This is a genomic window from Polyangium jinanense (assembly GCF_028435265.1).
Lineage (GTDB): Bacteria > Myxococcota_A > Polyangia > Polyangiales > Polyangiaceae > Polyangium > Polyangium jinanense.
The window spans coordinates 34,615-92,285 of the sequence record NZ_JAGTJK010000040.1 but is presented as its reverse complement, the minus strand read 5'-3'; the positions used below and the strand labels follow the sequence as shown (position 1 = coordinate 92,285).

At 68.0% G+C, this 57,671-nt stretch carries 45 protein-coding genes (1 of these 45 running past the window's edge); 25 read left to right on the top strand and 20 right to left on the bottom strand.

Going from position 1 to position 57,671, the window contains the following annotated elements; translation table 11 throughout:
* The 9 genes from KEG38_RS40910 to KEG38_RS40875 form a co-directional block, all read left to right on the top strand.
* A protein-coding gene (locus KEG38_RS40910; protein ID WP_272425923.1) for a serine/threonine-protein kinase crosses the window boundary here: on the top strand, positions 1–2,165 show its 3' portion. It extends 1,672 nt beyond the left edge of the window; the window shows 2,165 of its 3,837 coding nt (coding positions 1,673–3,837); its start codon lies beyond the left edge, outside the window; it ends in the stop codon at positions 2,163–2,165.
* Between the two features lie 50 nt (positions 2,166–2,215).
* Entirely contained in the window at positions 2,216–6,112 is a 3,897-nt protein-coding gene (locus KEG38_RS40905) for a serine/threonine-protein kinase (protein ID WP_272425921.1), read from the top strand.
* 452 nt (positions 6,113–6,564) lie between these two features.
* Positions 6,565–7,353, top strand: coding sequence for a hypothetical protein (locus KEG38_RS40900; protein WP_272425919.1), 789 nt, complete (start codon positions 6,565–6,567; stop codon positions 7,351–7,353).
* A gap of 123 nt (positions 7,354–7,476) precedes the next feature.
* Positions 7,477–9,399 carry a hypothetical protein gene (locus KEG38_RS40895; protein ID WP_272425917.1) on the top strand — a complete coding sequence of 641 codons (1,923 nt, stop codon included), beginning with the start codon at positions 7,477–7,479 and terminating at the stop codon, positions 9,397–9,399.
* 330 nt (positions 9,400–9,729) lie between these two features.
* A complete protein-coding gene (locus KEG38_RS40890) occupies positions 9,730–10,908 on the top strand; it encodes a hypothetical protein (RefSeq protein WP_272425916.1) in 1,179 nt (392 codons plus the stop codon).
* On the top strand, positions 10,844–11,146 hold the full coding sequence (locus KEG38_RS56200; RefSeq protein ID WP_372518225.1) for an MYXO-CTERM sorting domain-containing protein: 303 nt from the start codon (positions 10,844–10,846) through the stop codon (positions 11,144–11,146). Before KEG38_RS40890 ends, KEG38_RS56200 begins: the two co-directional genes overlap by 65 nt.
* A gap of 82 nt (positions 11,147–11,228) precedes the next feature.
* Positions 11,229–12,917 carry an amidase gene (locus KEG38_RS40885; protein ID WP_272425914.1) on the top strand — a complete coding sequence of 563 codons (1,689 nt, stop codon included), beginning with the start codon at positions 11,229–11,231 and terminating at the stop codon, positions 12,915–12,917.
* A gap of 56 nt (positions 12,918–12,973) precedes the next feature.
* A complete protein-coding gene (locus KEG38_RS40880) occupies positions 12,974–14,143 on the top strand; it encodes an ABC transporter permease (RefSeq protein ID WP_272425912.1) in 1,170 nt (389 codons plus the stop codon).
* Positions 14,143–14,796 carry an ABC transporter ATP-binding protein gene (locus KEG38_RS40875; protein ID WP_272425910.1) on the top strand — a complete coding sequence of 218 codons (654 nt, stop codon included), beginning with the start codon at positions 14,143–14,145 and terminating at the stop codon, positions 14,794–14,796. Before KEG38_RS40880 ends, KEG38_RS40875 begins: the two co-directional genes overlap by 1 nt.
* Here the strand turns inward: KEG38_RS40875 and KEG38_RS40870 are convergent.
* Positions 14,729–15,835: an acyltransferase family protein gene (locus tag KEG38_RS40870; protein ID WP_272425908.1), complete on the bottom strand. Its 1,107-nt coding sequence runs from the start codon at positions 15,833–15,835 to the stop codon at positions 14,729–14,731. The two genes, KEG38_RS40875 and KEG38_RS40870, sit on opposite strands and share 68 nt — an antisense overlap.
* Positions 15,835–16,809 (bottom strand): hypothetical protein, encoded by a 975-nt coding sequence (locus KEG38_RS40865; RefSeq protein ID WP_272425906.1) that lies wholly within the window; start codon positions 16,807–16,809, stop codon positions 15,835–15,837. The genes KEG38_RS40870 and KEG38_RS40865 overlap by 1 nt, the downstream gene beginning before the upstream one ends.
* A 219-nt stretch (positions 16,810–17,028) precedes the next feature.
* Between KEG38_RS40865 and KEG38_RS40860 the strand changes: the two genes are divergently transcribed.
* A complete protein-coding gene (locus KEG38_RS40860) occupies positions 17,029–17,373 on the top strand; it encodes a BPSL0067 family protein (protein WP_272425905.1) in 345 nt (114 codons plus the stop codon).
* Between the two features lie 77 nt (positions 17,374–17,450).
* Here the strand turns inward: KEG38_RS40860 and KEG38_RS40855 are convergent, their stop codons facing one another.
* Entirely contained in the window at positions 17,451–18,923 is a 1,473-nt protein-coding gene (locus KEG38_RS40855; protein ID WP_272425903.1) for a flavin monoamine oxidase family protein, read from the bottom strand.
* Positions 18,924–19,161: 238 nt separating this feature from the next.
* On the opposite strand from KEG38_RS40855, the gene KEG38_RS40850 reads away from it, so the two are divergent.
* Positions 19,162–19,524, top strand: coding sequence for a cupin domain-containing protein (locus tag KEG38_RS40850; RefSeq protein WP_272425901.1), 363 nt, complete (start codon positions 19,162–19,164; stop codon positions 19,522–19,524).
* Between the two features lie 361 nt (positions 19,525–19,885).
* Here the strand turns inward: KEG38_RS40850 and KEG38_RS40845 are convergent, their stop codons facing one another.
* From KEG38_RS40845 to KEG38_RS40835, 3 genes are all read right to left on the bottom strand, one after another.
* Positions 19,886–20,578 (bottom strand): DNA-binding protein, encoded by a 693-nt coding sequence (locus KEG38_RS40845; RefSeq protein ID WP_272425899.1) that lies wholly within the window; start codon positions 20,576–20,578, stop codon positions 19,886–19,888.
* A gap of 61 nt (positions 20,579–20,639) precedes the next feature.
* On the bottom strand, positions 20,640–22,475 hold the full coding sequence (locus tag KEG38_RS40840) for a hypothetical protein (protein ID WP_272425897.1): 1,836 nt from the start codon (positions 22,473–22,475) through the stop codon (positions 20,640–20,642).
* Positions 22,476–22,543: 68 nt separating this feature from the next.
* Positions 22,544–23,197, bottom strand: coding sequence for a hypothetical protein (locus tag KEG38_RS40835; RefSeq protein ID WP_272425895.1), 654 nt, complete (start codon positions 23,195–23,197; stop codon positions 22,544–22,546).
* Between the two features lie 157 nt (positions 23,198–23,354).
* Here KEG38_RS40835 and KEG38_RS40830 point away from each other — a divergent pair, with 157 nt between their 5' ends.
* On the top strand, positions 23,355–24,425 hold the full coding sequence (locus tag KEG38_RS40830; protein WP_272425894.1) for a hypothetical protein: 1,071 nt from the start codon (positions 23,355–23,357) through the stop codon (positions 24,423–24,425).
* A gap of 11 nt (positions 24,426–24,436) precedes the next feature.
* Here the strand turns inward: KEG38_RS40830 and msrB are convergent, their stop codons facing one another.
* Positions 24,437–24,829: a peptide-methionine (R)-S-oxide reductase MsrB gene (gene msrB / locus KEG38_RS40825; protein WP_272425893.1), complete on the bottom strand. Its 393-nt coding sequence runs from the start codon at positions 24,827–24,829 to the stop codon at positions 24,437–24,439.
* 141 nt (positions 24,830–24,970) lie between these two features.
* Here msrB and KEG38_RS40820 point away from each other — a divergent pair, with 141 nt between their 5' ends.
* Positions 24,971–25,603, top strand: coding sequence for a Uma2 family endonuclease (locus KEG38_RS40820; protein WP_272425891.1), 633 nt, complete (start codon positions 24,971–24,973; stop codon positions 25,601–25,603).
* Here KEG38_RS40820 and KEG38_RS40815 read toward each other — a convergent pair.
* The 4 genes from KEG38_RS40815 to KEG38_RS40800 are packed head-to-tail and all read right to left on the bottom strand — an operon-like array spanning position 25,579 to position 29,582.
* Complete coding sequence (locus KEG38_RS40815; RefSeq protein WP_272425889.1) at positions 25,579–26,739, bottom strand: homogentisate 1,2-dioxygenase; 1,161 nt, start codon at positions 26,737–26,739, stop codon at positions 25,579–25,581. The genes KEG38_RS40820 and KEG38_RS40815 overlap by 25 nt on opposite strands.
* Entirely contained in the window at positions 26,736–27,890 is a 1,155-nt protein-coding gene (locus tag KEG38_RS40810) for a 4-hydroxyphenylpyruvate dioxygenase family protein (protein WP_272425887.1), read from the bottom strand. Before KEG38_RS40810 ends, KEG38_RS40815 begins: the two co-directional genes overlap by 4 nt.
* Positions 27,891–27,948: 58 nt before the next feature.
* Positions 27,949–28,608, bottom strand: coding sequence for a maleylacetoacetate isomerase (gene maiA, locus KEG38_RS40805; RefSeq protein WP_272425885.1), 660 nt, complete (start codon positions 28,606–28,608; stop codon positions 27,949–27,951).
* A complete protein-coding gene (locus KEG38_RS40800) occupies positions 28,605–29,582 on the bottom strand; it encodes a fumarylacetoacetate hydrolase family protein (RefSeq protein WP_272425883.1) in 978 nt (325 codons plus the stop codon). The genes maiA and KEG38_RS40800 overlap by 4 nt, the downstream gene beginning before the upstream one ends.
* 513 nt (positions 29,583–30,095) lie before the next feature.
* Here KEG38_RS40800 and KEG38_RS40795 point away from each other — a divergent pair.
* Complete coding sequence (locus tag KEG38_RS40795; RefSeq protein ID WP_272425881.1) at positions 30,096–30,575, top strand: hypothetical protein; 480 nt, start codon at positions 30,096–30,098, stop codon at positions 30,573–30,575.
* Positions 30,576–30,647: 72 nt separating this feature from the next.
* Here KEG38_RS40795 and KEG38_RS40790 read toward each other — a convergent pair whose 3' ends face one another.
* Entirely contained in the window at positions 30,648–32,885 is a 2,238-nt protein-coding gene (locus KEG38_RS40790; protein ID WP_272425879.1) for a DUF3160 domain-containing protein, read from the bottom strand.
* 91 nt (positions 32,886–32,976) lie between these two features.
* Positions 32,977–33,864 (bottom strand): hypothetical protein, encoded by an 888-nt coding sequence (locus KEG38_RS40785; protein WP_272425877.1) that lies wholly within the window; start codon positions 33,862–33,864, stop codon positions 32,977–32,979.
* A gap of 704 nt (positions 33,865–34,568) precedes the next feature.
* Between KEG38_RS40785 and KEG38_RS55805 the strand changes: the two genes are divergently transcribed.
* Genes KEG38_RS55805 through KEG38_RS40770 form a run of 3 tightly spaced genes read left to right on the top strand, consistent with a single transcriptional unit; the run spans position 34,569 to position 37,136 of the window.
* Complete coding sequence (locus KEG38_RS55805; protein ID WP_272425876.1) at positions 34,569–35,891, top strand: hypothetical protein; 1,323 nt, start codon at positions 34,569–34,571, stop codon at positions 35,889–35,891.
* Positions 35,888–36,439, top strand: coding sequence for a hypothetical protein (locus KEG38_RS40775; protein ID WP_272425875.1), 552 nt, complete (start codon positions 35,888–35,890; stop codon positions 36,437–36,439). The genes KEG38_RS55805 and KEG38_RS40775 overlap by 4 nt, the downstream gene beginning before the upstream one ends.
* A 16-nt stretch (positions 36,440–36,455) precedes the next feature.
* A complete protein-coding gene (locus tag KEG38_RS40770) occupies positions 36,456–37,136 on the top strand; it encodes a hypothetical protein (RefSeq protein ID WP_272425874.1) in 681 nt (226 codons plus the stop codon).
* Here KEG38_RS40770 and KEG38_RS40765 read toward each other — a convergent pair.
* Positions 37,101–38,465 (bottom strand): cytochrome P450, encoded by a 1,365-nt coding sequence (locus KEG38_RS40765; protein WP_272425873.1) that lies wholly within the window; start codon positions 38,463–38,465, stop codon positions 37,101–37,103. The genes KEG38_RS40770 and KEG38_RS40765 overlap by 36 nt on opposite strands.
* Positions 38,466–38,567: 102 nt before the next feature.
* Here KEG38_RS40765 and KEG38_RS40760 point away from each other — a divergent pair, with 102 nt between their 5' ends.
* The 5 genes from KEG38_RS40760 (at position 38,568) to KEG38_RS40740 (ending at position 44,486) form a co-directional block, all read left to right on the top strand.
* Positions 38,568–39,581: an NADP-dependent oxidoreductase gene (locus tag KEG38_RS40760; RefSeq protein ID WP_272425872.1), complete on the top strand. Its 1,014-nt coding sequence runs from the start codon at positions 38,568–38,570 to the stop codon at positions 39,579–39,581.
* 95 nt (positions 39,582–39,676) lie between these two features.
* Complete coding sequence (locus KEG38_RS40755) at positions 39,677–40,981, top strand: efflux RND transporter periplasmic adaptor subunit (RefSeq protein WP_272425871.1); 1,305 nt, start codon at positions 39,677–39,679, stop codon at positions 40,979–40,981.
* Positions 40,974–41,747: an ABC transporter ATP-binding protein gene (locus KEG38_RS40750; protein WP_272425870.1), complete on the top strand. Its 774-nt coding sequence runs from the start codon at positions 40,974–40,976 to the stop codon at positions 41,745–41,747. The genes KEG38_RS40755 and KEG38_RS40750 overlap by 8 nt, the downstream gene beginning before the upstream one ends.
* Positions 41,747–42,952, top strand: coding sequence for an ABC transporter permease (locus KEG38_RS40745; RefSeq protein WP_272425869.1), 1,206 nt, complete (start codon positions 41,747–41,749; stop codon positions 42,950–42,952). Before KEG38_RS40750 ends, KEG38_RS40745 begins: the two co-directional genes overlap by 1 nt.
* Positions 42,945–44,486: a TolC family protein gene (locus KEG38_RS40740; protein WP_272425868.1), complete on the top strand. Its 1,542-nt coding sequence runs from the start codon at positions 42,945–42,947 to the stop codon at positions 44,484–44,486. Before KEG38_RS40745 ends, KEG38_RS40740 begins: the two co-directional genes overlap by 8 nt.
* 3 nt (positions 44,487–44,489) lie before the next feature.
* Here the strand turns inward: KEG38_RS40740 and KEG38_RS40735 are convergent, their stop codons facing one another.
* A complete protein-coding gene (locus KEG38_RS40735) occupies positions 44,490–45,536 on the bottom strand; it encodes a hypothetical protein (RefSeq protein WP_272425867.1) in 1,047 nt (348 codons plus the stop codon).
* Between the two features lie 280 nt (positions 45,537–45,816).
* On the opposite strand from KEG38_RS40735, the gene KEG38_RS40730 reads away from it, so the two are divergent.
* A complete protein-coding gene (locus KEG38_RS40730) occupies positions 45,817–47,052 on the top strand; it encodes a CehA/McbA family metallohydrolase domain-containing protein (RefSeq protein WP_272425866.1) in 1,236 nt (411 codons plus the stop codon).
* Between the two features lie 7 nt (positions 47,053–47,059).
* Here the strand turns inward: KEG38_RS40730 and KEG38_RS40725 are convergent, their stop codons facing one another.
* From KEG38_RS40725 to KEG38_RS40715, 3 genes are read right to left on the bottom strand one after another with little or no spacing between them, the layout of a single operon-like run.
* Positions 47,060–48,202, bottom strand: coding sequence for an FAD-dependent oxidoreductase (locus KEG38_RS40725; protein WP_272425865.1), 1,143 nt, complete (start codon positions 48,200–48,202; stop codon positions 47,060–47,062).
* A gap of 28 nt (positions 48,203–48,230) precedes the next feature.
* Positions 48,231–49,709 (bottom strand): LodA/GoxA family CTQ-dependent oxidase, encoded by a 1,479-nt coding sequence (locus tag KEG38_RS40720; protein ID WP_272425864.1) that lies wholly within the window; start codon positions 49,707–49,709, stop codon positions 48,231–48,233.
* Between the two features lie 52 nt (positions 49,710–49,761).
* Complete coding sequence (locus KEG38_RS40715; protein WP_272425863.1) at positions 49,762–51,159, bottom strand: ferritin-like domain-containing protein; 1,398 nt, start codon at positions 51,157–51,159, stop codon at positions 49,762–49,764.
* Positions 51,160–51,305: 146 nt separating this feature from the next.
* Here KEG38_RS40715 and KEG38_RS40710 point away from each other — a divergent pair, with 146 nt between their 5' ends.
* Both KEG38_RS40710 and eutB read left to right on the top strand, forming a co-directional pair.
* Positions 51,306–52,895, top strand: coding sequence for an ethanolamine ammonia-lyase reactivating factor EutA (locus KEG38_RS40710; protein WP_272425928.1), 1,590 nt, complete (start codon positions 51,306–51,308; stop codon positions 52,893–52,895).
* Between the two features lie 14 nt (positions 52,896–52,909).
* Positions 52,910–55,108 carry an ethanolamine ammonia-lyase subunit EutB gene (gene eutB / locus KEG38_RS40705; protein WP_272425862.1) on the top strand — a complete coding sequence of 733 codons (2,199 nt, stop codon included), beginning with the start codon at positions 52,910–52,912 and terminating at the stop codon, positions 55,106–55,108.
* 36 nt (positions 55,109–55,144) lie between these two features.
* Here eutB and KEG38_RS40700 read toward each other — a convergent pair whose 3' ends face one another.
* Both KEG38_RS40700 and KEG38_RS40695 read right to left on the bottom strand, forming a co-directional pair.
* Complete coding sequence (locus KEG38_RS40700; protein ID WP_272425861.1) at positions 55,145–55,729, bottom strand: hypothetical protein; 585 nt, start codon at positions 55,727–55,729, stop codon at positions 55,145–55,147.
* Positions 55,730–55,808: 79 nt separating this feature from the next.
* On the bottom strand, positions 55,809–57,449 hold the full coding sequence (locus KEG38_RS40695) for a WGR domain-containing protein (protein WP_272425860.1): 1,641 nt from the start codon (positions 57,447–57,449) through the stop codon (positions 55,809–55,811).
* Between the last annotated feature and the right edge of the window lie 222 nt (positions 57,450–57,671).

The window sequence follows — 57,671 nt, the reverse complement described above, 5'->3', positions numbered from 1 at the left end:
AGGTCCGCCACGTGGCCGGGTTTCTCGGCGAAATGACGGGCACGCCCTTCCCCGACGAGGAGAGCGCCAAACTCTGCGCCGCGCGCCTCGATGCGCGGCTCATGGCCGACCAGATCCAATTCTCCTTCCGGCAATTCATGGCCGCCGCGTGTGGCGCGCATCCGGTCTTGCTCGTCCTCGAAGACCTGCACTGGGGCGATCTTCCCTCGGTGAAGCTCGTCGATGCGGCGTTGCGGGACATCGCCGGCAAGCCGCTCGTCGTGGCGGCGTTCGGTCGGCCCGAGGTGCACGACGTTTTTCCGAAGGTATGGGCCGAGCGTGGGTTGTCCGAGATTCGCCTGGGCGAGCTGACCCCACGGGCCGCGGCGGAGCTCGCCCGGAGCGCGCTCGGAGATACGGAACCTCGTACGATCGCGCAAATCGTGAAGCGCGCCGCGGGGCATCCATTTTTCCTGGAGGAGCTCATCCGGGCGGTGGCCGAGGGGCGCGGGGAGCAATTGCCGGAGACGGTGCTGGCGATGGTCGAGGCGCGCCTCGCCGCCCTCCCCGCAGGTGCGCGGCGCGTGCTGCGGGCGGCCAGCGTCTTCGGGGATGTCTTCTGGTGCGGCGGCGTGGGGCACCTGCTCGGTGGTAGGGACGAGGCGCTGCGTGCGCACGATTGGCTGGACCTGCTGGCCGCGCGCGAGGTCCTGCAGCGCAGCGAGACGAGCCGGTTTCCGGGAGAGGAGCAGTATTCGTTCCGGCATTCGCTCCTGCGGGAGGGCGCGTATGCGATGCTGACGGAGCCCGACCGCGTCCTCGGGCATCGGCTCGCCGGGGAGTGGCTCGTGCAATGGGGCGAAAGCGACGCGTTGCGCCTGGCCGAGCATTTCGAGCGGGGCAAGAGGCCCGAGCGCGCGGCGGAGTGGTATCTCGCGGCGGCAAGGCAGATGCTTCAGGGGGCGGATCTGCGTGGTGCCATCGATTGCGCAGAGCGAGGCCTCGGCTGCGGAGCCTCAGGGGAGCTGCGCGCATGGCTCTTGTACGTCCGCAGCGGGGCGTATGCGTGGAGATGGGACTGGACGTATGTCGCGACGAGTATGGCGGAGATCCTGCGCTTGGCCACGCCACGCACGCCGCTCTGGATGATGGCCATGGCAGGCAAGCTCGCGAGCGCGCTGATGCTCCCAGCGTCCATCGTGCGCAGAGACGACGTGCAGGCGCTCGTCGACCTCGAGCCGGGTCCGGAGAGCGTGCGGCAATTCGTCTTCGTCCTCGGGCTCGCCTGGGAAACCTTGATGCAGCAAGGCAGGCGTGACCTGGCCCAGCTTTGCGCGGCGCGAATGGAGCAGATCGGAAGCCCCATCTCGGCGGACGATCCCGCGGTCCGGGGCAGGCTGTACGCGTCGCGAAGCGTGACACTTTTCCAGGAGGGTGATTTCTGGGGAAGCTTGGAGGCTGCAAGAACCGCCATCGCGAGTTCCGAGGAGGCCGGCGAGCGGCAGCATGTGGCGGGGGTCCGCGCGCTCCTCGCCCTGGATTACCTGTACCTCGGGGCGTACGCGCGCGCGGAGCAGGAAGCACGCGACCTGCTCCAGATGGGCGAGGCGTCCACGATCTATGCGGTAAACGGGCGGTGTGTCTTGGCCAGTGCGCTCGCGGAGCGCGGGGCCCTGGAGGAGGCGCGCCAGCTGGCAGAGAGCGTCCGGGATTCCCTGGTCACGCGGGGCAGCAGCCATTACGAATGCGTCGCCCGGGTGACGCTGGCCGTCGTGCTTCTTCGCTCCGGTGATCTCGACGCGGCGGAGCGCGAGGCGCGCGCGGCCGCCGAGGTTCTCTCGAGCACCGCTCCCTGGCGCACGGCGGTGGACGCGACGCTCGCGGCCATTCTCCTCCTGCAGCGACGCGCAGACGAGGCACTGCACCTCCTCGAGGCGGCCGTGCAGCATGACGCGAGCGGCGGCGGACCTTTTGAAGTGGCATTGCGCCTCGCCCACGCCGAGGCGCTGCACGCGACGGGCGACCACGCCCGCGCACGGGCCCTGCTGCTCGAGACCCGCGACCTTTTGTTCTCGCGCGCGGCAAAGATCGAGGACCCCGAGCTACGCCGGAGCTTCCTCGAAAATGTCACCAAGAACGCCCGCATCCTCGCCCTGGCTGCCGCCTGGGAGCGAGACGCCGCTTAGCTTTGGGACCTGAAGAAGCGAGCTGCGAAGGAGTGCAAGCGCCTCTTCGTATGCCATCTCCCGCGCGTGACCTTAGGTTGCTCCGCACAGGAGAGCGCATGCAGGCGGGGGACGTCATCGACGATCGATTCGTCATCGAGCGGGTCGCCGGCTCGGGGGGAATGGGCTCGGTGTTCCGGGCGCACGACCGCCTGTCCGGCGGGCCGGTGGCCGTCAAGGTGCTCCATGACCGGGAGCCCCGCGATATCGCGCGTTTCGATATGGAGGCGCGTGTGCTCGCCGGGCTCGATCATCCGGGCATCGTCCGGTATGTCACGCACGGTGTGACCCGTGCGGGCGAGCCCTTCCTCGCCATGGAATGGCTCGCGGGAGAGGAGCTCGGCGCGCGACTCTCGCGCGGGAGGCTCACGATCGAGGAGAGCGTCGCCGTCCTCGGCGCGGCGGCCTCGGCCCTCGCGACGGCGCATTCGCGTGGCGTGGTACACCGCGATATCAAGCCGAGCAACGTCTTCCTCGTGGATGGCGCGCTGGATCGGGTGAAGTTGCTCGATTTTGGTCTCGCGCGTTTCCCGCTTTCGCCACGGTTCACGCGGACGGGCGTCGTGCTGGGGACGCCGAGCTACATGGCGCCCGAGCAGGCGCGAGGCGCGCCGTCGCTCGACGCGCGCGTCGATGTGTTCGCGCTCGGCGCTGTGCTGTTCGAGTGCTTGACCGGGCAGCCCGCATTTCAGGGCGAGCACGTCATGGCCATCCTGGCGAAGGTCTTGCTCGAGGATCCACCGCCCTTGCGAAAGCTCCGGCCCGAGGCATCGGTGCGGCTCGAAGCGCTGGTCGCGTGTATGCTCGCGAAAGATCCGGCCGATCGGCTCGCCGATGCGGGGGAGGTCGCGGAGGCGCTTGCCTGTCTCGATGCGCGTCATGCTTGGTCGTGGCTCTCCGAGGTGCCGCCCGCGGAGGCGCTGACGAGGAGCGAGCAACGATTGCTGAGTATCGTCGCCGTCGGCGCGCTGGCCGAGGAGGACGTCGAATCCACGCGCACCCGCCGAGAGGCGTTGGAGTCGGCCGCGAAGACGTTCGGCGCGCGTGTCGAATGGCTGGCGGACGGCTCGATGCTGGCGGTCTTCATGAATGCTGCGAGCGCGTCGGATGTGGCGGCGCGGGCGGCACGATGCGCGCTCCAGATGCGCCTGCGCGTGCCGGACGCGCCCGTTGCGATCGCGACCGGCCTCGGCGAGGTCGCGGAGGCTTTGCCGATCGGACAGGTCCTCGATCGGGCCGCCGTGCTCCTGCGCGCGGCGGGGCGCTGGGTGCTCGTCGACGAGGTGACCGCGGGGCTCTTCGACGCGCGTTTCGTGGTGGTGCGTGGGCCGAGCGGGATCGAGCTTCACCGCGAGGAGGAGATCAGCGCGGCGGCACGCACGCTGCTCGGCAAACCGAGCCCGTTCGTGGGGCGCACGCGAGAACTGCGCATTCTGCTCGATCTCCTCGACGAATCCGTCGGCGAGAGCGTCGCGCGCGCGGTACTCGTGACCGGGCCGCCTGGAATCGGAAAGTCCCGTCTTCGCCAGGAATTCGTTTACGCGGCCTTCCAGCACCATCCAGAGGTCAATGTGTGGATCGGGCGCGGCGACGCGATGAGCAAAGGATCGGCGTTTGCCCTCGCTGGCTCGGCGTTGCGTCATGCGTTCGCGGTCGCGGGCCACGAGTCCATCGACGAGCGCAGGCGCAAGCTTGCCGAGCGGGTCGCGCGCCACGTGGCCGAGCCCGAGGTCCGCCACGTGGCTGCGTTTCTCGGTGAGATGACGGGCACGCCCTTCCCCGACGACGACAGCGCCAAGCTCCGCGCCGCGCGTCTCGACGCGCGGCTCATGGCCGATCAGATTCAAAACTCCTTTCGGCAGTTCATGGCGGCCGAGTGCCGTGCGCACCCGGTGTTGCTCGTCCTCGAGGATCTGCACTGGGGCGATCTTCCCTCGGTGAAGCTCGTCGACGCGGCGTTGCGGGACCTCGCAGGCAAGCCGCTCGTCGTGGCAGCGTTCGGTCGGCCCGAGGTGCACGACGTGTTTCCCAAGGTATGGGCCGAGCGTGGGTTGTCCGAGATTCGCCTGGGCGAGCTGACCCCACGTGCCGCGGAGGAGCTCGCTCGAAGTGCGCTCGGGACGACGGCCGAGCCTCGGACGATCGCGCGGATCGTGAAGCGCGCCGCGGGCCATCCGTTTTTCCTGGAGGAGCTCATCCGAGCGGTGGCCGAGGGGCGCGGAGAGCAATTGCCGGAGACCGTGCTGGCGATGGTCGAGGCGCGCCTTGCCGCCCTCTCCTCCGATGCGCGGCGTGTGCTGCGCGCGGCCAGCGTATTCGGAGATGTCTTCTGGTGCGGCGGCGTGGAGCACCTGCTCGGCGGGGGGGACGAGGCGCGGTGCGCGCACGATTGGCTCGAGATGCTGGCCACGCGCGAGGTGTTGCAGCGGAGCGAGGCGAGCAGGTTTCCGGGGGAGGAAGAGTATTCGTTCCGGCATTCGCTCTTGCGGGAGGGCGCCTATGGTATGCTGACGGAGCCCGATCGAACCCTCGGACATCGGCTCGTGGGGGAGTGGCTCGTGCAATGGGGCGAGGGCGACGCGTTGCGCCTGGCGGAGCATTTCGAGCGGGGAAAGAGTCAGGAGCGCGCGGCGGAGTGGTATCTCGCGGCGGCCAGGCAGATGCTCCAGGCCAATGACCTGCATGGAGCGGTTACCTGCACCGAGCGTGGCCTCGGCTGCGGCGCATCTGGGAGGCTGCGCACGGAGCTCTTTCTCGTCCGGGGCGAAGCTCAAGGGACGAGCGGCGATTGGGCGGCGTTAGGGTCGAGCATGGCCGCGCTCGACCTGTGCGAGATTGCTCCAGGCGATTCGCTCTGGGCCCTGGCAATCGCAGGAAAGGTCATTTGGGCCGTGGTGAGCGGGAGATCCAGGGAGCTCTCCGAGGACATCCGAGCCCTCCTCGAGGTGGAGGCGAGCCCTGAGAGCGTGCGCACCCTCGTGGACGCCATCGCGTATGTCCATGAAGCCTTGATGATCGTCAGCAGCAGGCATGACCACGCAAGGCTCTGCGCGGCGCGGATGGAGCAGCTCGGTAGCCCCATCGCGGTGCACGATCCCGTGGTTCGGGGCAGGCTCTACGAGGTGCGCAGCTCGGAGCTTTTCTTCGAGGGGAATTCCTGGGGAAGCCTGGAAGCTGCACGAGCTGCCATTGCGAGCTACGAAGAGGCCGGCGACCGGCGGCACGCGGCGAGGACCCGTCTGCGCGTCGCGAGAAATTTGTTGTGCATGGGGGCGTACGCCCGCGCTGAAGAGGAGTTGCGTAGCGTGCTGGTGGACAACGAGGGGGCCGTTGCTTTCGAGGGGAGGTGTTCTCTGGCCCTGGCGCTCGCGGCGCAGGGGGCCCTGGAGGAGGCACGCGCGACGCTGGCCGATGTCGGGGGACTCGATCTCGTGCGCAACAATCCCTATTATGAAGGCATCACCAGAGTGACACTGGCCAGCGTTCTCCGTGGGTCCGGTGAGCTCGACGCGGCGGAGCGCGAGGTGCGCGCGGGCATGGAGATCCTCTCGCGCTTGGGTACTTCTCGGTGGTACTTCGAGACGAGGGCGACGCTCGCGGCCGTCCTCGTCAGGCAGCAGCGCGCGGACGAAGCGTTGCGCCTCTTCGAGGATGCGGCCGAGAAGTACGACGCGAGCGGCGGGGGAAGACCTTTTGAAATGGCCCTGTGCCTCACCCGCGCCGAGGCGCTGCACGCGACAGGCAACCACGCCCGCGCGCGGGCCCTGCTACTCGACACCCGAGACCTCTTGCTATCACGCGCGGCGACGATCGACGACCCCGAGCTGCGCCGGAGCTTCCTCGAAAACGTCCCCGAGAACGCGCGCATCCTCGCCCTCGCTGCCGCCTGGGAGAAAGACGCCGCTTAGCTCGTCCGCGGAAGACATCCGCGGGTGAGAGCGAGCCGCATCACCAAATTTCCCATCCGCGACCCCCGCGAAGCCGTCCCGCGCCCAAAAATCCGCCTCCCGCCCCCCGCGCCGCCGCCCTCTCCCGAACGGAACGCCCGATCGACCCCCGCGCCCCCGCCGTGCCGGAACGGAACGCCCGATCGACCCCCGCGCAGCCGCCGTTTCGCCGACGGAACACCCGATCGACCCCCGCGAAGCCGATTTTTCGCCGACGGAACCCCTGATCGACCCCCGCGAAGCCGACTTTCCGTTGACGGAACGCCTCCGCGAGCGTCGGGATCGTGCCTCCCATCCCGCGGAACACCTTCGCGAGGCGTCCGAGCTGGACAGTTTGGGACCTGGACTCGTAAGCTGCCCCCCTCGAAGCCCGGCTCTGGAAGCTCGGGCGCGTTCCGTGAGGGAGGTTGTTCGTGGCGAAGAAGTCGAGGCAGGTCGATAACCGCATTCAATCGAGCGGGCACGTCATCAACGCGGCAAAGACGCACGCCGAGCAGGCCGCCGAGAAGCTCGCGGCGCGCGCGATTTCCGTGCAAGGGGCGAATACGAAAGCAACGAAGGAGGTGTTTCACATCCTCCTCGCGTTCTTGACGGATACCCTCGGCGCCTCGGCCCGGTCCCTCGATCAAGCGGAGCTGCGTGTCCTCGCGGAACGCGCCGACGACGTCGGCGTGCGCGAGGGACGCGACACGGCCGCCGCGGACCTCCTCCGCGCCGCCGTGCGCGTCAAATCGATGGTCTCGGACGCGCTCGGCACCGGTGGGCTCCACACCTATGGTCTCGCGGGAGAGACGCCGCGCGCGCCCCGCGAGCTCGCGAGCCACGCGCGGAGCGTGTCGGACCTGATGACGAACAAGCCCTTTCTGGTCACCGTCGAGGGCGTGACCTTCGACAGCGCCGCCATGGCCGCGACGCTGGACGCCAAGGCCAATGTCCTCGATCAAGCCCTCGCGACCATGCTGCGCGAGGAGCAGGAGCTCGCCGATCAGCTCGGCCGTCGCGATAGCCAGGTGCTCGCGTGGATCGAGGACCACCAGGGCACCGCCGACACCCTCGTCGGTCTTTTCCGCCTGGCCGGTCGTAAAGACCTTTCCGAGCGGGTGCGCCCGACGAACCGCGCGCTCGCTGGCGAGGAGATCACGCCGTCCGCCGAGACGACGACGAGCGAGGATCCGTCGGGCGGCGGACCGGTGCAGGGGTAGTGCACGCGGCGGCGGCTGGCACGAAATGACAAAACTTGTGGGGCGATCCGCCGTATTGGGCAAAGCTCTGGGGCAAAGCCCCGCTCCCCATCTTCTTACGCCTTCGGATCACGAGGACCGCGAATGAACAAGCTCGTCGGAAGTGTCTGGGTGGTGCGCTTTCTTCTATGTTTCGCCGTGCTCTGCACGGCCTGCTCGGACCCGCCATCGAGTGGGACGCCTGGCGGCAGCGGCAGCGGCGGCAGCGGCGGCGGCAGCGGCGGCGGCGGCGGCGGCGGCGGAGACGCTGGTGCCGGCGGCGGCGAGGCTGGTGCCGGCGGTGGGACAGAGCCCATCTGCACCAAGCTGGAAGATCTCGGCAACGCGAATATCGACGTCCCCGCGATCACGCTGAACGGCGCCATCACGGTGAACGGCAGCGTGCCGGCGGCGGGGAACCAGACCAGCGCCGTGCGGCTCCGCGACCTGAAGACCGGAGACAGCTTGCTGCTGGGGAGGCCTGGCGACGCAAGTTATACGGCCAAGTCGATCGTGCCCGGGACCTACGACCTCTATTATCACTGGGACATCACGGACTCGCAGGAGCTGCCGCGGAACGAGGGCGTCCGGCTCAAGAGCGGTGTCGAGCTCACGAGCTCGCAAACGTTCAACGTCGACATCTCCACGATCACGCTGAACGGCGCCATCACGGTGAACGGGAGCGTGCCTGTGGCGGGGAACAAGACCAGCGCGGTGCGGCTCCGGAACCTCGGGACTGGAGACAGCATGCTGCTGGGGAGGCCTGGCGACGCAAGTTATGCGGCCAAGTCGATCGTGCCCGGGACCTACGACGTCTATTATTACTGGGACATCACGGATTCGCAGGGGCTGCCGCGGAACGAGAGCGTCCGGCTCAAGAGCGGTGTCGAGCTCACGAGCTCGCAAACGTTCAACGTCGACATCAAAACGATCACGCTGAGCGGGGCCATCACGGTGAACGGCAGCGTGCCTGTGGCGGGGAACAAGACCAGCGCGGTGCGGCTCCGGAACGTGGAGACCGGAGACAGCGTGCTGCTGGGGAGGCCTGGCGACGCAAGTTATACGGCCAAGCAGATCGTGGCCGGGACCTACGACGTCTATTATCACTGGGACATCACGGATTCGCAGGGGCTGCCGCGAAACGAGGGCGTCCGGCTCAAGAGCGGTGTCTCGCTGACGAGCTCGCAAACGTTCAACGTCGACATCCCCACGATCACGCTGAGCGGGGCCATCACGGTGAACGGCAGCGTGCCGGCGGCGGGGAACAAGACCAGCGCGGTGCGGCTCCGGAACGTGGCGACCGGCGACAGTGTGCTGCTGGGGAGGCCTGGCGACGCAAGTTATACGGCCAAGCAGATCGTGGCCGGGACCTACGACGTCTATTATCACTGGGACCTCACGGATTCGCAGGAGCTGCCGCGAAACGAGGGTGTCCGGCTGAAGAGCGGTGTCGCGCTGACGAGCTCGCAAACGTTCAATGTCGACATTTCCACGATCTCGCTGAGCGGGGCCATCACGATCAACGGGAGCGTGCCTGCGGCGGGGAACAAGAGCAGCGCGGTGCGGCTCCGGAACGTGGCTACCGGCGACAGCTTGCTTCTGGGGAGGCCCGGGGACGCAAGCTACGTGGCGAAGCTGATCGTGGCCGGGACCTACGACGTCTATTATCACTGGGACACGACAGATTCGCAGGAGCTGCCGCGAAACGAGGGTGTCCGGCTCAAGAGCGGTGTCGCGCTGACGAGCTCGCAAACGTTCAACGTCGACGTCCCCGCGGTCACGCTGAGCGGGGCCATCACGATCAACGGCAGCGTGCCGGCGGCGGGCGACAAGAGCAGCGCGGTGCGGTTCCGGAACCTGGAGACAGGAGACAGCTTGCTCCTGGGGAGGCCTGGGGACGCAACCTACGTGGCGAAGCAGATCGTGCCCGGGACCTACGACGTCTATTATCACTGGGCCACCACGGATTCGCAGGAGCTGCCGCGGAACGAATCAGCCCGCCTGGGCTGCGTGGTCATCGCGCCCTGAGGAAGCGCCGCGCTGGGGCGTTGCCCCAGGCCCCACCAGGGGTTGTCCACCCCTGGACCCGGACCAGCGCAAGCGCTGGACCTTTGGTGGAAGAACTGCGCGATGCGCAGTTCTTCCAGCAGGATCACGTTGCCCGTTGAGGGGTCCGTGCTGCTGTCCTGGTTGGCTAGGTCGCTTGCGGTCTTGACCCGGCCTGTGCGATGAACTGCGCTTCGCGCAGTTCATCGTCCTGGGTCCAGCCCCTGGCTGGTCCGGGTCCAGGGGCGGACAGCCCCTGGTGGGGCCTGGGGCAACGCCCCAGCGCAGCGCCTTCAACTCAAAATGACCCACATGGCATTCGTCGAGGAGCTGAAACAGGGACGGCGCGGCGTTCGGTTTGCCGTCCCGCGGGGGTTCGAGGTTTCGGAGGAGACTGAGCGCTCCGCGATGCTCGTCGACAAGGCCCGCGGCTTTTCTCTTTCGCTCGGGGCTTTCACGCATCGGCTCGACCTCTTGCCTGCGCACGATGCGCTCCTCCGCCGCGATGTCGAGCGGCATGCGCGTGACCTCTTCGAGACGTGCTTCCGGTCGACCTCGCCTGCGGATTCGAAGATGCGCCCGCGTACGGATGATAAGGCCTGGTCGCCGGTCGTCGAGGTCGCTCCCGTGAACCTGGGCGCGGCGCGCGTGCTCCGCGTCGTGCATCGCCTTTGGTACGAGCCGGGCCGCGAGACCTTGATGGGCCATCTCCTCGTGCCGCTTGCGCAGGGGCTCTTCGAAGTGCGGGTTCTTCCGCCGACGTCGCGGCTTTCGGGCGTGCGCGAGGCGGCTGTGGCGGATCGCGCGACTGCCGCCCTTGCTGGCACGGATCCCGCGGCTTTTTTGCGGGGTATCGATCAACGCGCGTCCGACGATCCCGCGCTCGACGCCTCGTTCCCGCGGCATCCGCTCAGCGTGGCCCGGAAAGGACTTCGATTTCTGCTGGAAGATGCTGGCCTCGAGGTCCTCGATCCCGACGTGGAGACGCGGCCCGGCGAGGTCGAGATTACGGCTGCCGGGTTTGCCGTCACTCCGCCGCCGCGGTATCGGCTCGTGGAGAAGAATCCGCCTTCGCCGAAGCTTGCGTCGTGGAGCCGGGTTTCTTTCTCGGGGACCGATGGGATCCAGCTCCTCACGGTCTCGCGGACGGGGACGCGCCTCGCGGAGCGCAATGGGCGAAAGCTCGCGCGGATTGCGGAGGATCTGACCCGCGCGTCCGTGCCTGCGGGCGCCGAGGGCGTGCGCGTGAGTGCCGTCGCGCTGCCGGACGAACGCGGACGCTCGCATGCGGAGACGTATCATGCCTACGCGAAGGGCGCGTCGCGGCAGCAATCGCTCTTTCGCTGGTTCACGGAGCCGGACGGGGAGGTCGTGATGGTCGCGTTTGGCGCGGCGATGTGCGTGCCCGTGGACGAGCTCGCGGACGATGCGGAGGCCGTGGTGCGATCGTTCCGACGGCTCGGGGCGAAGAAATGGTGGCAGATTTCTTGAGCGATTGGGCCGGAGACCCGCATGCGCCGCACATTCGATTCCACCTGCTGCACCGTCGACTGGTCCCTCGCCGTGCTCCTCGTCGTGGGGTGTGGGGGGCGGCCCCTTCGGCACGACATACCGATCCACCGGCGGCGGATGCGCGTGTCACGTCGGAGCCTTCTCCGAGGCGCCGCGTGGGCTCGTCCTGCTCGGGCTCGTGCCGCTCCTTGCATCTCGGCGGCGCAGGCGCGCGTGAACGCCCTCGGGACAATGGTTCTTTGCTGCAAACCCGCGTCCCATGGCCTAGGATTCGCCGTCCTCGCCCTGGAGCGTTTCCCATGACGTACGATCTCAAGACCGCCAATGCCCCCCGGATGACCGGCCTCGCGCTCGAAGCCGCGGCGCTCGCCCTCGAAAATCCGGCCACGGGGCATCTCATCGGGCAGAAGCTCCTGAAGGACCTCGGTATTCTGGATCTCCGGTACTCGGACCTCCGCGACGCGCCCTCCGTCGTCCCGAGCCTGCCGCGTCCCGCGAGCTTCACGGCCTCGGCCGCGCCGCCCGTCGACCTCGAAGGCCTCGCGCGTTCGGCCCAAAAAACCAAAGGATTTGCCTTCGAGTCGGCCGCGGACTTCGTCGCCGCGTACCGCGAGGGGCGCGCGGACCCGGTGAAGGTCGCCGAGCGATTCCTGGAGGCCGCGCAGCGCCTCGACACGGGCGAGCGCCCGCTCCGGGTGTTCATCGAGCGAAACACCGATCGCCTGCTCGCCGCGGCCCGCGAGAGCCGCGAGCGATATCGCAAAGGCGCGCCCAAAGGCCCGCTCGACGGCGTGCCCGTGTCGGTCAAGGACGAGCTCGACGTGGAAGGGTATCACACCACCGTCGGGACGCGATTCTTGAAGCTCCGTCCCTCCGAGGACGCCACCACGGTCCGCCGTTTGCGCTCTGCCGGCGCCTTGATCCTCGGCAAGGTCAACATGCACGAGATCGGCATCGATACCTCGGGGTTCAATGCCCACCACGGCACCCCGACGAACCCGTATGCGCCGGGGCATTACACGGGCGGCTCGTCGAGCGGATCGGCCGCCAGCGTCGCGGCCGGGTTCTGCCCGATCTCGATCGGCGCGGACGGCGGCGGCTCGATCCGCATTCCCGCCGCGCTCTGCGGCATCGTCGGGCTCAAGGCGACGTGGAGCCGCATCAGCGAGCACGGCGCCTTTCCGCTCTGCGCGAGCGTCGGCCACGTCGGCCCGCTCGGCGCGACGATCCGGGACGTCGCGCTCGCCTATGCCCTCATGGCCGGCCCCGATGCGAAAGATCCGAATTCGCTCCACCAGCCGCCGCACCACCTCGACGGCCTCGGCCGGGAGGATCTCGAAGGCGTGCGCATCGGCGTGTACCGGCCCTGGTTCGAGCACGCGACGCCCGAGATCGTCCGCGCCGCGGAAGGGGCGCTCGACATCTTCCGCGCCCGGGGCGCGCGGATCGTCGAGATCGAGATTCCCGAGCTCGAGCGTGCGCGTGTGGCGCAGGGCGTGACGATTCTTTGCGAAATGGCCTCGTGCATGGCGCGGCACGACGCCGAGCACCGGCGAGCGTTCGGGCTCGGCGTGCGGATCAACCTGGCGATGGGGCGGGCGCTGGCTGGTATCGATTACGTGCAGGCCCAGAAGGTGCGCACGCGTTTTTCCGAGCACCTTGCCCGGGTGCTGCAGGCGGTCGACGTGATCGTCACGCCGACGACCGCGCTCACGGCGCCGCGCATCGCGGACGACGTGTTTCCGCGCGGCGAGAGCAACCTGGAGGTCACGAGTGGGCTCATGCGGTTCGTCTATCCGGCGAACCTCACGGGCAACCCCGCGCTCTCCGTGCCCGGCGGATACGACACGAGCGGGCATCCGATCGGCATTCAGATCCTCGGGCGTCCCTGGGAAGAGCACCTCCTTTTGCGCATGGGCGAGGTGCTGGAGCGCGAGGTCCCGCGGAAGGCGCCGGCCATTCACGTGCGTCTGCTCGACGGGGCCTGACGCGGATGGAGCCCGCCCCGCTCCCGCGTTCGCGCCCTAGCCTCGGGCCGCTCCTCTTGCTCGCCCGAAAGAGCCTGCTCGGGAGCCGCTTCACGTTCGCGTTGCTCGTCCTTTCGGTCGCCGCGGGCGCGGGTTTCCAGATCCCCAATACGTCGAACCTCGCCGGCTTCTCCGAGGCCCTGCTCGAAGAGGAGCTGCGCCACGGGGCCGGCGACGTGCGCGTCGAGCCGCGGGATAAACGGCACTTCGACGACGGCGCTGCCGCAGCCGCGAAGGTCTCCGAGGCCGCGGACACGCCCGTCCGCGCCGCCGTCCCCGTCCTCGTCCTGCCCGGCGCCGTCGGCAAAGGCGGGCGATTCCAGAATGCGCTCGTCTACGGCTACGATTTTTCCGGCGATCCCGCGCTCCGGCCGTTCCACCTCACGGACGGCGCGCTCCCCGCGCGCGGCGATTCGAACGGCGTGCTCATCGGCACCTCGCTCGCGAATCGAATCGGCGTGAAGGTCGGCGACGTCGTCGATCTGCGGGTCATCCTCGGCGCGCCGCCCGGCGCCGCCGGCGAGCCCGTGGGCGCGTCCGTCATGACCGTGCGTGGCCTCGTCGCGGGCAGCGCCGGCGCTTATCGCAGCGTCTTCCTCGACCGCGCTTCCCTCGCCGAGAAGACCGGCGCCCCGGCCGCCGCCTCCGCTATCCACGTCCACCTCGACGACCACTTCGCCGCCTCGGCCCTCGCCACGCGCCTCGAAGCCCGCCTCCCCGAGGCCCGCGCCGTCGGCTGGCGCGAGGACGACCCGTACGTGACGAACTATCTCGCCGCGAACCGCACCGTGAACGCCGTCTCCTACGCGATGGTCGTCGCGGCGATCAGCATCCCCGTCTGGGCCCTCTTCCACATCCACGTCCTCGGCCGCCGCCGCGAGATCGGCATCCTCGCCGCGCTCGGCTTCTCACGCCGCGAGATCTTCGGCCTCTTCTTGCTCCAGACCCTCGTCGTCGCGCTCGTCGGGCTCGTCGCCGGCGCGGCGCTTGGCTACGGGATGCTGCTCTACTTCCAGGCTCACCCCATCTTTTCGTGGGAGGCGCTCGTGGTTCGTCCCGTCATCACGGCCGCGGTCCTCGCGGGGCCGTGCCTCGCCGTCCTCGCCACCACCCTGCTCGCCGGCAGCGTCCCCGCCTGGCGCGCGGCCCGAACCGACCCGGCGCGGGTCCTGCGCAGGATCGACTGATGCCGACGGTGCTCCGCTGCGAGAGCCTCGTGCGCCGCCTCGGCGAGCGTGACGTCGTGCGCGGCGCCTCGCTCGACCTCGACGAGGCCGAGTCCATCGCGCTCGTGGGCCCGAGCGGCTGCGGCAAGACCACGCTGCTCCAGATGATCGGTCTGCTCGACCGTCCCACCGCGGGCCGCGTCGTGCTCGCTGGTCACGACGCCTGGTCACTCTCCGATGCCGTGCGCGCCGAGCTGCGCCTCGCCTGGATTGGCTTCGTGTTTCAACAGAACAACCTCGTCGAGACGCTGAGCGCGCGGGAGAACGTGGCGCTGCCGGCATGGCGTCTCGGGGCCTCGCGCCGGGAAGCCGAGCGCTCGGCGGATGCGCTCCTCGACCGGTTCGGCCTCACCGCGCGCCGTGACGCGCCGGCTGCCGAGCTCTCCGTGGGCGAGGCGCAACGCGTGGCCATCGCCCGCGCGCTCGTGAACCGCCCGCGCCTCGTGCTCGCCGACGAGCCGACGGGCAGCCTCGACAGCGCCTCGGCGGACGTCGTGATGGAGGCGCTCACCGCGGCTGCGGCGCTCGGCGCGGCGCTGCTCGTGGTCACGCACGATCCGCGGATCGCGGCGCGAGCGGGGAGGACCGTTTCGATCCACGACGGGCGGCTCTGAGGAGCAGGAACACGCCGAGACAAACGACCGCCGCGATCGAGACGACGCCCGCGTACTTCAAGGGCCCCGGCCACGCGAGGCGCGACGCGGTGAGCTGGAGGAAGACCACGATCGGCAGGTGTGTGACGTACACGAAGTACGACGCGTCGGCGAGCAAGCGGACGAGCGGCCGCTCGCGGGTCACGAGCCGCCCGCACGTGCCCAGAAAAACCGCGACGGCGAGGCACGAGAACGCCGCGCTCGTGACGAGCGCCCACGCGGGCGCGCGCGCCGGTGCGCCCGCCGCCGTGCTCGCGACGAGCGCGGGGACGAGCGCGGCGAGCAGCACGAGCGCGAGCCCCGCGAGCCACGGGAGCCGCCGCGCATACGCCGCGAGGTCCGCGGGATCGAGCAGCCACCCCCACGCGAAAAATACCGCGAAGTAGGCTGCGATGAGGGGTTCGACGAGGAACGAGAGCGGCGTGTCGAGCTGGAGTTTTCCCGCGACGAGGAGCAGCGCCGACACCGGGGCGATCGCGATCGCGGGCAAGGCGAGGGGCGAACGGAAAGGTCGCCGCGGCAGGACGGCGGCGAGCGTCGAGAGCAGGAGCAGGTAGTAAAGGAACCAGAGATGCGCGAGCGTGACGGGGAGCTCGGATGCGCGCAGCGCGGGGACCTGGCTGCCCACCGCGGCGCGACCTTCGAGCGTGCGCCCGTGGTCCCAGAGCGCGTTCATGGCTGCGGAGACGGGTACGAGCGCCACGAGCAGCGGCACGAGCACACGCGTGGCCCGCTCGCGTGCAAAGCCTCGAAGGCCCCGGCGCAGGACGATGCCATGCGAGACGATCCCGGAGAGCAGGAAAAATACGGGCATCAGGAACGCGCGGCCCACCCACACCACGAAGTCCGCGGCGAGATGCGTCGCGCGATCCTTGATCGCCCATCCGATCGGCGTCTCCAGGAACGAAAGCAGGCCGTGCAAGAGGAGGACGAGCGCCGTGGCGAAGGCCCGCGCGCCGTCGAGCGCGTGGATGCGCGTCCCCTCGCGCTCCATCTCCATCAGCCGTGTGTCCCCGCGGGCCGCTCGGCGTGCTCGCAGAGCAGCCCTCCGAGCAGGTGGAACTCGAGGTAGGCCCGCGCGACGTCGATCGCGCCATCCATCCGCGCGCTCTTCTCGCCGAGCCCGATCTCGCCCTCGCCCTTCTGGAAGCGAAACGCGAGCGTCTCGCCCGCGCCGAGCCCGCGCGTCATCACGGGTTCGAGCAGCGGCTCCCGATCGAGCCCGAACAAGAACAGATCCCGCTGCACGATCGACGAGAGTTTGTCCGAGAGCGCCGTGAGCGAGAGCTCCCACGCACCCTCGCGCAGCATCGCGGCGACGGATCCTTGACGGATGAGCTCGGCGTTCGCCCCGTCGAGCGATCGCAGCTCCGCGCGCACGAGCATCCACGCGAGCCCGAGCGCGCCGAAGCCGAGCGAGAGATCCGCCACGCGATAGCCTTTCCGAAAGGGATCCCGAAACGAGCCGCGCGTGTTGTCGCGCATGGCCATGAACGCCTTCACCACGCGGTGCATGAACGACGGCTCTTGCACGAGCGCGAGCGCGCGTTCTTTCGTGTAGACCGTCTCGGGCCGCGGCCCTCCTTCGACGATCACGTCGAACGGCTCGAAATCGGCGGTCGCGAGCGGCTCCTGCGTGCGCAGGTGCCGGTGCAGATCGAGCGAGAGCGCGTCGCCTTTCTTGAAGATCTCGAGGTGGATCGCGATCGGCGTTCGCGCGCCCGTCATCGTCGTCCCGTCGGCGAGGAACTCGAGATCCGCGATGAGCGTCTTTTCCGGGTAGCAGCGCGTGTTCGTCACCGTGATCCGCCGCGCGCGCCGATCGATCGTCACTTCGGTGTCGTCGTTCTCCAGCGCGAGCCGGTTGCTCTCGTTCGCGCCGCGGCGGCCGACGCCGGCGAGCGGGCAAACGATGCGGCCGGGAAAATATCGTACGCCGCGTTTCCGATGGGTCTCGATGTCAGGAAACATCACGATGGTCCGGCTGGAATCATGCCGCGAGCGTGGTGGATGAGCGGGTCGAAAAGCATAACGCACCTTGTCGAAACGGCGTTGTGTAAGTCAACCAACGAAGAAATGAGAGGAAGAAGAACGCGAGCGGCTTGTGGGCCGGCTAAGATCGCTTGTACCCTTTTCCGGTTCCGTTCCGTGGCGCCATGTAGCGCCACCACAAACTCGAGAGAGGAGCCCTTCATGGCGTATCGCACGAACACCCCGGAGCTTTACGAAGGCAGGCATTACGGCGAGAGCGAGCAGTGCGTCGCGCTCGTCAAGTACGCCTGCGGCGCGCCGCATACGTCGGCGTGGAAGAAGGGCGCCCAAGTGATCGGCAACGCGGCGATCACGGCGGGCACGGCGATCGCGTGCGGCTGGGAGGGCGAGCGGTACATGAGCCGCGCCCGCGGCAACCACGCGGCGATCTACCTCGGCCAGTTCGGCAATCAGATCGAGGTGGTGGATCAGTGGTCGGGTACGCCGGCCGGGCGCCGCTACAAGACGCACAAGCCCGAGAAGGCCTACTACGTCATCGAAGGCTGATCCCCGAGCCCTCTCGGACACGAAAGCCCGCCCGTGCCTCCTGGCGCGAGCGGGCTTTCTGTTTTCTGGCCGAACGATCAGCTCTTCTTCACGATCTCGTCCACGGCGCGCTTGGCGCTCTCGATGGCGCCCTGCATCCAGCCAGCCCAGATCGAGGTGTGCTCGCCGGCGAAATGGATCCGGCCCTCGGGCCGCGGGAGGACGGCCAGCATCCACCACTGATTCGGCAGGATCTCCGTCCACGCGCCCTGCGCCCACGGATCCTCGGCCCAGACCTTCATGTGGAACGAGAGCTTCTCGGCCTCGATGTCCGGGAAGAACTTCGCCAACTCGGCCTGGATGTACGCCTCGCGCTCGGGCGCGGCGATGGCCGCGAAGTCGTCGGCATTCTTGTCCTGCAGGTACGCGAGCAGGATGCCCGTGTCGCCGGTCTGGGTCGCGGTCAGATCCCAGACGCGCTCGGCCTTCGTGTCGGTCTTCGCGAGCTTGAGCCCGCCGAGCTCGCCGAGCGGATCGTTCTTCCAGAATCGCGTCTTCGTCTGGAACATGGCGCGCGACGAGGTCATCATGTGGACCTCGTCCATCGCCTTCTGCTTGTCGTCCGGCAGCGCGGGCGAGAACGCGACGTCGCGCAGCGGCTTGAGCGGGATCGTGCAGACGAGGTAATCGGCCTCGTAGGTCTCCGACGTGCCCTTCGCGTCGACGGTGACCGTGACCTTCGTCTCGTCCTGCGTGATCGATTTCACAACCCGCTCGAAGAACACCTTGCCGTCGAGCTTCTCCGCGAGCTTCTGTGCGATGAGGTCGTTGCCGCCCTGGACGTGGTAGGTGAGGCTCCAGTCCTGGTCCGCGGTCTCGAGCGCCATCCACGCGAGGACGCCGATCTTGTAGATCTCCGTGCCGTTGTCCGACGCATAGAGCGGGAGCCACGCATCCGTCGCGCCCTTGCTCTTGAGGTAATCGGTCCAGACCATTCCGTCGTATTTCTCGACGATGCCCGGGAGCGGGAAGCTCCCGTCCCGGGGATTGCCGAATTCCGCGAAATTGGCCGCGATGTACGTCGACCACATGCCGAGGCCTTCCGTGGCCTCCTCGGGCGACAGGCCCGGGATCGGCCACGGCGTGCCCTCCGTGTGGACGAATCGATTGCCCCCCAGGTAATAGAGCGGCGTCCCGTCCGGGAACTCTTCGAGCTTCAGGCCGAGCTCCTCGACGTAGCCGATCGTGTGGTCGTGCACGTCGGGGATGCGCGTCGCCCCGAGCTCGGCATACTGGCCGTTCTCGAAGCCCTCGTGCTGGGTGTGGACCCGGCCGCCGACGCGCGTCTGCGCCTCGAGCACGGTGACGTCCCACCCCTTCTTCATGAGCTCGTAGGCCGCCGAGAGCCCGGCGAGACCTCCGCCGAGAACGAGCACCTTTTTCGTCGATGCAGGCGGATTCGTCGGCGGGTTCCCATCATCCGGCCCGCAGCCCGGCAGGTACACGGCGACGCCGGCGACAGATAGGAGCTCGAGGAAGCGACGGCGATCGAACCTGGTCTTGCTTTTCATGAGGACCTCTTTGCGCTGCGCCTCATCCGCGCCGGGAGCAGCGCTCCCCCCCCATGCCCCAATCCCGTCCCTGCGGCAATCGGGCTCGCACGGTATCCGCGTATCCTTCCTCTCCCCTATGTGTTCAAATTTACTAGGTTATTGTACTGCGCCAAACGAATGACGCGAGAATGGTTCTCCCTCTCACGTCGTTGCGAAAAGATTGACGCGGACGTGCGTCTCGGCCTACGCCCTTCGTATGCCGACCTTCATCGAGAAGCCGAGCCGCATCGAGGCGGCCGGGAACAAGCCGAAGCTCATCGACGAGTACGTGGGGCGCGTCAACACGGGCACCGAGAGCGCGAGCGTGGCGCACATGCGGAGCCCCGGAGGCTGGGTCGAGCCGGGCCAGCGGCCGGCGTTCGACGAGTTCACGGTCGTGCTGCGCGGGACGCTGCACGTCGAATACGAGGGGGGAGCGGTCGACGTGCGCGCAGGTCAGGCGATCATCACGCACAAGGGAGAATGGGTCCGCTACAGCACGCCCGGCGAGGAGGGCGCGGAGTACATTGCGGTCTGCCTGCCGGCGTTCTCACCCGCGACGGTGAACCGCGACGCCTGACGCTCCACCTTGGGGCCGCCACGCCGGGGCGCCGCCCCGGACCCCGCGGGGGCTGTTCGCCCCTCGACCCGAACCAGGCACGGCCTGGACCGAGGGTGGAAGAACTGCGCGATGCGCAGTTCTTCCAACGGCCGGTGGCAAGACCATGGCCAACGTTGCCTGTCGAAATGTCAGCGCGGCTGTCTTGGTTGGCAGGGGTCGTTCCTCGGCCTGTTCGATGAACTGCGCATCGCGCAGTTCTTCGACCCCGGGTCCAGCGCTTGCGCTGGTCCAGGTCCAGGGGCGGATAGCCCCTGGTGGGGCCTGGGGCAACGCCCCAGCGCAGCGGCTCCCACATGAGACCAATGCTCAGACCTGACGCTCAGGGGGAGGGCGGCGGAGTCAGCACGAGATCCGCCGTCCCGCGCGGGGCAATCTCGTACCGATCGAGGTATTGCTGCGCGAACCCCGTGATCTCCACGGCGGTGCCCTTCGTGAGCTTCGTCGTGTCGATGAGGGGCTTGTCGCCTTTAAAGCACACGTAAATCTCGACCTCGCCGGAGCCGTCGTCCACGTACGCTTTGATGCCATAAGGTTTGTCCTCGACGATGGCCTTCGAAACGAGGCCCTTGACGCGGACGAGCTGCCCTTCGGTCGACTCGTCGACGTCGCCGGTCGCGACGTCTTTCGGCGTGACCGCCTCGACGCCTTGCAGGATCTCGGGGCCGGAGGCGTTCGTGACGAGCACGGTCTGCTTGGAGACCTGCTGGATTTGTCCGATGACGCGGACCTTGGCGCCGATGAGGATCTTGAGTTCGTCGTAGAGGCTGACATAAATGCCGCCGGTGTCGTCCTGGACCGCGAATCCGAAATCGCCGGTGGCGGTGACGAAGGTGCCCGGCGTGACGGAGACGAAGCCCTCGATCTGCGTGTATTCGTTGGTGGTCAGGGCGCGCGCTTCGGCGATGCTGACGACGTCCGGAGGGGGGAGCTCCTGTGGTTGCGGGAGCTCGTCGGAGCAGCCGGTGAGGAGCGCGGCGAGAGGTAACACGAGGAAGAGTGCGCGGTGATCCATGCGCTTTCTGTACCGCGCTGGGGTCGGGCCGCGCAAGGCGGAGGCGGGGCGGGATATCAGGTCAACGCGGGACCCGGCGCACGGTGCCGTCGGAGTACGTTCCGTAGATGTAACCTCCGTCGATCACGAAGAACATGCCCCCGGCGGCGGCCACGGGCTCGCTCGACCCACACTTGAGGGATTTGCGGCCGCCGTAATAAGAATAGGCGTCGTCCACCTCGAGGTCGTCGTAGACGCCGTTCAGATCCCCGACGTAGTACGAGAGCTCCTTCATCGACAGCGACGCCTTGTCGAACGCGACGACGTTGATGCCCATGTCGTACATTCCGTCGAAATAGACGCGCTTCGCGTCGAGGGCGATCCCGCCTTCGCCCGTGGTGAGCTTTTCGACGGGCCCGGAGCCGTCGCGCGGTGCGCGCTTCACCCAGGTCTGGAAACTCGGCCCCGAAGAGAGGGACGGCGCCGCGGCGTACACGTGGGTCTCGTCCACGCGGAGGCCGATGATCCGATCGTCGTCGATCCAGAGCGTGACCGCAGGACCGGAGCCGTCCTTGGGCGCCTTCATGACGGCCTTGTTCGACTTGTTCACCCAGAAGACCTCGCTCCCGGAGACGGCGATCGACTGCGGCTCGGACGCGGCGCTGACGAGCTCGATCGCGCCGCCGCCGCTGGGAATCCGCACGACGCTGCCGCCGAGCTCGTTGGTCCAGTAGACGTGGGTGTCGTCCACCGCGAGGCGATATGGTTTCGGCTGGGCTGCGGCGAGGGTCTCCTTGGGCCCGCCCCACTTGTTCGCCTTGATGATCGAGTTCGTGCCGGATTCGATGAAATAGACGCTCGTCGCGTCGATCTGGATGTCCGTGGGTTTGTCCGCGTTTGCGAGGATCGAGCTCATCCCCGGATTGCAGGTGCCCGCGATACACGTCCCGGCGCACGTCACGCCGCACGCGCCGCAATGCTGGGTCGAGGTCTGGAGATCGGCGCAGACGTCGTTGCAAAGCGTGAACCCCCCCGGGCAGGAGGGGACGCATTGGCCGCCGTCGCAGTGCGTAAAGCCGCCCTTGGGCACGACGCAGGTGGTGCACGAGGCGCCGCAGGCGCTCGCGTCCGTATTCGCGTCGACGCATTTGTTGCCGCATTTCGTGAAGCCGGGGAGGCACTCGAAGTCGCAGGTCGCGGCCGTGCAGGTGGCCTTGCCGTGGAGCGGGGTGATGCATGGTTTGGAGCAGCCGCCGCAATGCTGGGGCGAGGAGAACAGGTCCACGCAGGCGCCGTTGCAGTTCGTCGCCGGCGGGGCGCAGGAGGGCGCGCAGCCCGCGCTCGTGCAGACCTCGCCGGGGGCGCAGGCATTGCCGCAGGCGCCGCAGTTTGCGGGGGTGAGGAGCGAGGTCTCGCAGCCGGCCTGCGCGGTGCAATCGGCGAAGCCTTCGTGGCAGCTCCCGAGCGGCTGGCAGGCGCCGCCCACGCACGCCGAATGGGCGTTCGGGGCTGCGCTGCACGGCGTGGCCGAAGAGGAGGTGCCGCACTGGTAGAGCGGCTCGTCGAGGCCGAGGCAGCGGCCGAAGTAGAGGAACGTTCCGGCGGGGCAACATACGTAGCCGTCACCGTTGCTCCCGCCGCCCACGCCGCCGGCACCACCCGCGCCGCCGCCGGCACCACCTGTGCCACCGATGCCGCCCGAGCCGCCGCCGGCACCACCTGTGCCACCGATGCCGCCCGAGCCGCCTCCAGCACCACCTGTGCCACCGATGCCGCCCGAGCCGCCGCCAGCACCACCGATGCCTCCGGCGCCGGTACCACCTGTGCCACCGACGCCGCCGGCGCCGCCGCTACCCTCGGATCCTCCGTGGCATCCTACCCAGACCATGAGTCCCGCCAGAACGATGGTTCGTCGCATGACCTCTTGGTTGTGAGGTCCGCTGCGTCATTCACGTTCTGGCGGATTTCGTTCCAGGACCGACCGATTCAGGGAGCGACGGGGCAACGCGGCGCGATGTATTCGCCGTTGGCCTTCTCGCCCCAGTATTCGGCGTCGATCCGGAAATGAACCTCGTTCTCGTCGATCGAGAGGATCTCCAGCGTGCCCGCGCCGATCGTGCCGCCGCCAAAGGAGCAATCATCGGGCGCCGGCGAATAGGGCTCACCGGTCTCGGAGAAGTGGCTGTACGCGAGCAGCTCCGGGCTGTCGAGGTTGTAGACGCCCACCTGTTGCAGTGCCGGGGGAAGCGCGATGCTGAGCTGCCAATGACCGCAGCCGAGGTCCGTGGTGGGCGAATTGCAGGAGGCGCCGAGGTCCGAGATGCGAAGGAAGAGGTCGTCCGGGTTCAGCTCCGGGACGCCGCCCGCGCTGCTGCTGCTGCCGCTCGGATCGTGGTTGGCCCAGTATTCGTCCCAGAGGACGTCGAGCTGCGCGCGGGTGAGCGCGACGGCGAGGGAATCCGGGCCGTCGCTGTCGCCGCCGGTGCCATTGCCACCGGTGCCGCCATTGCCGCCGCTGCCACTGGTGCCGTTGGCGTTCTGGTTTTTGGCGTTGTCGTCGCTGCCCCCCTCGACGACGTAGTTGCCGCAGGCGGCGAGGAGGACGGGGAGGACCAGGAAAGAAAGGCGCTTGAGGTTCATGCCTATCCTTGAAACACGTTCCGTGCCAAGCGGAAGAGCCCGCGATTTCGTGGGTTTATTGAAAATTGTGCCAGATGTGCCGGCAAGGTGTGCCTGCGTGTGCCGGATGCGAGGGGAAGGCACACAAGGGCGAGCCTGTGATAAGCTCGGCTTTGCCATGTCGCTGACGCGGCTCCACATCGCTCGTTTTCCCGGCCTCGCGCCCGGGACCGAGCTCCGCCTCGTCGACCCGAAGACCGTGCTGCGTGGACCTCGCACCGCGGAGACGAGGGCGCTCCTGCGCCTCGCGGCGATGGCGACGGCCTTCGATTTCACCGGCCTCGAGGGCGAGGCGTTCGAGCTCGGTTACGAGCTCACACTCGGTCGCGCGGACATGCGGGTGCGGCTCCAGAATGCGCCCGGCACGAGCGCCGATTGGTGCTGCGAGGTGACGACCGAGCTGCGCACCGACGCGCTCGTGTATCGACTCGAATGCATCGCCGACCCGCGCGGCGCTCGCGCCTTCGGCGCCGAGGGCGTCTTCTATTCGAGCAAATCCCCGCCCTTTTCACCTTTCGAAGGGAGCTTCCTCGAGCCGCTCGTCCGCGCGCTCCGGGGGCGAGGGACGCCCGCGGCGCAAGACGGCCGTGTCCTCGGCGGGATGATCACGCTCCTCAACTTCCCCTTGTACGGCGGCGTGGGCTGGCTCGACGAGGGGCTCGGCGCGTTCGACGTCCTGACCGGCGCCGCTCGGTCCCCGCGCACCGGCGATGCAATGGAGCCGCCGCGCCTCGCCTTCGACGAACGCCCGGACGGCTCCCGCGCCTTTCGCCTCCGCGGCCTGCCGATCACGAGCCACCCCGTGAGCGAGGCGCTCTTGGACCTCGCGCGCAAGGAGACCTATTTCAACGACGAAGGCTTGTGGATCGAGCGCGGCTCGATCCCGCTGTTCCTGCGCAGGTTCGTCGCGCTCACCGGCTTCGACGAGGCGGCCATGCTGGTCCGGCGCGATCCGACGAACGAGCGAACGTTCGGCCCGCTCGCCTTCCGGTTCCGGCGGGGAAGCGCGTCCGTGGGGCACGAGGCGCTTTCCTTCGGCGAGAAGCGGCTGCTCGCGATCATGCATTACCTGGAGCTGCCGCGACTGCTCGTGATCGCGGAGAATCTCGGCCATGGGCTCACGCCGGCGTGGCGGGAGGCCTGCAAGGAGGCGCTCGGGTCGCGGCGAGCGCTTTTGTGGGAGCCTTAGCGACCTACCTTTTACCGGGGCACGAAATCGAGCGAGGCCGAGTTGATGCAATACCGCATGCCGGTCGGGGGTGGGCCGTCCGGGAAGACGTGGCCGAGGTGGGCGTCGCATTTTCCACAGCGGACCTCGGTGCGGTGCATGCCGTGGCTCGTGTCCTCGATCTCCTTGACGATGTCCTTCGAGAGCGGGGCCCAGTAGCTCGGCCAGCCGCTGCCGGAGTCGTACTTCGTGGACGAATCGAAGAGCGGCTCGCCGCAGCAGACGCAGGTGTAGCGCCCGTCGGCCTTGTGGTTCCAGTACTTGCCCGTGAAGGCCCGCTCGGTGCCGCCGCATCGGCTGACGCGGTATTGCTCGGGGGAGAGGCGCTCGCGGTAGGGATCCTCGCGTTCGGGTTGACTCGACATGAAAGGTCCTCCGCCGCGCATCCTAGCGCGCCGCGCGGCGCCTTTCGAGCCCCGGCGCACAAGCGCGGCGGTCGGGCGCTTGACGGGCCTCGGGGGAGGCTGTAGCGGCTAGGAGGCCCCTACCGATGGAGGAGCGACGTCGTGGCTGCCAAGATGCCCCTCGTGACCGAGGACGAGTACATCGAGCTCGAGCGCAAGAGCCTGGACAAGCACGAATTCTGCCGCGGCGTGATCACGGCGATGGCCGGCGCATCGGCGCGGCACAACGCGCTCTGTGCGAACATGATCGTTTCACTCGGCGTCGCCCTTCGTGGAGGTCCGTGCGCCGTCCTGACCAGTGATCAACGCGTCTACGTCGAGGCGACGGGCCTCTACACCTACCCCGACGTGGTCGTCGTCTGCGGCGCGCCGCAGTTTCACCCGAAGTACCGCGAGAACCTCCTGAACCCTCGGGTCATCGTGGAGGTCCTTTCGCCAACGACGGCGCGGCACGACCAGACGTCCAAGTTCGCCCATTACCGCATGATCCCCTCGCTCGACGAGTACGTGCTCGTGTACCAGGACGAACGGCGGATCGAGCACTACAGGAAGCTGCCCACGGGGCAATGGTTGCTCACCGAGTGCACGGGGGACGAGGGGAGCGTGGAGCTGCCCGCGCTCGGCTGCACGATCCGGCTCGCCGACGTGTATGAAGGCGTCGATCGGTTCGCGCCGGAGCCGGAGGGGCAGGGAAGCGAGCCCGAAGCGGCTCAGCCCCCGATAAAGCTGTCCTGATAGCCCGGATCCTCGGCGCCGAGCGCGGCCTCGGTCGGGAGGAGGGGATCGAACGTGTCGAGCATGACTGCGAGCTCGCTCGTCTCCTTCGTGCCGATGCTGGCCTCGTAGGAGCCCGGGTGCGGGCCGTGCGGGATGCCCGCCGGGTGGTGGGAGATGCTGCCCGGACCGACGCCGCGACGCGACGTGAAGTTGCCGCGGCAATAAAAGATGAACTCGTCGCAGTCGTACGACGAATGCGGGTACGGGCAGGGAATCGCTTGCGGGTGGAAATCGACCACGCGCGGGACGAAGCTGCAGACGAGCGCGCCGCGCGCCGCGAAGGTGCCGTGCCAGTCGGGCGGGAGGTGCACGAGGCCCGCGCGCGGCTGGAAGTTCAGGATCGGGAAAACGAACGGATAGACCGTGCCGTCCCAGCCGACCACGTCGAGCGGCGAATGCTCCATCGAGAAGCCGTGGAAGCCGCCGTCACGCTTGACGACGAGCTTGCGGATCCCCTCGTCCATGGGCCCGACGAACGTCGGCTTCTTGAAATCGCGGTGACTGTACGGCGCGTCCATGCGGAGCTGCCCGACGTCGTTGCGCCACTGGCGAGGGATGTGGATCCCGCCCATCGCCTCGATGCAGAGCCACGATTGCAGCCCCGCGTCGGGGATGAAGCGATAGAAGAGACCCCGCGGCACGTAGATGTAATCGTCCTTCTCGTACCGCAGATCGCCGAGCATCGTGCGCAAAAGGCCGCTGCCCTCGAACACGTAGAAGAGCTCGTCGGCGTCGGCGTTCGAGAAATAGACGGGATCGGGCGCGTCCGGGCGGGCGATGCCGAGGACGACGTCGCCGTTGTAGAGCAAGGGGACGCGCCCATCGATCTGCGGGCCGCTCGGGGTCGGGACCGAGGTCGATCGATAATGGCGCTTCGCCAGGGGGCGCTGCGGAGCGGGCGTCGGGAGCGCAAACCCGTGCTCGGCGGACGCGACGCGGTGCTCGTGCGGGCGCCGCTCGTGATACGCGATGGTGTAAGGCCCGTCGAACCCGCGACGCGTCAGGCACTCCTCCCAGCGGAGGTTGCCCTTCGCGTCGCGGAGCACCGTATGGTGCTTCGGCGCGAGCTCCCCGAAGGCGAGGCGCTCGATCATGCGACCTTGCCTTCCGTCTTCTGCTGCCGCTCGATGCTCTCGAAGAGCGCGCGGAAATTGCCGCCGCCGAAGCCCCGATCGCCCTTGCGCTGGATGATCTCGTAGAAGAACGGCCCGGCGTTCGGATCCCCGTGCGTCCCGGCCGACTCCTTGAGGAAGATCTGGAGCAGGTATTTGCCCTCGGCCTCGCCGTCGACGAGGATTTCGAGGTCGCGCAGCACGTTCTGATCCTCGTCGATCTGCTGGACGCCGAGCGACTTCAGGCGCGCCGGGAGCGCGTCGTAATACGAGCCCGGCGTGGGCATGAACTGGATGCCACGCTCGCGCATGTGCTTCACGGAGGTGAGGATGTCCTTCACCGCGATCGCCGCGTGCTGCACGCCGTCGCCGCGGTGCTCCTCGTTGAAGATGTTGATCTGCGAGCTCTTGAAATACGGTCGGTACGGCTCGTTGTTCGCGAACTTCACGCCCGAGCCCGGATCCCACATGACGGCCGAACGCAGCCCCGAGCCGTGATCGCCGCCCTTCTTGACGTCCTCGGTGTGGAACTGGATCTCCCAGAACCGCTCGAAGCCGAGCACGTGCTCCATCCAGAGCAGCGCGGGCGCCATCGTCTGGAAGTTCGTCGTGATGTGATCGAAATGCGTGAAGCCGAGCGAGTTCTTGCCGCCGCGCGGGATGTCGTAATGCACCGCGCCCGGGAAGAGCTTGCGATAGCCCTTGCGCTCGACGAAGCGGAACGTCGTGTCGCCGAAAGGCGACGTGACCGAGAACGAGGCGAACTCACCGCCGTCCTCCTTCACGCGCGTGATCTCGTCGATCGGGGTGCCGCCACGCCCGTCGAGCAGACGGAACGCGCGCTCGATGTCCTCGACCTCGAAGATCAGCGTGCCGACGCCGTCCGGGTGCTTGCGGAGGTACCGCCATGCCCGCCCGCCCTCGCCGAGCGGCTGCGAGCACATGACGATGCATTCGCCGGCGCGGAAGACGACCGAGCGCTGCTTGGCCGCCTCCTCGAGCTCGGGGCTCGAATGGGCGATCTCCTCGAAATCGAGCTTCTCCGTGTAGAACTTGCGGCTCCGCTCGAGGTCGCGGACGTAGTAGTGAAGCGCCTCGATGCGCTTGATCCCGATGGATTCCACCTTCGACATGATCTCGATCACTCCTTCAATCTTTCAACGCTCGGGGGTTACGCTCGGACGAGCCGAGCTACACCCCCGAACCCCCGGCCACGGCGTCGATTTGCCGATCCGGATGAGCGGCCTGGAAGGCCGGTAGCGACGCGCATTGCTCTTCGATGCGCACGAGCGAGGGGAACGGGCCGAGGTCCACGCCGAAGCGCCGTGCAGCATAAAGCTGGGGCACGAGGAACACGTCGGCCACCGTGGGCGCGTCGCCCACGGAGAATCGACCCTGGACGGGTCCGGCGAGCGTCTGGTACGCGGAAAGGCCCTTCTCGATGAAGCGGCGCGCGAACGCCTGCTCGTCGCCGCCGAGCTCGGTCTTCACGAGCTTGAGCACCGAAAGGTTCTGGAAGGGCTGGATGCCGGCGTTGATCGTCTCGGCGAGCTGCCGCGTCCGCGCCCGGAGGAACGAATCGGCCGGCAGAAGCGGCCGCTCCGGATATCGCTCCTCCAGCCATTCGATGATCGCGACCGATTGCCCGAGCTCGTGGACGACGCCGCCCTCCTCGACCTCGAGCGTCGGCACCTGGGCCATCGGGTTCTTTTCGCGGTAATCGTCCCGGAACTGCTCGCCGCCGTCCTTGACGAGGTGGACGGGGATGTTCTCGAAGGGAATGCCTTTGAGGTGCAGCGCGATCCGCACGCGATAGCTGCACGAGCTGCGCCAGTATCCGTAAAGCTTCATGGAGAGACCACCTTTTGCTCGATGCGCCCGAAAAGATCCTGCCCGTCCTCGCCCCGCATCTCGATGGCGATGGTGTCGCCGGGCTTCATGAAAGGCGTCTTCGGCGCGCCCTCGTCAATGGTCTCGATCATGCGGCGCTCGGCGAGACAACTCACGCCGCGCGCGCGATCGACGTTGGAGACGGTGCCGCTGCCGAGGATCGTCCCGGCGCCGAAGGCGCGGGTCTTCGAGATGTGCTCGAGGAGATCGAAGAACGAAAAGTGCATCTCCGGCCCGGCCTCGGGATCCCCGATGAGCGCGCCATTGTAGGTCGAGACGAGGCGGAGATGGACGCGGCCGTCCCGGAACGCGCCGCCGAGCTCGTCGGGCGTGATCGCGAAGGGCGAAAACGCGGTCGCCGGCTTCGATTGGAAGAAGCCGAATCCCTTGGCGAGCTCGGCAGGGACGAGATTGCGCAGGGTGATGTCGTTCGCAAGGCAAAGGAGGCGCACGTAGCGGTGCGCGTCTTCCTTTTTGGTGCCGAGGGGGACGTCGCCGAGGAGGACGCAAACTTCGGCCTCGAAATCGAGGCCCCAGCGCGCGTCGTGGAGGACGATGTCCTCGCGCGGGCCGAGGAGCACGGACGAACCGCCCTGGTAGACGAGCGGATCGGTGCGCAGCGTCTCGGGCGGCTCGGCGCCGCGGGCCTTGCGGACGAGGACGATGTGATTGATGTACGCCGAGCCGTCGACCCACTCGTACGCGCGCGGCAAGGGCGGCGCGAGCTTCGTGGGATCGAGGGGCTCGCCCGGGATCTCGCCACGCTCGAGGCGGGCAGCGAGGTCGCAGAGGCGCCCCACGACTTCGTCCCAGCGATCGAGCGCGGCCTGCATCGTGGGGATGTCGGCCGGCGCCGGGGTGAACACCGCGCCGTCGCGCCGGACGACGACGAGCGTGCCGTCCCTTCCCGGTCCTCGTAAGCTCGCGAGCTTCATACGTGCCTCTCCGCGCCGTGCTTGGCGTGGCGTCCGGTAGCACGAAGCGGCAGGGAGGTTCAACCCCAGAGGCAGCGCAGGCACGGTTGGGGCCGCCGCCGCGCCGGGGCGCCGCCCCGGACCCCGCGGGGGCTATTCGCCCCTCGACCCGAACCAGCGCAAGCGCTGGACTCGAGGTGGAAGAACTGCGCGATGCGCAGTTCTTCCAACGGGCCCGTGAGACTGCTTTGCCGATCGAAAGGGCAGCGCGGCTGTCTTGATTGGCGGGGCCTTCGCTGGTCTTGCCTCGGCCTGTTCGATGAACTGCGCATCGCGCAGTTCATCGACCCCGGGTCCAGCGCTTGCGCTGGTCCGGGTCCAGGGGTGGACAACCCCTGGTGGGGCCTGGGGCAACGCCCCAGCGCAACGGCCCAAGACAAGCCATTTGCCTTTTCCGACTGTGTCCGGTAGGCGTCGGCCGCATCCGCCCGAGGGGAGGTCCCCGAGGTGAGGGATCAGGAAAGACCTACGGACATGAAGAAGCTCGTTTTCGTATTCGCGGCGATCGCGCTTTTTGGTTGTGCCAAGGAGGAGGCGGCCCCGAGCCCCGCCGGCGGTTCGTCCGCGAAGGCCGCCCCCGCTGGCTCCACGGTGCCCGCGACGGCGGAGGCGAAGCCCGAAGCCAAGCCCGAAGCCAAGGCCGAGGCGAAGCCCGCCGCGCAGAAGGGCCTCGAGGCGGGGAACGTCATCATCGGCTACCTCCGCAACCCGAAGGACGAGGGGCAGTGTGCCGCCCTCGTGGCGCCCGAGGCCGAGAAGGCGAAGTTCGACGAAGCCAAGATCGCCGACCTCGCCAAGATGCTCAAGCTCGACGCCGTCAAGTCCTGCCCGAGCGAGGGCGTCGTGGGCGTGTGCGACGCGATGGGGATGCTCGTGAATTACAGCGGGCCGAAGTACACGAAGGAGTCGGCCCAGGCGGACTGCACGAAGGGCCGCGGCAAGTTCATCGAGTGAAAGCTGTGCCGACGTGAGCCGCCCGAAGCCTCCTTCGGGCGGCCACGTCAGGGCTCGGGGGCGGCGGGTCTCTCAGCGGGACACAAGATCCGTCATCCACGGCACGTCGGCGGGCGTCGCGGCCGTGAGGTCCTGCGCCCATTCCTCGTCGGTCATTCGCTCGAAGTTCGACGTGATCTGCTCGAAATAGGACGAGGCCAGGCCCACGAAGGCCCGCGGCGTGCCGCACGGATCCGCCGTCACGACCATGAGGCGCGGCAGGCCCGTCCCCACGTGCAGGACGCGGCCGACCATGTTGCCGACCTCGTCGGTCGGCTGCGTGTGCACGTCGGCGATCGTCGGATCCTCCTGGACGCTCTGGTAGTTGTCGAAGAACAGGTTCGCGTACCAGCCCGTCGCGCCCTCCGGATCGCCACAGCCCATCTGCACCTTCACGGCCTGGTTGATGAAATCGAGGTGCTCCTGCGTGAGCGGGATGCCTTCGCGCTCGTTCTTCGCCATCTCGCCGAGCTTCTGGGCCACGTCGCGCAGCGTGGCGAAGTAGGCCGGGATCTGCGCTGCGAGGGACGCGTTGCCCGAGAGATCGAGGGTCCCGACCAGGGTGGAGCCGTGCTCGGCGAGCTCGGCGACGCGGGTATAGAAGGCCGGGTACGGGTCCACGAACGCGTCCGGGAACTGGCACGACGCGCCGCCCGTGTACGATTGCTTCGCGTAGAGCAGCGTATCGTGCCGGAGCTCGGCCCAGGACGCGAGCTGCGTGTTCATGAGCCTGCGGCCCCAGGCTTCCGTCTTCGCGACGCCGGGCAGGCTCGCGAGGTCGCCGGCGAGCGTCTTGCTTGGCGAGAGCTCGCGCAGCGAGACGAGCCAGCGGTTGTAGAGGTTGTCGTTCCAGAACGATTCGGGGTGCGCGTCGACGAGGACGCGCATCATGTGCAGGTCCGGCGCGTACTGGAACTGTTCGAGCTCGGGGAGCATGAGCTGCCCGGCCTGATCGTTTCCGAGCGCGGCGAAGCCGACATCGAGCGGATTCGGCATCATGCGATAGACCTCGCCCTTCTTCACGCGGTCGTAGACCACGTTCGAGAAGACGTGCGAGTCGACGACGTACCGCTGGCCGAAGAGCGCGAAGCTCGACGAGAGCGGCAGCGTGCCCCGCCCGAGGCCGTTGATCATGATGTGGCTCGAGATCCGCTGTGTGCCGTAGCCCTTTTGCAGCACGACCTCGGCGATCTTCTCGTCCGCGAGCCCCGCGAGCCCCGAGGCATCGGCGACGCCGAGGTCTCCGAGCAGGCCGTCGAGCTCGGGCAGGGTCATGTAATCGCTTTCGCCCACGAATCCGCGGATCGCGTTGTCGATGCGGGTGTACCGCTTCTGCTGCTCGCCTTGCGCGAGGGCGTGGAGGACGTAGGCGCCTTCGAGTTGCCTGCGCTGGAAGACCTGCCCGCCGTCGCTTTGCGTCTCGATGATGCGGAAATCGATGCGGCCGAGCCACATCATCGAGCGGAAGTAACGCTCGAGCTCGGGTGAGTCGGTGTAGTGGCCGCGCGGCTCGAACTGCGAGAAGTCGACGATACGATCGCTGCCGAAGAGGCGCGTCTCACCCGTTCCCTGGTGGGCCTTGGCGCCGTCGACGAGCGCGACGATGTCGGCCTCCTGCGCGCCCGCGACGGGTGAGACCGCCTGGTCTTTGAGCAGCGAGAGCGCGACGGCCGTGAAGAGATCCGCGTCCGCGCGTGCCTCGGCGCCGAGCGCGGAGCCGCCGCCGGCCGCGAGCTCGGCGCGCATGGATTGGAGCAACGTTTCGAGCTCGGGCGCGAGGGACGCGATCTCGACGGCTTTGAGGATGGAGTCGTAGGAGCGGTGGACGGCGTAGAGGATCGAGTCGGCCGACACGTAGAGCGGTAGATCGAGGGCATAAATGCTCTCGTAGCCGTACACGAACGTCGGGAAACGTTTCTTCTCCGAGATGACGAAGCCATTTTTCTGGAGCTTGTCCATCTCGTCGGCGTCGAGGCCGAGCGAGGAGGCCTGGATCAGCGGGAGGCCGTCGGCCTGCGCGGGATCGTAGGAGAGGCCGTTCGCGAAGGAGACCTGATACTGGTTCGCGAAATCGCCGGCGGTCATGTTCGCCGATTTTTGCGCCTCGGCGAGAAGCGAGTCGAGCTCGGCCTGTTGATCCGGCGCCATGGGGGTGGGCGGCAGGGCCGTTCCATCAGGCTTTTTGGGCTGATCTTCCAATGTCGTGAAACAGGCGGTGGCGAGGACCGCGAGGAGCGGGACGGAGCACAAGCGAAGCAGCGGTGTGCGCATGTTGGATTCCCCTTCCGCGGCGGCTCGAATCGCCGCGCGCGCGATTGCGCTTAGCAAGGTGCGTGCCCCGTGCGGTCGGCCGGCGCTACGTTCAGGTCGAGCCCATCTCCGCCTTGAGCCGCGCGATCTCCTGCGCCGCCTCGGCGGCTCGTTTCTCGGCGGCGGCGAGCTTCGCCTGTTTCTCGGTGAGCTCGGCCTCCTGCTTGGCCTTCCGCAGCTTGGCCTCCTTCTCCTTCATGGATGCGAGGAGCGCCTTCTGCCGCTCCAGCTTGGCTTCGAGGCGCGTGATCGATTGGGAGAGCTCGGCGAGGGTCGGGGTCCTCGAGCCGCCGCTCGACAGGAAGAATCGGTCGACGAAATCGCGCGGCACCTTGCCTTCGAGGCTCGCGTGCACGAGCTCGCCGATCTGACCGGCCGTGAGCTTGCGGAGGGCGTTCACGCCGTTGATCAGCTCCGTCCGCGGGCCGGCGACGAAGGTGTCCATGGCCTGCTCCGCGAGCGAGGTCTTGGTGACGGCGTCGTCGGCCTTGACGATGGCGTGCGAGAGCTTTTGCGCGATGGCCCCGAGCGTGGGCACGTTCGCGGCGCCGAGCGGTCCCACCCATGCGCGCATGGTCTCGAGCTGGGCTCCGAGAATGGGCCGCTTGAGGTCACTCGGGCTCTGCCCCTCGAAGAGCTGCCGATAAAGCGGGGCCTTGAAGTCCTGATTGTACGCCGCGAGCACGGCCTTCTTCGTCTCGTCGACGAGGACATTGAGGACATCGTCGGCGGCGACCATGAGTGCCTTGGCGAAGGCGATTGCATCGAGGAGGGCGTCTTCCTCGGCCTTGCGCTTGCGGAGCTCGGCGCGCAGGACCGCGAAGGGCTCGGCGAGCGGAGCGGTCTCCGGGTACGCCTTCGCGGTCAACTCGGTGTGGCGAAGCTCCTCGTCGACGTCGTCGAAGGGCTCGTCGATGGCGATGGTGTGGGGGCCTGTCATGGGTTCGCGACCCTACAAGGTGAGCGGGGAAGGTGTAAAGGGAAACGTCGGAGCGCGCAGAATCGTGGCGGGAGGCTTCGGAGAGGAGCGCGTCTTCGCCCGGAAGGGCGCGGGGAGGGTTCGACGGGAGGTTTTTGGCGAGGCTTGCCGCGCGGGGAGGGGTCTCCGCGGGAATTTCCCGGCGGGGAGGTCGGGGGGAGAGGCCCTCCCCGCGAGATTTTGCCGCCGAGGGGCGGGCGGGGGAGGGGTCCCCGCGGAGAATTGCAGCGCGGATTTTTGGCGGGGAGGGGTCGCCGGTGTGAGCGAGGAGCGGGAAATGGTCGCGGGGAGGCTTCCCCGGGGTGGGCGCGTTCGGGTTCAGTCTGGTGCGGAGGGGTGGCCGTTGACAGGGGTCGCCGCTGTGACCTGTCATCGTGGGCCTGGTCATGACCTCTCATCGCGTGCTCTCACCCTCGTGGAACCCTCGCCTTTGGGTCACCGGTGCCGCCCTGATGCTCGTGGGTGCTGCTCTGCGGTTTCTTCGGCTTGGGATGCCGGTGCTCTTCGCTTTTTGCGTCTCGGTATGGCTCCTCGGGTGCGGCGCTGCGGGCGTGCCCGCGGTGGGATGGGCGCAGGAGCTGCACGGAAAGAGCGTGTTTCGCGTCTGCCGACGTCATCCCCGCGTCGGCCCGCATGCGCGCTACTGGTACGAGCTCGGGGACGGAGTGCATCGACCGGCGTTCGAACCGCTCGAAAAGCTCCTGGAAAACCCTTCGGTCAAGGCCGTTTTCGTTCATGACCCCCACGCGCCGTCCGAGAGCCGGAAGCTCCTGGGGCTCGCGTATCAGGATTTGCCCTGCGACAAGCCGCCGCCGCCTCCGCCGCCGCCTCCGCCGGAGAAGATGGCGGCGAAGGAGCCGGAAGCCGGGCCGGCCAAGGGCACCACGGTCCGAACCGAGACGCGGACGTCGGCGATAAAGCCCTGCGACAGGCCGCGAAACAGGCCACCGGATCAGCGTTTCCTCGGGCAGACGGCTCCCACGCCGGCCCCCGCGCCTGGGACGAGCGTGCCGTGTCCGCCGCCTCCTCCCGGGAATACATATGAGGAACAGAAAGTCAACCTGGCGCGGAGGGAGGCCGAGGAGGAGGCGAGGCGCACGGGTGAGCGGATCGGGCGCGAGTGGGGAGCGACGCTCGGCAAGGCGGCTGGAGTGAAGGACTCCATCGACGTCACGTATCTAGGAAACTTCGATTATGACATTCGGGACAAACCTGATGCCGAAGTCTTCGAAGTCATCCGGACCAATCTTGCCAAACAACTCGATGCAATCCCTGACCTGCCGACATACGACGACGAGCGGCTCGCCACGATCGCCTGGGAGGGCTTCCTCAAGGGGTATGGGCGAGGCTGGGCGGACGCCGAGCTGAAATTCGCGATCGTGAACGCCCTGGCGGACACCTTGTTGATGGTCGCCTCCGGGGGAGCGGCGGCCCTGGAGACCGTGGGGGCGAGGGTGCTGCGGGTCGCCCAGCAGAGGCTACGAAGTATGCCGGTGTTCCTGCCGAGCGCGGCGGGCGGACCGGGCGGGTTCTTGCGGCGGCCGAAGCTGCCGAGCGCGCCGGCTCCGAGCCCGCCGCCTGCGGCGCAGCCGAAGCCGCCCAGCGGGACGACGGTCACCACGACGACGAAGCCCGTGTCAAGTCCAAACGGCGGGGCGGGGCAGGCGGGGAGAAAGGCGCGGCTTCCACCCAAGGGCACGCCGGAGAGGCGGGCGATTGAGACGGCACGCAGCAAGGGTGTAGATGCCAAGAAGGCCCAAGAGCTTGCAGATATTCGAAAGGGAGGCCGAGGGAGTGGTGTATGGACGGACAAGGAGCTGGAAGATATCCGTAAGACTGGCGAGTTTCCGTTGGATGCCCGCTGGCACCATGACCCTACCGTCGCCAACCGGCCTGACCTTGCGGCCGACCCCTCTGTCGTGCGACCGGTACGAGGAGGAACGCAGGGACATCTCAAAGCGCATGGCGGAGATTTCAGAAAACCATGAGTAACAACGACCTCGGAATTCTAGAGCGAGTGCTCATCCGCCGCTACGGACAGCCAGACGAGACGTACAAGGAGGGCATGCGTGCAAAGATATGGGCAAGCGGCACGGCATTCGTCTCGGTACTGTACTATTCGACCGATTGGACGAGACCGCCCGCGTCGGAGTTTCGCATGCATCAGCAGATTTACGGCGCGTGTCGTGGGGGAACGCTCGTGGATAGCTCCCTGAAAGTAGCCATGCCGGCGTGGGAGACGCCGTTTTACCTCTATGGTCTCCACGGATTGGGAGAGCAGGTGGAGGTCAAGCGTGCCCTGGAGCTGGACCCAGAGCTTTCGTTCTTCATGGATGCATCCAACGTGTGGTACTTCGGGCACAAACAGGGAAAGTTGTTCGTCTACGATGCTCCGTTCGACGAGCTCGACGAGCTCGGTCCCATCGAATCCGCGCTGGAGGAAATCATCGCACAGTGGGAGGAGGCCAAGCCCAGCGAGTCGTCGCTCCAGAGGACGGGGGCGGTGATTGTTGACCCCGACAAACCGTTCGCGTAGGATGCCGGGCAGGGACATGGACGACAAACTCGACCTCGGCCAAGCGTACGCGCCGCCCGTCGCGTCGCCGCCCGCCGCGCCCCTCCCCGGCGTGGTCTCGCCCTACGACAAGATCGTGAGGTTCTCTTTCCCGGTCGGCGCCGCGGTCGGGTTGGTCATGGGCAGTGTGGACTATCTCCGGAGCGCCTACGCGCTGAGCTTCTTCCATGCGCAGAAGTCCACCCCGGGAATCCTGTGCGTCGCCCTGCTCCGCGGGTGGGGCGCCGCCTGCGCCGTGCTCGCCGCATCCCTCACGGCGGTCATCCTCCTCCATCGCGCGGGGCGCAGGGCGAGCGGACCCATCAAGGTCGATCACGCGCGCGTGTACCTCGTCCTGGCGACGCTCCCCCTCCTCAGCGTCTTCACGGCTCCGTTCTGCCTCCTCGGCGCCCTGCTTCTGTGGCTGGCAGAACCCGCGGGGACGACGAGCGAGTTTTTGGCATCCCTGTCCGATTTCGTGAGACGGGCCGATTTCAAGTACCTCCCGGCCAATGGCGCGCTCGTCGGGCTTTGGCTCACGTGCCTGCTCCGCATCGGGGCAAACTGGCTCACCACGAAGAAGCACGGCCTCGCCCTGAAGCTCTTCGTCGCGTACGCCGCGCTCGCCATACCCAATGCTTTGCTACGAGCGATCTTCTCGATCGTGGATCCGGTTTGAGTCGCGCCGCTCCATGACGACCGGCATTCCGCGGGAAGGCGCGATCGTCACCCCGCGACGAACCTCGTGCACCTTGCCGAAGAGCGGCAGACGTAGCTCCGCGCGCGCGAGGATCGTGGCGAGGATCATCTTCATCTCGTAGAGCGCGAAGGCCAGCCCGATGCAGCGCCGGATGCCGCCGCCGAAGGGGAGCCACTCGTGGGGCGCGAATCGCTGGCGCAAGAAGCGGTCCGGATCGAAACGCGTCGGATCCGGGTAGAGATCGGGCCTCCTGTGAATGAGGTAAATCGAGACGAGGGCGGGCGTGCCCTGGTCGAGGTCGTAGCCGCCGATCCGCATCGGCCGCTGGAGGACGCGGCCGACCATCATGACCACGGGCTGCAGGCGCAAGATCTCCCGCGTCGTCGCGTCGAGCAGCGCGCAGCGGGCGATACGCTCCGGCGCGAGAGCCGGCAGCGCGCCCTCCGTTTCGAGCTCGCGGAGGAGGCGCGCCCGCAGGCTCGTCGAGGCGAGGATCCATCGGAGCCCCCAGGAGAGCGCGGTCGCGGTGGTCTCGTGGCCCGCGGCGAGCAGGGTCACGAGCTCGTCGCGCAATTCGCCGTCGGTCATGGGCTCGCCTTGCTCGTCGCGCGCGTCGAGCAGGAGCGAGAGAATATCGTCCCCGCGCTCGCCCGAGGCCCTTCGGCGCCGGATCTCCGCGTAAAGCATCTCGTCGGCCTCGTGGAGCGCCCGGGCCAGGCGGTTCCAGCGCGTGAGCGGGCCGCGGTCCTTCTGGAACCACGGCAAGAGGAAGAGCGGGCTCGTCGCGAGATCGAGGATGCCCACGAGCCGCTCGCGCAATCGATCGAAGAGCTCGCCCTCGCCGATGCCGAAGACGACCCGCAGAATGACGTCGAGCGTGATCGCCTGCAGGCGCTCGTGCACCGGGAAGCGCTCGCGCTCGGGCCAGGCGGCGATCGAGGCCTCGGTGAGGGCGACCATGCGGGCGCCGTACGAGGACATGCGCTCGCCGTGCAGCGGCGGCATGAGCAGCTTTCGCTGGCGCAGGTGCTCTTTTCCGTCGAGCAGGAGGAGCGAGGCATTGCCGAGCAGTGGCCTGAGCACGGCGTTGGCCTGGCCGGCGTGGGCGTCGTCCGGGCCGAGGGCAAAAATCTCCTTGGCGGCGTCGGGGTGGTGGAAGATCACGGCCGGCTTGGGCATGGCCGGAAAGCGCATGGTGAAGGCGTCCGGGTACCGCTTCGCCATGGCGTCGAGGAAGGGGAACGGGCGGTATAGAAAAGGCAGGAGGGTGACGGCCGGGTGCAGGGGGAGTCCGGGGACGCGGGACATGGGCGCAGCATAGGGGGGATCGCGGCGGAGGGAAGGGGGGGCGCGCGGGCCGTTGCTCGGGGCGCGCCGGACGGATAGGGTGCGCCGCGAGAGGAGCAGACGATGACCGAAGTGAACCGTTCCTGGCGTCTCGCCGCGCGGCCCCAGGGCATGATCAAGGACAGCGATTTCACGTGGCACGAGGAGCCCTTGCCGGCGGAGCTCGGGCCGGGGCAGATCCTCGTCGAGACGCTGTATCTCTCGGTGGATCCGACGCAGCGGATCTGGATGGAGCGCGACTCGTACCTGCCGGCCGTCGGGATCGGCGAGGTCATGCGGGCGGGCGGCGTCGGGCGTGTGGTCCGTTCGAGTCTCCCGGGTTTCTCGCCGGGGGACCTCGTGTACGGGATGACGGGGTGGCAAACACACGCCGTGATCGAGCCCTCGATCCGCGGGCCGCGGAAGCTGCCGGACGGCGTGCCGCCGACGATGGCGGTTTCGCTCCTCGGGCTCACGGGGCTCACCGCGTATTTCGGGCTGCTCGACGTGGGGAGCTTGAAGGACGGGGAGACGGTCGTGGTCTCGGGCGCCGCGGGCGCGACGGGCAATGCGGTCGGGCAGATCGCCAAGATCAAGGGTTGTCGGGTCGTGGGTATCGCGGGCGGCCCAGAGAAATGCGCGTGGATCAAGGACGAGCTCGGGTTCGACGCGGCGATCGATTACAAGGCCGAGGACGTCTACAAGCGGCTGGGCGAGCTCTGCCCGAACGGGATCGACGTGTATTTCGACAACGTCGGCGGCTTGATCCTCGAGGCCGCGCTCTCGTACATCGCCTTGCGTGGACGCGTCGTGCTTTGCGGCTCGATCGGCGATTACAATAACGCCGAGGCTGCGTACGGGCCGAACAACCTCATGAACCTGGTGCTCAAGCGCGGCCGCATGGAGGGGTTCATCGTGACCGACTACGCGGCTCGTTTCGGCGACGCCATCGGCGACCTCGCGCGGTGGGCGGCCGAGGGGCGCATCAAGGATCGCGTCGACGTCGTGGAGGGCCTTTCGAACGCGCCCGCCGCGCTCCGGCGGCTCTTCACCGGGGCGAACACCGGCAAGCAGCTCGTCAAGGTGGCGGCGGGCTGACGCCTCTCCCGCGGGGGGGCGCGCGTCGACCTCCGACGATCGGCCACGTCCCCGCGTAGGGAGCCCGCCTCGGCAACCGTCCAAGGGGAACGATCATGACATCTCCTCGAACCATCGAGCCGACCGCCGGGGATCCCGAGGTCCTCCGGGTCGTCGCGCGGGGCAAACGGCGGCGGCTGCCGTGGGTGCTGCTCGCCGCTGTCCTCGTCGCCGGCGGCGGCGGCGGCTTCTACGCCTGGAAGAAGAAGACCACCGCCGCCGCGGAGAGCACGAAGTACCAGTCGCAGAAGGTCGAGCGCGGCGACCTCCGGGTGACCGTCACGGCCACCGGCACCTTGAAGGCGCGCAACACCGTCGAGGTCGGCGCCGAGATCACGGGCCGGGTCCTCGAGGTCCACGTCAACTTCAACGACAAGGTCACGAAGGGCCAGATCCTCGCCGAGATCGACACCGAGCAATACACGGCCCGGATCGAGGAGGCGACGGCGCAGCTCGCCTCGGCGAGCGCCTCGCTCGTGAACGCGCGCACCACGGCGAGCGAGAACAAGCAAAAGCTCACGCGGGCCGAGGCCATGCTGGCGCAGGGGCTCGCGCCGGCGCAGGACGTCGAGACCGCGCAGGCGAACTACAAGCGCTCCGAGGCGCAGGTGTCGTCGGCCTCCTCGCAGGTGACGCTCGCGCAGGCGTCGCTCAAGGTCGCGAAGACGAACCTTTCGAAGGCGGTCATTCGTTCGCCGATCGATGGAATCGTGCTGAACCGCGCGGTCGAGCCGGGCCAGACGGTGACCTCGGGCATGCAGACGCCGGTGCTCTTCGTGCTCGCCGCGGATCTCGGTCAGCTCCAGCTCAACGTGCAGGTCGACGAGGCCGACGTGGGCGCGGTGAAGGAGGCGCAGGAGGCGAGCTTCACGGTCGACGCGTATGCGCAGCAATCGTTCGCGTCGAAGGTGCTGGCCGTGAAGAACATGCCGACGACGGGGACGACGGTCGTCACGTACGAGGCATGGCTCTCGGTCGACAATTCGAAGGGATTGCTCCGGCCGGGCATGACGGCGACGGCGACGGTCGTGGTCGACGAGCGGAAGAACGTGCTGCTCGTGTCGAATGCGGCATTGCGGTTCAACCCGAACCGGAAGTCGAGCTCGCAGCAGCAGCAGGGCATTTCGGTGAACCAGTTCTTGCCCATGGGCCGGCCGGGGGGGATGGGGCAGCAGCAAAAGCGTCCGGGTGGCACGGGCGCGCCGCGCGAGCCCGTCCTTTGGCTGCCGACGGGCGGCGAGCCCCGCCGCGTGAAGGTGGAGGTCGGCGCGACGGACGGCATTCGCACGGAGATTCGCTCGGAGGAGATCACCGAGGGGACCGACGTCGTGGTCAGCATGATCGAGGCGCCGCGTGGCTGAGCTGCCTCGCCCGGACGGCGGCGCCACGGTGGCCCCGGGTCATCCCTTGGGGGCTGCGCTCGGACAAGCCGAGCTACGCCCCCAAACCCCCATCGTCGAGTTCCGGCGCGTCGAGAAGATCTACGGCGAGGGCGAGTCGGAGGTGCGCGCGCTCGACGGCGTCGACATGCGCATCGATCCGGGGGAGTTTGTCAGCATCATGGGGTCGAGCGGCTCGGGCAAGTCGACCGCCATGAACATGATCGGTTGTCTCGACGTTCCCACGTCCGGCGCTTACCTCTTTCGTGGCGTCAACGTCTGCAATCTCGATCAGGACCAGCGCGCGCTGCTCCGGCGCCATTTCATCGGGTTCGTCTTCCAGGGGTTCAATCTGCTCGCGCGGACGACGGCGCTCGAGAACGTGGAATTGCCGCTCATCTACCGGCGCGTGCCGGCCGAGGAGCGGCGTCAGCGCGCGCTCAAGGCGCTCGATCTCGTGGGCCTCTCGTCGCGCGCGGGGCACACGAGCGCCAAGCTCTCGGGCGGCCAGCAGCAGCGCGTCGCCATTGCGCGGGCGCTCGTGACGGAGCCGTCGCTCCTCCTCGCGGACGAGCCGACCGGTAATCTCGATACCGCGCGGAAGGCCGAGATCATGGAGCTCATGGTGCAGCTGAACCGCGAGCACGGCATTACCGTCGTGATGGTCACGCACGAGCCGGACATGGCCGAGTACGGGACGCGGACCATCGTGTTTCGCGACGGCAAAATCATCTCGGGGAATCGCTGATGCTCTGGGCCACCTTGATCATGTCGTTACGCGAGGTGCGGAAAAACGCGCTTCGTTCGTTCTTGACGATGCTCGGCATCATGATTGGCGTCGGCGCGGTCATCGCGATGGTGACGATCGGCGAGGGCGCGACGCAGAAAGTGCGCAGCGACGTCGGCGCGCTCGGCGAGAACATGCTCGTCGTCTCGCCCGGCGCGGCGCGGCGCGGGCCGGAGCGTACGGCGGGCAATCCGTTCCAGAAGGACGACGTCGAGGCGATCGAGCGCGAGGTGACCGGGATCAAGGCCCTGTCGCCGACGGCGCAATCGAACACGACGGTGGTCGTCGGCAACCAGAACTGGCCGACGAGCGTGATCGGCGTCGACGAGGGATATTTCGAGGTCCGCGGCTACAAGGTCGAAATGGGCCGCAGTTTCTCGGAGGCCGAGGCGGCTTCCGGCACCCCCGTGTGCATCATCGGCAAGACCGTGCGGGACAACCTGTTTCCCGGGGCGATGCCGATGGGCCAGCGCATTCGCGTGAAGCAGGTATCCTGCCTCATCGTCGGCTTGCTCGCCTCGAAGGGCCAGGCCGCGATGGGCGGCGATCAGGACGACGTGGTTTTGATGCCGCTCCGCGCCTTCCAGCGGCGCATCGCGGGCAACAACAACATCAGCTCGGTGTATTTGCAGGTCGAGCAGGCGGAGCTGACGTCGTCGGTGCAGGCGCAGGTGGAGGACCTCTTGCGCGAGCGGCGCCGCATCCAGCCCGGCGCGGTCGACGATTTCAACGTGCGTAACATGCAGGAGATCGCCGACACGATGAGCAGCGTCACCGCGTCGATGACGGGCCTGCTCGGCGGCATCGCGGCCGTGAGCCTGCTCGTCGGCGGCATCGGCATCATGAACATCATGCTCGTCAGCGTCACCGAGCGGACGCGCGAGGTCGGGACGCGGCTCGCGATCGGGGCGCTCGCGAGCGAGGTGCTCCTGCAGTTCCTCGTGGAGGCGGTGGTGCTCGCGCTTCTCGGCGGGATCCTCGGGATCCTGTTCGGGCTCTCGCTCTCGTACGCGGCGACGCAGAGTTTGTCGCTGCCATTCGTCATCTCGCCGGGCACGGTGGCCGGGGCCTTCGCGTTCTCCGCGGCCGTCGGGGTCATCTTCGGGTATCTGCCGGCGCGCAAGGCGGCGCGCCTCAACCCCATCGAGGCATTGCGTCATGAATAGAACGTCGAAATGGTGCGTCGCCGTGTGTTCGCTCGCGCTCGCCCTCTCCTCCGCGGACGCGTCCGCTCAGCAGGTCCCGGCGAGCGGGGCCACGCGAGGCTCCTCGCCCGTGGTCCACGAGATCACGGAGAACGACGTGGTCACGCTCGTGCTCCGTCACAACCCCGACGTCGCTTCGGCGATTCTCTCGGAGAAGCAGGCGGCGGCCTTGGTGCGGGCGCAGGAGGTGCGGTATCCATTCGTGCTCACGGCGAACGGGGGATATACGCACAGCGCGTCGCCCACGCTCCAGCGCGATGGTTCGGTGAGCGTCGGTGAGCGCGACGTCTTCGCGCTGAACGCTGCGCTGCGGAAGGATTTCGCGACCGGCACGGTGGTGTCGTTCTCCGTGCAGAGCAGCCGCAGCTCGACGTCGAACCCCGTCGGTGAGCTCGTCACGGCGGGCGCGGCGGGCACGGGGTATTCGGTGTCGACGCGGCTCTCGCTTACGCAGCCGATTCTCCGCGGCGCGGGGACACGTATGGGCGAGGCGGGGCTGCGGGCCGCGGAGCTCGATCGGACGGCCGCGCACGAGGGGCGCGAGCGGGTGGCGAGCGAGGTCGTGCGCGACGCGCTCACGTCGTACTGGGAGCTCTGGTACGCGTCGCGCGCGCTCGCGATCGAGCAGGCTGCGAATGCTCTCGCGAAGGTCGAGCGCGACGCGGCCGATCAACGGCGCGAGAAGGGCGCGGCCGCGGCCGTGGATGTCCTTTCGTACGAGACGCGCATCGCGACGCTCGGCGAGTCGGTCACGTCGGCCGAGCTCACCGAGATCCAGCGTGGTCTCGAGCTCGCCCAGCTCCTCGCCGTCATCGATCCGAACGCGCGCCTGCGCGCGTCGGGGGATCCCGTGGACCCGCCCGTGCCGACCGTGGCGGAGGTCGAGAAGGCGCTCGCCTCGCTTTCGCCGGAGCTCAAGGAGCTCGAGGCGCGCGTCGCCTCGGCCGAATCCCGCGCGCAGGTGGCGGGGGATCAGTATCGACCGCGCTTCGACGTGGAAGGGTACGTGGAGCTCCGCGGCCTCGGCAATGGCAGCATCGCGCCGGCGTTCGCGCAGATCGGGACGTTCGGCGCCGTCAACGGATATGTGGGGTTTCTCTTCGAGGCGCCGCTCACGACGGCGCGGGAGTCGGCCGAGGTCGAGAATGCGCGCATCAACGCGCAGATCTCGAAAAACCAGCTCGAAGCCGCGCGCAGCCGGATCCGCATCGTCGCGCTTCGTCTCGTCGCGCAGCTCGAATCCGCGGAGGCGCGGCGCAGGGCGGCGGCGCAGACCGTGGCCATTGCCGAGAAGCAGCTCGAAGCCGAGCGCGCGCGTTTCGCGCTTGGCACGTCGACGCCGCTCCAGGTGCAGCAAGCCGAGGACACCGTGCGCACCTCGCGCCTGCGCGTCGCGCGGGCGACGGTGGATCGGATCCAGGCGATGCTCCAGCTGGATCACTCGATGGGCCGCATCGCGGCGCGCGTCGGCGGCGGATCCACGCCGGAGAAATGAGGGTCAGCCGAGCGGCCGCGATGCGAACGGGCGCCGCGGCCGCACGCGGCCGGTGAGCGCGAGCCACTCGGCGGCGCTGATGGGCTCTTCGAAGAGCGAGGCGTCGCTCCCATGCAGCCGGAAGAGCTCCACGATGAAGCGCATGCGATCGGCGAGCGAATCCCAGCGCTCGGCGCGGCTGCCGCAGGTCGACTGGATGTCGGCGTCGAAGCGCAGGACGAACGTGACGAGCTCCGGATCTTCGAGCGCTTCGAGGTACTCGCCGAAGGGCCCATCGGGCAGATCCGCGCCGAGTTTGTGGATGGCCGTACCGCCGCCGAGCTCGAGCTCCAGCATCGCCTTCGTGACGAGCGCGCGCGTGGTCGGGCCGCCGGGCATCGCGGCCGCGATCCGGCCTTGCAGGCGCGTCTGCTCCTGCAGCGCGACGTACAGGTTCGCCGCGTAAAGCAGCTCCGCTTTGCGTTTGCCCGCGTGCGTCCGGGCCGCTTCGAGGTAGCATTCGAAGGCGCGGCGCAGGATGTCCTGTCCGCCTCGATCGGGCGAGCCTTTCGTGAACGAGGCGAAGAACGCGGCGAGGGCCTCGTCGCCTTCGCGGTAGGCGCGCGCGAATCCGGCGAAGGCCGGGGCGACTTCCATGAAGACCTCGCGATTGCCCTCGCCGACCTCCCGCGAGACGTCGCGCAGGGTATCGAGCAAAAACCGCGCGCCCGGGACACGCGCCGCGGCGCGGGCGACGTATTGTTGTCCCGGCAGATCCTCGCCACGAATGGATTGTCCGGCGCGGCGCGAGGCCCAGGCGGCCATCGTGCACCAATTGATGCCGGCGCCGCTGCCGAGGAGATCCGCGACTTCGAGCGAAAGATCCCCGTAGGCCTGGGTGATGAGCAGGTTGCGCGCAGCGGCGTCCTTCATCGCCACGACCCGCGCGATGTAGTCCTCCGTCACGCGGCGCTCGATGCGGACGCCCGCCTCGACGAGGCGCGGGGATTCCTGGAGAACGGGCCGACGGGGAAGGACGTCCCATGCAAAGCTGAGGAGGAGCGCGATCATGCCGATTGTTCAAAGCACGCGGCGGGCCAGTCCCGCTGGGCTCGCCGGCGCGTCGTTTTTTCCGCGGATCCGCCGGGCGTCATGATTTTCGGCGCGGGAAACGTGCTCGGGTGCGGGCCCGAGCCTGCAGCATTGCGGGCTCCGGCGAGCAGGCAGGATTTCGGCAAATGGCGGGCATTCGACAGGGAAATGCCGTTTCGGCATCTTCCCATCTCTCCAAGGTTCGCCCCCGCTCCAGGATCCTCGTTTGCCGATCCGGCGCCCAAGCTCCGCGCTTGCCATGCCGTCCAAGCCCGGCCATGACAAGAGGAACCACGTGAAGCGCGCGCCCGAGACGGCCCTCCTCCTCGCCTTGATGCTGCTCGCCGGCTGCAGCCGTTCGATCTCGCATCACCTGCTCGACGCCAGCATGTCGAGCGCGCACCGGCCGGCGCCGCCCGTCGCTCCCGCGGCGGTCCTCCCGGAGGCGACGAGCCCGTATCAGCTCCTCGGCGGGGACATGCATTGCCACGTGAGCCCGCCCGACTCGCCCCGGCACGTGAGCCGCGGCATGGAGGAGACCGTGGAGCTCGTGCGCGCGGAGGGGCTCGACTTCGTCGTCCTCACGCCGCACGTGCCGTCACAGTTTTTCCAGAGCGAGTCCATGCGGCAGAGGGTGCAGGCCGAGCTCGCGGCGCTCGAACGGGCCGTGCCGCGAGGGGAGGGGGAGCCGATCTTCGTCGTGGGGTTCGAGTACACCGATTACCATTACGGCCACGTCGGGGCGGCGTTCGCGGATCTCGGCGCCGTGTACGCGGACGTCTCGGCGCGCGCGGCCCTCACCGATCCGGCGAAGTTTTTCCATGCATTCGTGCAGCATGGGGGGCTGCTCGTGATCAATCATCCGCTGCTCACGCCAATCGATTCGATCATCCCCATGGCACGGGCGAACCTCTCGTGGCGCCCGTTCACGGCGCCGGGGCCCTATCCGGAGGAGATCGTCGCGGCCGATCGGATCGCGCAGGCGTTCGAGGTGTACAACCTCGCGGTGACGGAGCTCCGGGATCGCTTTCTGCTCGGCGACACGGCTTCCACGCTGGAGGCGACGCTCGCGCGGCTCGATCGGGAGGTCCCGCTGCGCGCGCGGCCGCTCGTGCCGGTCGGGGGGTCGGACAGCCATAGTGGCCATCTGCGGGCGACGACGTTCGTGCTCGCGGAGGAGCGCTCGGCGAAGGGCGTGCGGGACGGCATCGTCGCGGGGCGCGTTTGCGTGCGGGATCCGGCGGCGTGCTCGTTCGAGGTGCGCGCTTCGGGCGGAACGTGGTTGCCGCCCGGGAGCGTGATTCGTGATGCGACGATGGTGGAGGTGCGGGCCCGGGGCGAGGAGGTCCGTTTCTGGGCGAATGGCACGGTCCTCGCGCCGGAGGAGCCCGGACACAGCGTGTTCGTCCCGGTCGCGCCGGGGAAATGCAGCGTCCTCCGGGCGCGGGTCGACGCGGGGTATTCGGGGCCGGTGTACGTGAATTGCCCCTTCTAGACGTCCTTCACGCTCGCTCGCGCGGCACGTGCCGATCGGGCACGAGTTTCGGCGAAAGCTCGTGGGCGGCCGCGCGAAACGCTTCGTGTCGTCGCCGCCAGAAAGGCGCCTCGGGCCAGCGTCGCTCCGCATCGTAGGTTTTTCCCCGCGTTCGCAAGTATTCTGCAAAATGAACGTGCGCCGCGCGCGCATGGGCGGCCATCGCCTCTCTCCCTGACAGGAGCGCGTTCGCCGCGGAGAGGCCCGCCGAGAGCCCCTCGAGGAGACCTCTGCCGCTCAAGGGGTCGAGCGCGCACGCAGCGTCGCCCACGGCGATCCAGCCGTCGCCCGTCACCTCGTCCCAGCATGCGCTCTCCGCAGGGGCCGCCTTCGGCGAGCCGGTGAGACGGCCTCTGCCCGCCCGCAGGCGCGTCCGCGGCGCATCCGCGAGCGCTCCTTGCCACGCTTCTGCGACCCCGCGTCCCCCCCGCGGCAGGAGGTCGGCGTCGGTCATGAAGGCGGCAACGAGGGTTCGTCCAGGCAATCGCGCCGAATACCAGAAGCCGGAAGGAGTCGCTTCGATCAACGTGCGCGCGTCCTCTTCGTTCGTGCCCTCGACGTAGCCCACCAGGGCGACCAGGCGATCGAACCTGATCCGGCGCGCGCTGGGCGCGGCGAGGCGGCGCCCAGCCCTGCCCGCGGCCTCGATCACGGCCTCCGCGTATAATACCTCAACGCGACCGTCCACGTCGACGGTGAGTCGACAGCCTCCCCGGGACGGCTCGCAGGCCTGGACATGGGCGCCGGTGCGCAGCGTCGCGCCCGACCGTATGGCTTCCGCGGCGAGGAATCGATCGAACCGCAATCGATCGAGGTGCCATCCGTGCCCGTAGGGGCTCCAGATGAACTCGTTCTCGTGCAGCTCTTCGCTCCCCCACGCGGACACGGTGCCCGGCGAGGGAAGGTGCCCTTCTTCGACGAACCTCTCCCATATCCCCAGTTGCTGCAAGGGCAAGAGCGCCTCGGGGGACAGGGTTTCGCCTGCGCGCAGGCGTTCGTATCGCCCGCGCTCCAGCACGAGCACTCTCTGGCCTGCGCGCGAGAGCGTGATGGCAGCGGAGCACCCGGCCGGCCCGCCGCCGATGACGGCCACGTCGAAGAAGGGAACCATTGGCGTTTTCCTGATGCGTTTTTCCGCCTCAGATCTCGCTGCGCTCGGCCTCGAGGAGGACCTCCTCGCCTGCCGCATTGCGGCGCGGCACGATGATTCCGAGCCGCCCGAACTTCTCGACCAGCTCCGTGTGATCATCGATGTCGCGCGTCCAGCCTGCGCTCGGCGTGGCGTCGTCCGGCCGGCGCATCACCATCGAGGGCCGCTGCGACGGCCACCACCCGACGCCGCACTTGAGAAAATCGGCCTGCCACGGCACGGCCATGCGCGCGGTGAGCGCGCCGGGCACGAGCGTCTCTTGTTCGCCTTCGGCGTTCACGAACGGGGCGGTCGTGAGGCGGCAGCGCTCGGCGTACATCGCCGCGGTTTTCATCTTCTCGCCGGCCTCGATACCCGGGTAGAAACCGCCGCCCACACAGGCGTCGAGCGCCGCGCGGTCGAGGCCGCCCGGGGTTACGCCGATGGGCTCCTCGGGCGCGGATGCATCGTCGACGAAGTTCTCCGCCAGCCACGCGTCGAGCGCCGCGAGCTGGACCTCGGTGAACATGAAATCGTTCAGGATGCCCGAATCTTGCGCATCCTTGACGAGCGCATATGCCGTCTGGCGTAGGGCGCTGGCCGCGGGGTCGCCTTTTCGAGACAGCGTCGTCCAATCGCGCGGGATGCTGTTCCACTGGGCCCATTGCTCCACCCAGCGCAGGCGGCTCGCGCGATTCAGGATGGGCAGGATGTCCCGCTTGAACGAGGGCGTCGCCGGCGGCGCCTCGAAGCCACGCGTGACCGACGCCTGGACCGCGATATCGTAGAGGGTGGTGATCCCACCGATGGCGGGCGCGTAATCGGGCGGCGCCACGATGACCCAGCTCGGCGCGTCGACCTCCCGTGTCTCGCCGTTCGGCAGCCGGATCGTCGCCGTCACCGGGCCGTCCGATACGTCGTCGTGCCAGCCCGGGTTGTTGGCGAAACTGTTGATGGGCTTTCCTGTCGGCACGGAGGCCGAATGGCCGTGCCCGCCGAGGACGAGCAGCCGGCCTGCTGCGTCCGTGCGCAGCTCGCCCAGATAGACCTCGGTCCCCATGAAGCGCGCCGCTCGGCTGGCCACGGCCGTCTGGTTTGCGCCGACGATCGGGTCGAAGACGGGCGCGATCACGAGCTCTTCCTCGGGCACGTCCGGGTTTCGAGGCATCTCCGAGGCGAAACCCTTCGAGGCTGCCTTGCGGTTGGCGAGACGAACGTGCCAGGTGATCTCCGCGTCGGCCGCGGTGATCTCCCGCAGGAGCCGCAGCGCTCCCTTGTCGGTCCTCTCGTATTCGTAGACGCGGAACCGTGCGGCCTGCCGCAGAATCCGGCCCGACGCGTCCTTGTATCGCTCCACGGGCTGCTCACCTTTCGGCGTAGGCACGACGCCCCGCTCGCCGGGGATCTCCGGACCGATGAAGAATGCGTCGCTGCTGTCGCCGACGCGCGCGACGCCGATTCCTGGGTGAATCTTGTAAACCTTCGCCATGGGTTCGTTCCTTCGTCTTCTCGATATCGTGAGTTCAAATGGCCATGGATCATCAAGCGACGGGTAAAATGGAAAGGAGGGGGCGGTCTTCGCGGCGCGCGGAGTCGAGCATTTGAAGGCTCGCGATCAGTGCCCTGGCCGAGGGGCTTGGGTCGATTTCGTTGAGCCGCGCGAGCAGGCGCTCCGAGCGCGCGGTGAGCTCCCTCAAAAGTTGCAAGCCTTCGTTTCTCCCGGAGGGCAGGGCGGCGGGCGCGCTCCACGCGGGGGCTGCGCGGTCGCCGTCCAGCGCACCGCCTTCTTTGCGCGGGAGCTGCAAGAGGCGCCGGGTCACGCGCGTTATGCCCGTCTTCATCTCGTCCAGCGACCCATCCACGTACCTCGCGCGCGCCTCGTCCGACGCAGGCGTGGAGAGTGCAAGGTCGATGAGGAGCAAAAGCAGGTGATAGCGGACATCGAATAGCTCCGCCCACATGCGCGCGAGGGGGTTGGTGATACGGTTCTGCTCGCGCTCGGCGTCGGTGTGCGGCTCCGTCGAGAGGCTTGGATTCGTCGGGACCGGGAGAATCCGCGGGGGGGGTCCGACGAGGCTGCGATACCCCTCGAGGAAGGCGTGGAAATGCGAGTCGTCGTCGTCGAGCAAGCCCTCCCCTTGGGCCATGATTCGGTAGAGCGCCTTGAACGCATCCGCGCGGTCGCCGACGGGGTCGACGTAGAAATGGGGCACGCTGCCGCTCCACTCGGCCGCGTTCGTCTGGAAGGGCAGGACCTCGTCCCTGGGCCTGAGCGCGCGGATGTGCCAGCCAGCCGGCATGCCCGTCTCCGGCGTGAGCGTGAGCGGGCCCTCGGGACCATCCCCCTCCTGGAAGAGCCAGTAGATCTTCATATAAATGGCGCCCACCCGTTGCACGTCTCCGGGGACGGCGCCGTTTGCCTCGGCGAGGATCGCCTGCACCTCGCTGCGCAGCTCGGGCGGGACCAGATCGAGCGTAGGCATCTCGAGCGCGACGTATTTGGCGAGGGCGACGCGGCTCGCGGGCTCGAGGCGGAACGGGATGGGATCGAGCTCGCTCGGGGGCCCATCGTCGCGGCGCCCAAGGAACGGCTCGGCCCCGAGGACACGCAGCAGGTTCTGCACCGTGGCGAAATGCGCCATCTCCTGTTCGGCGATGGTGCGAATCGTCTTCGCGAGAGGATTTCGTATATCGTCGAACGAAAACGCGGCGTAGAGGTACTGGACCATCAGCGCGTGCTCGACGCCAGCCGCGATTCGTAAGAGCTCGATGGCTTCTTCCTCCGGGGTCGCGACATTCTCGATGGTGGGGATCCCCGTGGCCTGGAGGACGCGATTCATGGCCTCCTCGCGGAGGCCGCGCGGCGTTCGCACGGCCGCGAGGCCCTGGATCGATAGCCGTTTCGCACCCACCCAGGACAACCGTTTGATTAGGGTCATGCTGGCTCCTTGCGTGTGCTCGATGGAGATCGAGCCTCCGCGGGCACCTGTTTGCACGGCGCATGCCACGATGATTCCCTTGCCTTACGAGGAGGAAATACGTGCGTCAGGGCAGACGTGGCGCCGAAGGGGGGGCGCGCCGCAGCATGCCCTTGCGTGGTCGCGCAATATCTTGCAGCCCGGCTCATCCGTCGCGGAGCGCGCGAGCCCAGGCTCCCCAACATCGGAGGGGCGAACTTCCGAGGCGAAAGGACGCTATCCCCGGGCCGAGATCCGTGGTCTACTTGCGGGGGAGAGGAGCCTGGGGGGGCACGTTGAGCGGCACGGTCAGCCTGTTGGGTCTCGACTTCGGCAGCACGACCAGCAGTGCGATGGTCGCGTCCGCCACGATGGTACGCAATTGCGTCACCGGTCGGGTGGAGCTCCGCCGGCTCACCGAGGAATATCGGTCCGTCCCGGTCTTCACGCCCCTCCGTGAGGGACGTATCGATGAGGGCGCGGTCGTGGCGCTCCTCGATCGTTGGCTCGCCGAAGGGGATTTGCAGGGGAAAGAGATCTTCGGCGGCGGCGCGCTCATCACGGGGCTTTCGGCCCAGCGGGACAATGCGGCGGCGCTCTCGTCGCTGCTCCGTGCGCGCCTCGGTGACGCCATCCTCGTGGCCTCCGGCGACGCGAACCTCGAGTCCTGGATGGCGTTTCTCGGGAGCGCGGCGCGGCTCTCGCGACACCATCCCGAGGTCGAGATCGTGAACCTCGACATCGGCGGCGGGACGACGAACCTCGCGCTCGGAATCGACGGAGAGGTCCGCCGCACGGGCTGTCTGTTCGTGGGGGCGAGGCATCTCCAGGTCGAGCCTGGGAGTCATCGGATCGTCGCGATGTCGAGGTATGCCCGGGCGCTCTTCGATCACCTGGGAATTGCACGCGGGCCCGGGGATACGTTGTCTCCCGGCGACGTCGACGCGGTGCTCTCGTTTTACGTCGCGCTCCTCGAATCCGCGGTCACCGGGCGCGCTGAGCCGTTCACGACGCCCGTCGCGCGCCTGCATTTGCACACGGACCTCGGGCTCGAACCACCCGCGCCGCACGTGCCCCGCGTCGTCACGCTCTCGGGTGGCGTAGGCGCGCTCGTCTACGACAAACTACAGGGCGCGCCGTGGCCGCAGACGACGTGTTTCGGGGATCTCGGCATTGATCTCGCCCAGCGTATCCTCGCGTCCGAGGTCCTCGCGCGTGACCTCGCGGCATGGATCCCCGACCATTTCGGCCGCACGACGGTCTTCGGAATGATGCGGCACAGTATGGACATCTCCGGCGCGACCGTTTTTCTCTCGTCGCCCGGCGTCCTACCCCTGCGCGACTTGCCCATCCTCGGCCGCCTGGGAAGCGATGCGGATGCCGCGCGCGTGCACGCGCTGCTTCGCCTCGTGCGCGAGAGCCCGTCCGGCGGCTGTTTGCGGGTCGAATGGCACGGTCCTCCGCTCGTGGCCATCCGCCGGCTCGGCGCTTTGCTCGGCGACGAATTGAAGGCGCGTCCCCTCGGGCCCGACCAGGCGCTCGTCTTGTTCGTGGCTGAAAACGTGGGCAAAACCCTCGGCCAGTACGTCAGCGACTGGGGCCAAAGCCCGGTCCGCCTCGTCGTCATCGACGAGGTCGTCGTCAAGGACGCCCGCTTCGCGCAGATCGGGCGCATGAAGGATCACGTCGTTCCTGTCTGGTATTACGGGCTGGATTGAGAAACGAGGAAACGATGCAGCAGGTTCCAGAGGCGCTCGTGCCATTGTCCGACATCGTCGTCCCGCGGCCGCGGCCGCCTGAGTTCTATCGGACGACCGTCCTCGACGAGGAGATCTCGTTCCTCGGCCTGAAAGCGCTCCTCGGCGCTGCCGACGAGAACAAGGCGGGCGATCGAAACGCGGGGCTCGCGGCAAAGAGCGCCCGGCACCGCGAGGCCGCTCGGACGATTCTGTCATCGCTCACGCTGCGGCACCTCTACGACCATCCGCTCACCGACGACGACGGGAACGTCGATTCCGTCATGCGGGTCAATTACACGATCGATCACGCCGTCTTTGCCGAGATCGAATCGATGACCGTGGGCGGGCTGAAAAACCATCTCCTGCGCTCGCCGGGCGCGGAGAGCGCGCGCGTGGGCAAGGCCTTGACTGGCGTGATGGCGGCCGCGCTGGCCAAGATCTGCGACGTGCACGAGCTCATCTTTCTCGCTCGACGCATCCCGCGACCCACGAAAGCGCGGACGACCCTCGGTTTGCCCGGGACCTTGTCTTCGCGCCTGCAGCCGAACCATCCCACCGATGATCTGCGTGGGATCACGCTGCTCTTGTATTGGGGGCTCTCGATGGGCGCGGGGGATGCGCTGCTGGGCATCAATCCTGCCATCGATACCGTCGAGAACATTTCCGGGCTTCTCCGTCACCTCGACAAAGTCCGCCGGCAGACGGGCGTGCCCACGCAGATCTGCGTCCTCGGGCACATCAAAACGCAGCTCGCTTGCCTCGAACGAGGTGCGCCGGTCGAGATCCTCTTTCAGAGCCTGGCCGGCACCGAGAAGACGCTCACGGCCGAGTTCGACGTGACCGTCGAGTTGCTCGACCAGGGCTATCGGACCATGCGCGAAAAGGGAGCGCTCGGGCCGGACGCGCGTCAATTCATGTATTTCGAGACCGGTCAGGGGAGCGAATTCACCTACGGCAAGCACCACGGCATCGACATGACGACGACGGAGGCCCTCTGTTACGGCCTCGCCCGCCGCTACGATCCCTTCATGGTGAACAACGTCACGGGCTTCATCGGGCCGGAGACGCACCTCGACAATTTCGAGATGATCGTGTCGAACCTGCAGGACCACTTCATGGGCAAGCTGCTCGGTTTGCCCATGGGCATGGCGCCGTGCTTCACGCTCCACTCGCACATCACGCTCGAAGGCCAGCAGATGGCCACGCAGATGCTGACCGCGGCGGGCGCGAATTACTACATGGATGTCGCGCTGAATACGGATCGAATGCTCGCGTATTTCGATACCAGCGGCCACGACGACCAGACCTTGCGCGAGCTGTACGGGAAGCGGGTGACGCCCGAGTACGAGGCGTGGGCGATCGAGCGGGGGATTTTCCGCAAAGAGGAGGACGGTAGCCTCGCCCGCGGCCCGCACTGGGGAGATTTGCGCCGGTTCCTTTCGTCGGACGCGGAGCTTTCGGGGCTGCTCGCGACCACGCCGGCCCTGCATGGATTCGAATCCGCCGGTCCGCGGCCCGCCGACGAGGTCAGCCGCCGCGTTCGGCTTCATCAGGCCGTCGGCCGCGAGGCGACGCAGAGCGTGCTCTGCGTCGATGCGTTGCAAGAGGTCGTCGATTTCCGGGTGGTCGCCACGGACGCCCATTCCAAGGAAGCGCACCTCCATTCACCCTCCCTGGGTGCGCGGGTCGCCGCAAACCACCGCGCCGCGCTCCTTCCCGAGCGCCGCCAGGTGCAGATCCTCGTCTCCGACGGGCTCAGCGCCGAGGCCGTCCACCACAATGCCAGCGAGCTGCTCCCCGTCCTCCTCGACGGCTTGAATGCTCGCGGCATCACCATGGGCAAACCCATCCTGGCCCCGAACGGGCGGGTGAAGCTCTCCGAGGATGTCGCGGAGCTCGTGCAATGTGATCTCGTGATCTGCTTGATCGGCGAGCGCCCCGGCGGCGACGCCCTCGCGTCGCGTAGCCTCTCGGCCTACCTGGTGTATTGCCTGCGCGACGACGAAACGAGGCGGAAAGCCGCTGCGTTCAGCGGCAATCCCGAGGCACGTTTCGAGTATACGGTGCTCTCGAACATCTATGCCGGTGGGCTGCCGCCGCTCGAAGCGGGCGGCGTCATTGCCGAGAAGGTGTTCGAGGTGCTGGAGCGCCGGGCGGCCGGCAATCGCCTGGAGGCGTTGCTCTCGTCTTGAGGCAGGAAAGAGGGGCTCGCGGGGGGGTTCGTCCCGTCAGGGCACGCGCTTCGCCGTGGCCTTCGCCGTGATCGGGCCGGCGCCAGGCGTGGGGCACCCGCACTTCGAGTACACGAGCGTGCCCGTCGCGTCGTCGCCCGCGAGCACGAGCGTGATCTCGCGCTTCTCGCATTGATCCTCGCCCGAGAAGCAATACGACGTGTCGCTCTTCAGGGTGAGTGTACATCCGTCCGCCGAGACCGATCCGGTCGCCGTATACGAGGCGGGCATCGGAGGCTCAGGGTTGCAGCTATGCATGGGCGCCGTGTCATCGCCCTCGAAGGTGACGCTGATCGAGACGTCGGACGCGTTTGGCGTGACCGTCAAGAGATCGCCCGCGGGGACGCAGCCGTCCGCGTCTTGCTCGTAGGTGATCTGCCACTTGCCCGCGGCGGAGCAGGCATCGGGATTTCCGCCGCCCGAGCCGCCGGTTCCGCCGGTCCCACCCGAGCCGCCGGAGCCGCCGGAGCCACCCGCGCCGCCATTGCCGGCGCTGCCGCCACCGTCACTGCAGGCAGGGAACACGGAAAGCGCGAGGGTCGCTGCAAGGAATGCTGAAGAGAACGCAAGAGAAGGTCGCATGGGCCGAGGATAGCCGCCGTGAGCGGACCTCGCCAGGCCACAAAACTGCTCTTGCGCGGGAGGGGAAGGGGCTTTTCGTTTACTGCGCGAGGCGACGAATCTCGCCGAGCACGCGGTAGAACCCGCCGCCCGCGGCCTCCCGCACCTCGTCGACGACGTAACGCGCGCCCTCGACGCGGATGTTGCGCGGGAACTGGCAGTTGTACGACGACTTGAAGCCCGGCGAGACGACATGCACGCGGAGCTTGCCGCCTTGCTTGACGCATTCGACGATCACGCCCTTCGTCGTATCGCGCGTGGTCTCGAGCTGCGTCGAGGGGATCTCCTCGACCTTCGCCGGAGCCTTGATGTCGCGCGCGACCGGAACCTCGCCCGCCTGCGCCTTCTGGATCGCCTCCTCGCTCGCGTCGATGCAAGCGAGCGAGCCGTCGGTCGTGACGATGTAGAGCCGCTCGTCGCGGTATTGCATCGAGTACGCCGAGCCGCACCCCGTCGCGAGCTTCCACAGGCGCTTGCCGGCCGCGTCGAAGCAATAAATGGTGGAGCTCGAGTCGCCGCCGAAGATGTACTTGCCGCCGGGCGAGGCCGCGCAGGAGTAGACCGTGTCGTCGCAATCGCAGACGACGCCGGGTTTGCCGTCCTTCGAGAAGACGTACACCTTGTCGTCCATCGTGCCGGCATAAACGTCCGAGGCCTCCTGCCAGCCGAAGAGCACCGAGCCGCGCGTCTTCGCCTCCCAGACCGCCTTGCCGTCCTTCCAGGCGTACTTCGTCACGCCCGCGGAATGGCCGTGATAGACGCCCTTCTCGTCGGCGCGCACCATCCAGCCGCTAGAACCCTTGCTCTTCTTGCGCCAGTTCGTCTCGTTTTCGTGATCGAAGATCGCAATGTTGCCGTCGGCGTCGGAGACGCAGAGCTTGCCGCGGTAGATGTCGAGCCAGAAGATGTCGACGTTCTCCTCGACCTCGTACGCGAGGCGCGGGACATGGCCGCCGAGGTCGTAGACGTTGCCATCGTCGCAGCCGGCATAACGCCAATCGTCGTCGGCGATGATGCATTTCACGCCGTCGGGGAGCTTATATTGCTGCTCGATCGTGCCGTCCGCGGTCACAGCGAACACGGCGCCGCTCTGGTTGCCGACCCAGAAGAGCTTCGTGTCGATGTAAATGCCGAGCGCCGCGTCGCCAGAGGAGAACTTCCACAAAACGGGCGCGCGCTTCGCCGTCGAGGGCTTGCTCTGGATCGTCCGGCGGGTGACGGCGCGCTTCTGCCGCACACCCATCACGGCCGACTCGTAGCCCTTCTTCTTCTTCTCGTTGATCTTCTTCTGCGCAAACGCGACCGCCTCAGCCGCCGTGCGGAACTTCTGCTCCTGCTTCTGGCCGCCATCGCCGATCCGGCCGTACCGAATCGAGACCTTCGTCCCGTCGATCACCACTTCGTAAAACTTGTGCGAACCCCCGCCGTCCTCGGAGAGCTCGAGGTACGTGCGGTTCGAGTCCGCAGCAGCGGCAGCGGGAGCAGGAGCAGGCGCAGGCGCGGCAGCGGCGGCCGTCGTGGCCCGGCCGGAGGAGGAAGCGGCGCGGCTGCGTTTGGCAGCGGGGGCGGGGGCGCGCGCGGCGCTCGTCCGCGGGGCCGAGGTGGTGCGGGTCGACGCAGCGCTCGGAGACGCTTTGCGCGCGCTCTTTTTCGTGGTGCTCGGTGTACGTTTGGTGGCCATGGCGTGCTCTCCTCCGGTTTTCCGGGAAGCCGATGAGAGCACGACGCGCAGGCGCCCGTCACCACCTCATCTGGGAGGCGCCGCGCTGGGGCTTTGCCCCAGGCCCCACCGGGGCTATCCGCCCCTGGACCCGGACCAGCGCAAGCGCTGGACCCGGGGTCGATGAACTGCGCATCGCGCAGTTCATCGAACAGGCCAGGTCAAGACCAACGACGACCGACC

Excerpts from the sequence above, each read along its gene's own strand:
- KEG38_RS40730 (WP_272425866.1), top strand. The coding sequence starts at position 45,817 with ATGCCGTCCAAGCCCGGCCATGACAAGAGGAACCACGTGAAGCGCGCG.
- KEG38_RS40765 (WP_272425873.1), bottom strand. The coding sequence starts at position 38,465 with ATGTCCCGCGTCCCCGGACTCCCCCTGCACCCGGCCGTCACCCTCCTG.
- KEG38_RS40760 (WP_272425872.1), top strand. The coding sequence starts at position 38,568 with ATGACCGAAGTGAACCGTTCCTGGCGTCTCGCCGCGCGGCCCCAGGGC.
- KEG38_RS40710 (WP_272425928.1), top strand. The coding sequence starts at position 51,306 with ATGCCCTTGCGTGGTCGCGCAATATCTTGCAGCCCGGCTCATCCGTCG.
- KEG38_RS40850 (WP_272425901.1), top strand. The coding sequence starts at position 19,162 with ATGCCGACCTTCATCGAGAAGCCGAGCCGCATCGAGGCGGCCGGGAAC.
- KEG38_RS40905 (WP_272425921.1), top strand. The coding sequence starts at position 2,216 with ATGCCATCTCCCGCGCGTGACCTTAGGTTGCTCCGCACAGGAGAGCGC.
- KEG38_RS40895 (WP_272425917.1), top strand. The coding sequence starts at position 7,477 with ATGAACAAGCTCGTCGGAAGTGTCTGGGTGGTGCGCTTTCTTCTATGT.
- KEG38_RS40815 (WP_272425889.1), bottom strand. The coding sequence starts at position 26,739 with ATGATCGAGCGCCTCGCCTTCGGGGAGCTCGCGCCGAAGCACCATACG.
- KEG38_RS40700 (WP_272425861.1), bottom strand. The coding sequence starts at position 55,729 with ATGCGACCTTCTCTTGCGTTCTCTTCAGCATTCCTTGCAGCGACCCTC.
- KEG38_RS40715 (WP_272425863.1), bottom strand. The coding sequence starts at position 51,159 with ATGACCCTAATCAAACGGTTGTCCTGGGTGGGTGCGAAACGGCTATCG.
- KEG38_RS40790 (WP_272425879.1), bottom strand. The coding sequence starts at position 32,885 with ATGCGCACACCGCTGCTTCGCTTGTGCTCCGTCCCGCTCCTCGCGGTC.
- KEG38_RS40720 (WP_272425864.1), bottom strand. The coding sequence starts at position 49,709 with ATGGCGAAGGTTTACAAGATTCACCCAGGAATCGGCGTCGCGCGCGTC.
- KEG38_RS40785 (WP_272425877.1), bottom strand. The coding sequence starts at position 33,864 with ATGACAGGCCCCCACACCATCGCCATCGACGAGCCCTTCGACGACGTC.
- KEG38_RS40875 (WP_272425910.1), top strand. The coding sequence starts at position 14,143 with ATGCCGACGGTGCTCCGCTGCGAGAGCCTCGTGCGCCGCCTCGGCGAG.
- eutB (WP_272425862.1), top strand. The coding sequence starts at position 52,910 with ATGCAGCAGGTTCCAGAGGCGCTCGTGCCATTGTCCGACATCGTCGTC.
- KEG38_RS40855 (WP_272425903.1), bottom strand. The coding sequence starts at position 18,923 with ATGAAAAGCAAGACCAGGTTCGATCGCCGTCGCTTCCTCGAGCTCCTA.
- KEG38_RS40695 (WP_272425860.1), bottom strand. The coding sequence starts at position 57,449 with ATGGCCACCAAACGTACACCGAGCACCACGAAAAAGAGCGCGCGCAAA.
- KEG38_RS40870 (WP_272425908.1), bottom strand. The coding sequence starts at position 15,835 with ATGGAGATGGAGCGCGAGGGGACGCGCATCCACGCGCTCGACGGCGCG.
- KEG38_RS40890 (WP_272425916.1), top strand. The coding sequence starts at position 9,730 with ATGGCATTCGTCGAGGAGCTGAAACAGGGACGGCGCGGCGTTCGGTTT.
- KEG38_RS40860 (WP_272425905.1), top strand. The coding sequence starts at position 17,029 with ATGGCGTATCGCACGAACACCCCGGAGCTTTACGAAGGCAGGCATTAC.
- KEG38_RS40740 (WP_272425868.1), top strand. The coding sequence starts at position 42,945 with ATGAATAGAACGTCGAAATGGTGCGTCGCCGTGTGTTCGCTCGCGCTC.
- KEG38_RS40745 (WP_272425869.1), top strand. The coding sequence starts at position 41,747 with ATGCTCTGGGCCACCTTGATCATGTCGTTACGCGAGGTGCGGAAAAAC.
- KEG38_RS40725 (WP_272425865.1), bottom strand. The coding sequence starts at position 48,202 with ATGGTTCCCTTCTTCGACGTGGCCGTCATCGGCGGCGGGCCGGCCGGG.
- KEG38_RS40735 (WP_272425867.1), bottom strand. The coding sequence starts at position 45,536 with ATGATCGCGCTCCTCCTCAGCTTTGCATGGGACGTCCTTCCCCGTCGG.
- KEG38_RS40770 (WP_272425874.1), top strand. The coding sequence starts at position 36,456 with ATGGACGACAAACTCGACCTCGGCCAAGCGTACGCGCCGCCCGTCGCG.
- KEG38_RS40810 (WP_272425887.1), bottom strand. The coding sequence starts at position 27,890 with ATGTCGAAGGTGGAATCCATCGGGATCAAGCGCATCGAGGCGCTTCAC.
- KEG38_RS40830 (WP_272425894.1), top strand. The coding sequence starts at position 23,355 with ATGTCGCTGACGCGGCTCCACATCGCTCGTTTTCCCGGCCTCGCGCCC.
- KEG38_RS40840 (WP_272425897.1), bottom strand. The coding sequence starts at position 22,475 with ATGCGACGAACCATCGTTCTGGCGGGACTCATGGTCTGGGTAGGATGC.
- KEG38_RS56200 (WP_372518225.1), top strand. The coding sequence starts at position 10,844 with ATGCGGAGGCCGTGGTGCGATCGTTCCGACGGCTCGGGGCGAAGAAAT.
- KEG38_RS40775 (WP_272425875.1), top strand. The coding sequence starts at position 35,888 with ATGAGTAACAACGACCTCGGAATTCTAGAGCGAGTGCTCATCCGCCGC.
- KEG38_RS40835 (WP_272425895.1), bottom strand. The coding sequence starts at position 23,197 with ATGAACCTCAAGCGCCTTTCTTTCCTGGTCCTCCCCGTCCTCCTCGCC.
- KEG38_RS40795 (WP_272425881.1), top strand. The coding sequence starts at position 30,096 with ATGAAGAAGCTCGTTTTCGTATTCGCGGCGATCGCGCTTTTTGGTTGT.
- KEG38_RS40845 (WP_272425899.1), bottom strand. The coding sequence starts at position 20,578 with ATGGATCACCGCGCACTCTTCCTCGTGTTACCTCTCGCCGCGCTCCTC.
- KEG38_RS40755 (WP_272425871.1), top strand. The coding sequence starts at position 39,677 with ATGACATCTCCTCGAACCATCGAGCCGACCGCCGGGGATCCCGAGGTC.
- msrB (WP_272425893.1), bottom strand. The coding sequence starts at position 24,829 with ATGTCGAGTCAACCCGAACGCGAGGATCCCTACCGCGAGCGCCTCTCC.
- KEG38_RS40800 (WP_272425883.1), bottom strand. The coding sequence starts at position 29,582 with ATGAAGCTCGCGAGCTTACGAGGACCGGGAAGGGACGGCACGCTCGTC.
- maiA (WP_272425885.1), bottom strand. The coding sequence starts at position 28,608 with ATGAAGCTTTACGGATACTGGCGCAGCTCGTGCAGCTATCGCGTGCGG.
- KEG38_RS40885 (WP_272425914.1), top strand. The coding sequence starts at position 11,229 with ATGACGTACGATCTCAAGACCGCCAATGCCCCCCGGATGACCGGCCTC.